Origin of the sequence: Candidatus Mycolicibacterium alkanivorans (assembly GCF_022760805.1) — a bacterium.
GTDB lineage: Bacteria > Actinomycetota > Actinomycetes > Mycobacteriales > Mycobacteriaceae > Mycobacterium > Mycobacterium alkanivorans.
In genome coordinates this window covers 340304-397974 of the sequence record NZ_JAIVFL010000001.1, presented here as the reverse complement: position 1 = coordinate 397974, position 57671 = coordinate 340304, and the positions used below count along the sequence as shown (strand labels likewise).

44 protein-coding genes, 1 tRNA gene and 4 pseudogenes (2 of these 49 running past the window's edge) are annotated in these 57671 nt (G+C 66.2%); 25 read left to right on the top strand and 24 right to left on the bottom strand.

Annotation, left to right across the window (positions count from 1 at the left end; translation table 11 throughout):
- Window positions 1–873, bottom strand: partial view of an acyl-CoA dehydrogenase family protein gene (locus tag K9U37_RS02020; RefSeq protein ID WP_243070302.1) — the 5' portion only. It extends 321 nt beyond the left edge of the window; 873 of the gene's 1194 nt are visible here — the first part of the coding sequence; it begins with the start codon at window positions 871–873; its stop codon lies beyond the left edge, outside the window.
- 1 nt (window position 874) lies between these two features.
- Window positions 875–1366 (bottom strand): annotated as a pseudogene (locus K9U37_RS02015) (aldehyde dehydrogenase family protein); the annotation flags it as partial.
- A 165-nt stretch (window positions 1367–1531) separates the two neighbouring features.
- Here K9U37_RS02015 and K9U37_RS02010 point away from each other — a divergent pair.
- Window positions 1532–2146 (top strand): helix-turn-helix domain-containing protein, encoded by a 615-nt coding sequence (locus K9U37_RS02010; protein WP_243070301.1) that lies wholly within the window; start codon window positions 1532–1534, stop codon window positions 2144–2146.
- A gap of 47 nt (window positions 2147–2193) precedes the next feature.
- Complete coding sequence (locus K9U37_RS02005) at window positions 2194–2445, top strand: hypothetical protein (protein WP_243070300.1); 252 nt, start codon at window positions 2194–2196, stop codon at window positions 2443–2445.
- A gap of 73 nt (window positions 2446–2518) precedes the next feature.
- Here the strand turns inward: K9U37_RS02005 and K9U37_RS02000 are convergent.
- From K9U37_RS02000 to K9U37_RS01990, 3 genes and pseudogenes are all read right to left on the bottom strand, one after another.
- A pseudogene (locus K9U37_RS02000) lies at window positions 2519–4139 on the bottom strand (sulfatase-like hydrolase/transferase).
- Window positions 4132–4383 (bottom strand): hypothetical protein, encoded by a 252-nt coding sequence (locus tag K9U37_RS01995; protein ID WP_243070299.1) that lies wholly within the window; start codon window positions 4381–4383, stop codon window positions 4132–4134. The pseudogene K9U37_RS02000 and the gene K9U37_RS01995 overlap by 8 nt, the downstream one beginning before the upstream one ends.
- Window positions 4384–4531: 148 nt before the next feature.
- Window positions 4532–5722: a DNA polymerase domain-containing protein gene (locus tag K9U37_RS01990; RefSeq protein ID WP_243070298.1), complete on the bottom strand. Its 1191-nt coding sequence runs from the start codon at window positions 5720–5722 to the stop codon at window positions 4532–4534.
- A 66-nt stretch (window positions 5723–5788) separates the two neighbouring features.
- On the opposite strand from K9U37_RS01990, the gene fadD2 reads away from it, so the two are divergent.
- Window positions 5789–7468, top strand: coding sequence for a long-chain-fatty-acid--CoA ligase FadD2 (fadD2, locus tag K9U37_RS01985; protein WP_243070297.1), 1680 nt, complete (start codon window positions 5789–5791; stop codon window positions 7466–7468).
- A gap of 389 nt (window positions 7469–7857) precedes the next feature.
- Window positions 7858–8838, top strand: a complete 981-nt coding sequence (locus K9U37_RS01980; RefSeq protein ID WP_243070296.1) for an alpha/beta hydrolase — start codon at window positions 7858–7860, stop codon at window positions 8836–8838.
- On the opposite strand, the gene K9U37_RS01975 is transcribed toward K9U37_RS01980, so the two are convergent.
- The 4 genes from K9U37_RS01975 to K9U37_RS01960 form a co-directional block, all read right to left on the bottom strand.
- On the bottom strand, window positions 8761–9612 hold the full coding sequence (locus K9U37_RS01975) for an LLM class flavin-dependent oxidoreductase (RefSeq protein ID WP_243070295.1): 852 nt from the start codon (window positions 9610–9612) through the stop codon (window positions 8761–8763). The two genes, K9U37_RS01980 and K9U37_RS01975, sit on opposite strands and share 78 nt — an antisense overlap.
- The gene (locus K9U37_RS01970; protein ID WP_443627142.1) at window positions 9606–10817 is read right to left on the bottom strand and encodes an ISAs1 family transposase; all 1212 of its coding nucleotides are present in this window, start codon (window positions 10815–10817) and stop codon (window positions 9606–9608) included. The genes K9U37_RS01975 and K9U37_RS01970 overlap by 7 nt, the downstream gene beginning before the upstream one ends.
- A gap of 123 nt (window positions 10818–10940) precedes the next feature.
- Window positions 10941–11276: an LLM class flavin-dependent oxidoreductase gene (locus K9U37_RS01965; protein WP_243070294.1), complete on the bottom strand. Its 336-nt coding sequence runs from the start codon at window positions 11274–11276 to the stop codon at window positions 10941–10943.
- A gap of 4 nt (window positions 11277–11280) precedes the next feature.
- On the bottom strand, window positions 11281–11766 hold the full coding sequence (locus tag K9U37_RS01960) for a cation transporting ATPase C-terminal domain-containing protein (protein ID WP_243070293.1): 486 nt from the start codon (window positions 11764–11766) through the stop codon (window positions 11281–11283).
- 196 nt (window positions 11767–11962) lie between these two features.
- On the opposite strand from K9U37_RS01960, the gene K9U37_RS01955 reads away from it, so the two are divergent.
- Window positions 11963–13345 (top strand): phenylacetate--CoA ligase family protein, encoded by a 1383-nt coding sequence (locus tag K9U37_RS01955; protein ID WP_243070292.1) that lies wholly within the window; start codon window positions 11963–11965, stop codon window positions 13343–13345.
- 167 nt (window positions 13346–13512) lie between these two features.
- Here K9U37_RS01955 and K9U37_RS01950 read toward each other — a convergent pair whose 3' ends face one another.
- The gene (locus K9U37_RS01950) at window positions 13513–14559 is read right to left on the bottom strand and encodes a threonine aldolase family protein (protein WP_243070291.1); all 1047 of its coding nucleotides are present in this window, start codon (window positions 14557–14559) and stop codon (window positions 13513–13515) included.
- A gap of 287 nt (window positions 14560–14846) precedes the next feature.
- On the opposite strand from K9U37_RS01950, the gene K9U37_RS01945 reads away from it, so the two are divergent.
- The 3 genes and pseudogenes from K9U37_RS01945 to K9U37_RS01940 all read left to right on the top strand — a co-directional run bounded on the left by K9U37_RS01945 (window position 14847) and on the right by K9U37_RS01940 (window position 16463).
- Window positions 14847–15200 (top strand): hypothetical protein, encoded by a 354-nt coding sequence (locus K9U37_RS01945; protein WP_243070290.1) that lies wholly within the window; start codon window positions 14847–14849, stop codon window positions 15198–15200.
- A gap of 234 nt (window positions 15201–15434) precedes the next feature.
- Window positions 15435–15530: pseudogene (locus K9U37_RS19935) on the top strand (oxygenase MpaB family protein); the annotation flags it as partial.
- Between the two features lie 33 nt (window positions 15531–15563).
- Window positions 15564–16463 (top strand): SAM-dependent methyltransferase, encoded by a 900-nt coding sequence (locus K9U37_RS01940; RefSeq protein WP_243070289.1) that lies wholly within the window; start codon window positions 15564–15566, stop codon window positions 16461–16463.
- Window positions 16464–16709: 246 nt separating this feature from the next.
- Here the strand turns inward: K9U37_RS01940 and stf0 are convergent, their stop codons facing one another.
- Together stf0 and K9U37_RS01930 are read right to left on the bottom strand one after the other, a co-directional pair.
- Window positions 16710–17513: a trehalose 2-sulfotransferase gene (stf0, locus tag K9U37_RS01935; protein WP_243070288.1), complete on the bottom strand. Its 804-nt coding sequence runs from the start codon at window positions 17511–17513 to the stop codon at window positions 16710–16712.
- A 67-nt stretch (window positions 17514–17580) separates the two neighbouring features.
- Window positions 17581–18948: a sulfatase family protein gene (locus tag K9U37_RS01930; protein ID WP_243073182.1), complete on the bottom strand. Its 1368-nt coding sequence runs from the start codon at window positions 18946–18948 to the stop codon at window positions 17581–17583.
- Between the two features lie 392 nt (window positions 18949–19340).
- Between K9U37_RS01930 and K9U37_RS01925 the strand changes: the two genes are divergently transcribed.
- The 3 genes from K9U37_RS01925 to K9U37_RS01915 all read left to right on the top strand — a co-directional run bounded on the left by K9U37_RS01925 (window position 19341) and on the right by K9U37_RS01915 (window position 23249).
- Window positions 19341–21227, top strand: a complete 1887-nt coding sequence (locus K9U37_RS01925; protein ID WP_243070287.1) for an alkaline phosphatase family protein — start codon at window positions 19341–19343, stop codon at window positions 21225–21227.
- A gap of 208 nt (window positions 21228–21435) precedes the next feature.
- On the top strand, window positions 21436–21735 hold the full coding sequence (locus K9U37_RS01920; protein ID WP_243073181.1) for a DUF2563 family protein: 300 nt from the start codon (window positions 21436–21438) through the stop codon (window positions 21733–21735).
- Window positions 21732–23249, top strand: coding sequence for a putative alpha/beta hydrolase (locus K9U37_RS01915; protein WP_243070286.1), 1518 nt, complete (start codon window positions 21732–21734; stop codon window positions 23247–23249). Before K9U37_RS01920 ends, K9U37_RS01915 begins: the two co-directional genes overlap by 4 nt.
- Window positions 23250–23623: 374 nt before the next feature.
- Here K9U37_RS01915 and K9U37_RS01910 read toward each other — a convergent pair whose 3' ends face one another.
- The 3 genes from K9U37_RS01910 to K9U37_RS01900 form a co-directional block, all read right to left on the bottom strand.
- On the bottom strand, window positions 23624–24574 hold the full coding sequence (locus K9U37_RS01910) for a hypothetical protein (RefSeq protein ID WP_243070285.1): 951 nt from the start codon (window positions 24572–24574) through the stop codon (window positions 23624–23626).
- A complete protein-coding gene (locus tag K9U37_RS01905; RefSeq protein WP_243070284.1) occupies window positions 24571–25497 on the bottom strand; it encodes a DUF5631 domain-containing protein in 927 nt (308 codons plus the stop codon). The genes K9U37_RS01910 and K9U37_RS01905 overlap by 4 nt, the downstream gene beginning before the upstream one ends.
- A gap of 1303 nt (window positions 25498–26800) precedes the next feature.
- On the bottom strand, window positions 26801–27352 hold the full coding sequence (locus K9U37_RS01900) for a hypothetical protein (RefSeq protein WP_243070283.1): 552 nt from the start codon (window positions 27350–27352) through the stop codon (window positions 26801–26803).
- 237 nt (window positions 27353–27589) lie between these two features.
- Between K9U37_RS01900 and K9U37_RS01895 the strand changes: the two genes are divergently transcribed.
- Window positions 27590–28252: a L,D-transpeptidase family protein gene (locus K9U37_RS01895; RefSeq protein ID WP_243070282.1), complete on the top strand. Its 663-nt coding sequence runs from the start codon at window positions 27590–27592 to the stop codon at window positions 28250–28252.
- Here K9U37_RS01895 and K9U37_RS01890 read toward each other — a convergent pair.
- Both K9U37_RS01890 and K9U37_RS01885 read right to left on the bottom strand, forming a co-directional pair.
- A pseudogene (locus K9U37_RS01890) lies at window positions 28219–28368 on the bottom strand (hypothetical protein); the annotation flags it as partial. The gene K9U37_RS01895 and the pseudogene K9U37_RS01890 sit on opposite strands and share 34 nt — an antisense overlap.
- A 351-nt stretch (window positions 28369–28719) precedes the next feature.
- Window positions 28720–28989, bottom strand: a complete 270-nt coding sequence (locus tag K9U37_RS01885; protein WP_243070281.1) for a hypothetical protein — start codon at window positions 28987–28989, stop codon at window positions 28720–28722.
- Between the two features lie 75 nt (window positions 28990–29064).
- Here K9U37_RS01885 and K9U37_RS01880 point away from each other — a divergent pair, with 75 nt between their 5' ends.
- Entirely contained in the window at window positions 29065–29481 is a 417-nt protein-coding gene (locus K9U37_RS01880; protein WP_243070280.1) for an Rv0313 family protein, read from the top strand.
- Window positions 29482–29709: 228 nt separating this feature from the next.
- Window positions 29710–32307, top strand: a complete 2598-nt coding sequence (adhE, locus tag K9U37_RS01875; RefSeq protein ID WP_243070279.1) for a bifunctional acetaldehyde-CoA/alcohol dehydrogenase — start codon at window positions 29710–29712, stop codon at window positions 32305–32307.
- A gap of 9 nt (window positions 32308–32316) precedes the next feature.
- On the opposite strand, the gene K9U37_RS01870 is transcribed toward adhE, so the two are convergent.
- Window positions 32317–33789: a hypothetical protein gene (locus K9U37_RS01870; RefSeq protein ID WP_243070278.1), complete on the bottom strand. Its 1473-nt coding sequence runs from the start codon at window positions 33787–33789 to the stop codon at window positions 32317–32319.
- 50 nt (window positions 33790–33839) lie between these two features.
- Window positions 33840–35606, bottom strand: a complete 1767-nt coding sequence (locus K9U37_RS01865; RefSeq protein ID WP_243070277.1) for an acyl-CoA dehydrogenase — start codon at window positions 35604–35606, stop codon at window positions 33840–33842.
- 617 nt (window positions 35607–36223) lie between these two features.
- Between K9U37_RS01865 and K9U37_RS01860 the strand changes: the two genes are divergently transcribed.
- The 3 genes from K9U37_RS01860 (at window position 36224) to K9U37_RS01850 (ending at window position 41569) form a co-directional block, all read left to right on the top strand.
- Complete coding sequence (locus K9U37_RS01860) at window positions 36224–37075, top strand: glycoside hydrolase family 16 protein (protein ID WP_243073180.1); 852 nt, start codon at window positions 36224–36226, stop codon at window positions 37073–37075.
- 140 nt (window positions 37076–37215) lie between these two features.
- Complete coding sequence (locus K9U37_RS01855; protein WP_243070276.1) at window positions 37216–40059, top strand: MMPL/RND family transporter; 2844 nt, start codon at window positions 37216–37218, stop codon at window positions 40057–40059.
- Between the two features lie 34 nt (window positions 40060–40093).
- Window positions 40094–41569 carry an alpha/beta hydrolase family protein gene (locus tag K9U37_RS01850; RefSeq protein WP_243070275.1) on the top strand — a complete coding sequence of 492 codons (1476 nt, stop codon included), beginning with the start codon at window positions 40094–40096 and terminating at the stop codon, window positions 41567–41569.
- Window positions 41570–41750: 181 nt separating this feature from the next.
- Here the strand turns inward: K9U37_RS01850 and K9U37_RS01845 are convergent.
- Window positions 41751–41824 (bottom strand) — tRNA-Gly (locus K9U37_RS01845).
- 179 nt (window positions 41825–42003) lie between these two features.
- Between K9U37_RS01845 and dcd the strand changes: the two genes are divergently transcribed.
- The 7 genes from dcd (at window position 42004) to rfbA (ending at window position 49521) form a co-directional block, all read left to right on the top strand.
- Window positions 42004–42585 (top strand): dCTP deaminase, encoded by a 582-nt coding sequence (gene dcd / locus K9U37_RS01840; RefSeq protein ID WP_243070274.1) that lies wholly within the window; start codon window positions 42004–42006, stop codon window positions 42583–42585.
- A gap of 156 nt (window positions 42586–42741) precedes the next feature.
- The gene (locus K9U37_RS01835) at window positions 42742–44490 is read left to right on the top strand and encodes a DUF7159 family protein (protein ID WP_243070273.1); all 1749 of its coding nucleotides are present in this window, start codon (window positions 42742–42744) and stop codon (window positions 44488–44490) included.
- An 83-nt stretch (window positions 44491–44573) separates the two neighbouring features.
- Entirely contained in the window at window positions 44574–45902 is a 1329-nt protein-coding gene (locus K9U37_RS01830; protein WP_243070272.1) for a UDP-glucose dehydrogenase family protein, read from the top strand.
- A gap of 167 nt (window positions 45903–46069) precedes the next feature.
- Complete coding sequence (locus K9U37_RS01825; RefSeq protein ID WP_243070271.1) at window positions 46070–47329, top strand: ISL3 family transposase; 1260 nt, start codon at window positions 46070–46072, stop codon at window positions 47327–47329.
- Between the two features lie 163 nt (window positions 47330–47492).
- Complete coding sequence (locus K9U37_RS01820) at window positions 47493–48257, top strand: maleylpyruvate isomerase N-terminal domain-containing protein (RefSeq protein ID WP_243070270.1); 765 nt, start codon at window positions 47493–47495, stop codon at window positions 48255–48257.
- A 19-nt stretch (window positions 48258–48276) separates the two neighbouring features.
- Window positions 48277–48651 (top strand): nuclear transport factor 2 family protein, encoded by a 375-nt coding sequence (locus K9U37_RS01815; RefSeq protein WP_243070269.1) that lies wholly within the window; start codon window positions 48277–48279, stop codon window positions 48649–48651.
- 3 nt (window positions 48652–48654) lie between these two features.
- Window positions 48655–49521, top strand: a complete 867-nt coding sequence (gene rfbA, locus K9U37_RS01810; protein WP_243070268.1) for a glucose-1-phosphate thymidylyltransferase RfbA — start codon at window positions 48655–48657, stop codon at window positions 49519–49521.
- Here the strand turns inward: rfbA and K9U37_RS01805 are convergent.
- Both K9U37_RS01805 and K9U37_RS01800 read right to left on the bottom strand, forming a co-directional pair.
- Complete coding sequence (locus tag K9U37_RS01805) at window positions 49472–50767, bottom strand: YibE/F family protein (RefSeq protein ID WP_372489361.1); 1296 nt, start codon at window positions 50765–50767, stop codon at window positions 49472–49474. The two genes, rfbA and K9U37_RS01805, sit on opposite strands and share 50 nt — an antisense overlap.
- Before the next feature lie 31 nt (window positions 50768–50798).
- Window positions 50799–52091, bottom strand: coding sequence for a pyridoxal phosphate-dependent aminotransferase (locus K9U37_RS01800; RefSeq protein WP_243070266.1), 1293 nt, complete (start codon window positions 52089–52091; stop codon window positions 50799–50801).
- A 177-nt stretch (window positions 52092–52268) separates the two neighbouring features.
- On the opposite strand from K9U37_RS01800, the gene K9U37_RS01795 reads away from it, so the two are divergent.
- Window positions 52269–52568 (top strand): hypothetical protein, encoded by a 300-nt coding sequence (locus K9U37_RS01795; protein ID WP_243070265.1) that lies wholly within the window; start codon window positions 52269–52271, stop codon window positions 52566–52568.
- Here K9U37_RS01795 and K9U37_RS01790 read toward each other — a convergent pair whose 3' ends face one another.
- Both K9U37_RS01790 and iniR read right to left on the bottom strand, forming a co-directional pair.
- Window positions 52569–55214, bottom strand: a complete 2646-nt coding sequence (locus K9U37_RS01790; protein ID WP_243070264.1) for a (Fe-S)-binding protein — start codon at window positions 55212–55214, stop codon at window positions 52569–52571.
- A 120-nt stretch (window positions 55215–55334) separates the two neighbouring features.
- Window positions 55335–57671, bottom strand: partial view of an isoniazid response ATPase/transcriptional regulator IniR gene (iniR, locus tag K9U37_RS01785; protein ID WP_243070263.1) — the 3' portion only. 183 nt of this gene lie beyond the right edge of the window; the window shows 2337 of its 2520 coding nt (coding positions 184–2520); its start codon lies off the right edge, out of view — the gene reads right to left on this strand; the stop codon is at window positions 55335–55337.

Genomic DNA, 57671 nt, shown 5'->3' with positions numbered 1-57671 from the left:
GTAGCTCGACAACGGACGGTCGAACACCTCCCGCGCCTGGGTGTAGGCGATCGTGGTCTCCAGGCTGTCCCGGGCTGCGCCGAGCGAACCGAACACGATGCCGAACCGGGCTTCGTTGAGGCAGGACAGCGGGGCGCCCAGACCCTCGGCGAGCGGCAGCTGGGCCGACGCGGGGAGACGGACGTTGTCCAACACCAGTTCGGAAGTCACCGACGCGCGCAGCGACAGCTTCTTGTGAATTGCGTTGGCGGCGAAGCCGGGAGTATTGGTCGGGACCAGGAATCCGGCAATGCCGTCGTCGGTCTGCGCCCACACCGTCGCGACGTCGGCGAGGTTGCCGTTGGTGATCCACATTTTGGTGCCGTTGAGCACCCAGTCGCTGCCGTCGCGGCGGGCCCGCGTTCGCATGCCGGCCGGGTTGGAGCCGAAGTCGGGCTCGGTCAACCCGAAGCAGCCGATCGCGTCACCGGCGGCCAGCCGGGGTAACCATTCGCTCTTGTGTTCTTCGGAGCCGTAGCGGTAGATCGAGAACATCGACAGCGAGCCCTGCACCGACACGAAGCTGCGGAAGCCACTGTCGCCGGCCTCCAGCTCCAGACATGCTAGGCCGTAGCTGACGGCGTTGGTGCCCGCGCAGCCATAGCCCTGCAGGTGCATGCCGAGCACGCCGAGGTCGCCGAACTCCTTGGCCAGTTCCCTGGGCAGGGTGGCCGATTCGAACCAGTCCTCGACGTTCGGGCGAAGCCTCGTGTCGACGAACTTGCGCACGGTCGCGGCGATGTCGCGCTCGTCTTCGCCGAGCAGCCGGTCGATGCCGAACAGCTCCAGCGGACTGTAGGTGTCCTTCTTGGGCGGTGCCGTGGTGGTGCTCATGTCATCCGATCCGAATCAGCTTCTTGTTGACGAACTCGTCGATGCCGAAGCGGCCCAGCTCGCGCCCGTAGCCGGAGCGCTTGACGCCGCCGAACGGTAGCTCGACATCGTCCGCGCCGACCAGGTTGACGTAGACCATGCCGGCGTCGATCTTGTCGGCTACCCGCTTGGCCTGCTCGGTATCCGTGGTGAACACGGAGGAGCCGAGGCCGAACGGGATGTCATTGGCCAGTTCGACGGCTTCGTCCTCGGAGTTCACCTTGAACACCATGGCGACCGGGCCGAACAGCTCCTCGTGGTCGATCTGCTCGGCCAGCCGCTTGGCCGCACCCAGCGAGGACAGCGGCGCCAGGTCGTCGGCCGTCTCGAGCACCTTCTTGAGGTTGCGGCCGGCGATCTCGGCCACCGCCGCACCGGCGCGCTCCGAACCGGTCAGCGAGACGCCCTGCACCCGGGGATCGGCGATCGCCTTCGCGATCTGCTCGTTGGTGGCGGTCGGATACTCCCGAACGACGTCACCGGTCTTGGGGTCGACCACTGCGTACAGACTCATGCCCCGTCCTGATGGTTTAGTAATGTAAAACTTATAGAAGTTATATACCGCTAAACTTCGACTCCGCAAGGCTGGGTGGTCGACAGGTGAAGGTGAGGTGCTCGGATGGCTCGGAACGCAGCCGCCGCTGACGACGTCGCCGCAAGCACCGACGGCTTGATGACCCGACTCGGGCCGAAGCTGCGCGCACTCCGCAAGGACCGCGAACTGACCCTGGAGGCCGTCGCCGGCCGCGCTGGGCTGACCAAAGGATTCCTCAGCCTGGTCGAGCGCGGCCAGACCACCATCTCGGTGCCGAACCTGCTCAAGGTGTGCGAAATCCTCGGAGTATCAGCCGGTTCCCTGTTCGACTACCGGGAATCGGCTGTGGTGCGCGGTGGCCTGGGCGCGCCGGTCGAGGTGGGTGGCAGCGGAATTCGCGAGTATGTGCTCACCCCGGAAACCGAAGGTAATCTACAGGTGATGCGCTCGGTGCTCAAGCCCGGCGGCGGTACCGGCGGCGCATACACATTGGACTCGGAAACCATCTTCGTGTTCGTCGTCCGAGGATGTCTTCGCCTGACGGTCGACGGCCAGGAGTCGTTGCTGAAAACCGGCGACAGCTACACCTTCTCGGCACGCGCCGCGCACTCCTGGGACAACCCAGGCGAGCAGGAATCCGAGGTCCTGTGGTCGATCGTGCCGCCCATCCCGCGGATTTCCAGCGCGAACCGGGCCTGAACGTGCTGTAATGGCGCAACTGAATCCCGAGGGGGAGGAGAGCCGAGATGGCCAAATCGATCAAGGTGTTGCGCCGCAAGGACGGTGAGCCGTCCGTCGCGGTAGACCAGCGCGTGCGGGTATATGTCGACACCGACAACGAAACTCGCGGTCTGATCGTCGAGGACTTCGGTGATATGGCGGGCCACAGCGTGGATCTGGGGGACACCCACATCGCGGACGCCGCCCGCCGATGGGCAGTCCTGCTCGACGAGGGCACGCTGGTGTTCGTCGACAGCCACCAGGTGGCTCCCGAGTAGAGCCCAGCGCGCCACAGCGGGACGCCGGTGCAGCAGCCGACGCCGCGCTCAGTCAAGGACGGTCGCGCTCTGGTTAGCCGAAGAAGCGCCTGCGCTTGGGCGTGGGAGGGCGCCGGGTCGCGTACGGCCAGGGGTTGTTGCGCTCGGGGACGGCGTCGGTGCGAACCTGTTTGAGTTGCGTCCGCAGGTGTTGCCTGAGGTCGTAGAGATCGGGGTCGTCCCACCGGTTGACCGCCTCGATGGGATCGGTGGCGAGGTCGTAGAGCTCCCACTGGTCGTCGAGCGGACTGGTCCGATAGGCCTCACCGCCCGGGCCGTTGGCGGCGAGATGACGAACGCCCGGCTCGGTCCAGGTGGCGGGATCGTCGAAGGTGCGCACCAGCTTCCACAGGTGACCGGCACCCCCGCACTCGTCGACCCGGAGCACAAGTCCCTCGAAGTTCGCCGCCGTGTGGGCGGGGATCCGGATACGAAGCGGTGCAGGCGGATTCACCGTCCGCTTGAATCGGCGCGCCAGCCCCGAGGCGCCGGTGTCACCTTCGAGCACGTTGTCGCGGGTCATCATGTACACGGCGCGGTGCTCGTCTGCTGCCGCACCGTCGACGACCGGCATGAGGTTGCGGCCGGGCAGCGGATGCACTTCGGAGAAGGACTCGGCCAGCACCGCTGCCGTCGACGCCACGTCGATACCGGCCGCGCCCAGCAGTGTCGGTACCAGATCGACGTGGGAGGTGGGGGACGTTACCACCCGACTTGTGGTGGCCTGCACACCGATTCGCGCGATGACGAACGGCACGCGGGTGGCCTCGTCGTAGAGGTTGAACCACTTCTGGTGCAGCCCGCCGTGCGCGCTGGATGGCCGCAGCCGGGCCGTATCCGGAGTAGTAAGTCTCGCGAAAGGCAATCTGGGCAGCCGGTTTGGTGCGCAGGTCCTCGGCGGCGGTAGGTGAGGTGGGCACCGGCGGCGGGTCGAGCGGCGAGGGCTCCTGCAGCGGAGTCCGGCGCACCCAGGTGGGGAACAGGACGATGTCGTGCGGATTGACGAAGCTGGCGACGAGCAGGAAGGGCCGCAGCGCGTCCGGATCGCCGGCGCGCCGGCGCGCGTAACGATCCGTCAGCCAGGCGACCACCCGATCGGCGATCAACGGGTCGCGGCGCGTCCCGCTGTTGGCCAGCCCCGCGCCGTGCGGCTCGGGGCCGATCCAGCCGGAAAAGCCGTACGGGGCAAGCGGATCGGCGTCGAGGTAGCGCTGCACGGCCACCGGATCGACGATCCCGTCGTCGTCGTTGGTTGCCAGCGGGTGGCCGTTGTCATCCTCCAGGTCGGCGTGCGAGCTGTGCCATTTGCCGTCGTAGTGGGTGTCGTATCCGGCGGCCCGGAACCAGTTGCCCAGTGTGGGGACCTCGTGCGGGCGCAACCAGCGCATGCGGGTGTCGTCGAACACCTTGCCGATGCCGTCGGTCTGGGTGACGCCGTGCAGGTCGGGGTACTGCCCGGTGAAGATCGTGGGCCGGCTCGGAACGCAGGCCAGTGAACCGGTGTAGTGGTGTTCGAAGCTGATCCCGTTGTCCTCGAACCACTTCCGCCCGGACAACGTCCGCCGTCGCCAGGCCAGCACGGCATCGGACTCATACGGCGGGACTGCGCGTTCCTCGTCGGTCATCACGATGACGATGTCCGGGCGGTCAGACATGGGGGCCCGCCAATCGGTGGGAAAGTCCGTCGAGCTTCGCGTCGAGTTGCTTTGCGATGAATCGGGCGACGGCGTGTTCGGCAAGCCGCTGAAGTCGGTTCGGCCCGATCTCGACGGTGCTGATGACGGTGACGACGGTGCCACCGGTGGTCGGGCTGAGCATCCATCGGTCGTTGAGGCGGTGTAGCTGACGGGGCAAGCCTTCGACGTCGTAGGCCAGGGTGTGCGGGTCATTCAACCCCATGACAGGCGAAGATGCCGGGTATTGCCGCGCGCTTAGCCGCCGGGTAAGCCAACGCACTAGGCTACCGATGCCCAGTCGGCAATAGCGGCATTCGACAGCGTCGACGACGAGGGCCTTCCCGGAGCGCCGCGAGAAGCGGTTCATGTTGTCAATGTTCGGCACGGCCTGAGTGCCCTTCCCAAGGGCTGTAGTCCGCGATCAGCTCCTCCTGCGGCGGGCGCTGCGGCGCCGGGACGTGCTCGAGGTTGATGCGGATGCGGTACCAGATCGAGCTGGGTCCGCGCATTCCGTCGACCAGGATGTCGGTCGGTTGCAGCTGCGCCGCGGCCTTCGGGTATCGCGATCGCCAGAGGTCTAGTGCAGCCATCGCCTCACCGCGGGTCTTGGTGCGGGCGACCGCGATAAGCGGCTTGCTGCCCTTCGGCGGCTTTTCGGCCGGCCCGAGTTCCTCGGCCAGCCGCAGCAACCCGTCCAGTGAACCGACGGCGTCGTCCATCGCGGCCCAGGGGTCACCGCGTTCGGCGAAGCGGCCCGGCACCGTGGCGATGGTGAGCGCCTCGGGCCGGCAGCCGGGGACCTCGTCCCACGTCAGTGGTGTCGAAACCCGGGCGTCCGGAGTCGCCCGCACCGAATAGGCCGAGGCGACCGTGCGGTCCTTGGCGTTCTGGTTGAAGTCGACGAACACGCCCTGCCGGTCTTCCTTCCACCACCGGCTGGTGGCCAGCTCCGGGGCACGGCGTTCGACCTCGCGGGCCACCGTCTCGGCGGCCAGTCGAACCCGCTTGAACGGCCAGTGCGGGGCGATGCGGGCATAGATGTGGAACCCGCGCGAGCCCGACGTCTTCGGCCAGGCCGTCAGACCGTGGTCCTCGAGCACTTCGCGCGCCACCTGTGCGACATCGAGGATCTGCGGCCAGTCCACGCCGGGCATCGGATCGAGGTCGATGCGCAGTTCGTCGGGATGGTCGAGGTCGCCGGAGCGCACGGGGTGCGGGTTGAAGTCGACGCAGCCGAGGTTGACCGCCCACACCAGACCGGCGGCCTCGCGGATCACCGCTTCCTTGGCCGAGGTTCCCCGCGCGTAGCGCAACTCGGCGACCTTGATCCAGTCCGGGCGCTTCTCCGGCGCGCGCTTCTGGAAGATCGCTTCCTCGATGATGCCCTTGACGAACCGCTTGAGGATCATCGGCCGGTCCGCCACACCGCGCAGCGCGCCTTCCGCGATAGCCAGGTAGTAGTTGATCAGGTCGAGCTTGGTGACCGGGTTCCGGCCGTCGGCGCCCGGGAAGACCACTTTGTCCGGATGACTGATGGTGACCTGGCGGCCGTCGACCTCCATGGACCCATGCTACTTACGTGCGCATTCCGCTCGGTCTGCGACCTGAGTCACACTAAGGTGGCGGGCATGTCCAGTCTCCTCGACCTGCCCGCCAAGGCCCTGGCGAAAGCTCAGCACCTTGCCGAACGGGGTGCCGCGGAGCTGCACTACCTGCAGAAGATGATCGAATCCGGGGCGTTCCGGCTCGAGCCGCCCCAGAACCTGGCGGGGATGGTCGCCGATATCCGCCGCTGGGGTGAGATCGGAATGGTGCCCGCGCTCAACGCGCGCCGCACACCCACCCGGCTGGCCGTCATCGACGACGAGGGCTCCCTGACGTTCCAGGAACTCGACGACGCGGCCAATGCGGTGGCCAACGGTCTGCTGGCGATGGGTGTCAAGGGCGGCGACGGGGTCGCGATCCTGGCGCGCAACCACCGTTGGTTCGTCATCGCCAACTACGGCTGCGCCCGTGTCGGCGCGCGCACGATCATGCTCAACACCGAGTTCTCCGGGCCCCAGATCAGAGACGTCGCCGAGCGTGAGGGCGCTCGGCTGATCATCTACGACGACGAGTACACCGAGGCCGTCAAGCTGTCCTCACCGCCGCTGGGCAAGCTGCGGGCGCTGGGCACCAACCCGGACAAAGTCGAGCCGTCCGGCAGCACCGACGAGACCCTGGCCGAACTCATCGCCCGCAGCGGCACCGCACCGGCACCGAAGGCCACCAAGCGATCGTCGATCGTCATCCTCACCAGCGGGACCACCGGCGCGCCGAAGGGGGCGACCCGGCACGCCCCGCCGACGCTGGCCCCGATCGGCGGTGTGCTCTCCAGCGTGCCGTTCAAGGCCGGTGAGGTGACCTCGGTGCCGGCGCCGATGTTCCACGCACTGGGCTACCTGCATTCGACGATCGCGCTGACCATGGGGACGACGCTGGTGTTGCATCGGCGGTTCAAGCCGGCCACCGTGCTTGAGGACATTCCCAAGCATGGGGTGACGGCGATCGTGGTGGTTCCGGTGATGCTCTCCCGGATGCTGGACGCCCTGGAGAAGATGGACACCAAGCCCGACCTGTCATCGTTGCGGATCGTGTTCGTGTCCGGCTCGCAGCTCGGCGCCGAGCTCGCGACCCGCGCGCTCAAGGCCCTCGGACCGGTGATCTACAACCTTTACGGCTCAACGGAAGTCGCGCTCGCTACGATCGCGGGGCCGGCGGAGCTGCAGAAGAACCCCGCCACGGTGGGATCGGTTGTCAGGGGCACCAAGATCAAGATTCTCGACAACAACGGCAAAGAGGTTCCGCAGGGCGAGGTGGGCCGCATCTTCGTCGGCACCAGCTTCCCGTTCGAGGGCTACACCGGTGGCGGCAACAAACAGATCATCGACGGTCTGCTCTCCTCCGGTGACGTCGGTTATTTCGACCACAACGGGCTGTTGTTCGTCAGTGGCCGCGATGACGAGATGATCGTCTCCGGCGGCGAGAACATCTTCCCGGCCGAGGTCGAGGATCTCATCAGCGGCCATCCCGAGGTCATCGAGGCGACCGCCCTGGGGGTCGAGGACCCGGAGTGGGGCGCGCGGCTGCGGGCCTTCGTGGTCCTCAAGGGGGAGGCCGAGGTCACCGAAGAGGCCATCAAGAACTATGTGCGCGAACACCTTGCGCGCTACAAGGTTCCGCGTGAGGTGGTCTTCCTGGCCGAGCTGCCGCGCAACCCCACCGGCAAGATCCTCAAGCGCGAGTTGCGCCAGGTCGAGATCCAGTAGCGGTCGGGTTGCTACGTCGAGCAGACGCAGAATCGCGTGAGTCGAGCGCATTTCGTGCGATTCTGCGATCAGCTCGCCGGCCCGGTGATGCCCGATCTGGTCGAAGTGTCCTTCGCTGACGAACCTCGACGAACTCGTCGAGGTTCACCACGAAGCCCGGCTCGCCCAACAACATCGGGATGGCCACATGCCAGACGTGTTCGCGGGCGGGTCGGCGTGCCGTGACCACACATACATGGCGACCGCCGCGGGCGGCATCTTCTTCGAGATGATAAATGGCTACCAGGTCTGGGACCTGTGGCCCTGGTGCTGGTAACCCAAGCAAGCGGACCCTGGGGTTGCCGATGTGCCCGCGTGGAGGTCGGCGGGACCACGACGGAGGGATCGACATGCGCGACAGATATCAGCGGCTGCGCAACGAGGTTGAGCATCCGGAGCGCTACGAGGAGGCGACAATCATCTCCTCCGGCGTGCCGATAGTGCTGTCGGTATGGCGTGGCCAGTCGGGTGGACCGGTCGTGGTGTTCCTGCCCGGAACCATGACCCATCCGCTGTTCTATGAGGAGTTCTGCGATGGCCTTGCCGCTCGGGGCATCAACGTCGTGGGGGTCCATCTCGAGAGCCACGGCAAAAGCCCGCGCGTTGGGCGGCTCCTGCGCTTGGAGAGTCTGGTCGCCAACGCACTGGACGCAACATCGTGGGCACGTGCGCGATTCGGCCGATGGCCCGTGGTCGTGGGCTCCAGTCAAGGCGGAGTGCTGGCGATGATCGTCGCGACACGCGACCGTGAGCTGGCCGGCGTGGTGGCTCACAACATCCTCGATCCCGAACTCCCCGCTTCCATCACGGTGTCGCGGTTTCCACCCTTCCTGCAGGGTGCCTACCATCCGGCGATGCGAGGGTTACGGGTGCTGGCCAAGTTCGTGCCCCGGCTACCGATCTCCTTCAGCGTCTACCTCGACATGACTCGGGTCTGTCGTGAGCCCTGGACCGCCGAGCAATTCTTGATGGACCCGCTGAGCCTGCGTACCTACCCACTTGTCTTTCTGGCCGACCTGCTGACCGCCGACATGAGTGGCGTCCGCAATGGCACCATCACATGTCCCATCGTGGTCGTCGCCGGCCGGGGTGACCCCTTGTTCAGCCTGGACTACACGCGGCAGGTCTTCGCCCGAATCGTTGCCCCCGCAAAAGAGCTGATCGTGTTCGACACCGATCACCACCTCCTGTTCAACGAATGTCTCCCTCTCGTGCTCGGTCGGGTCGCGGAACTCATCGCCCGCCTCGACGGCTCAGTGGGCGAGCGCGCGGGCGATCTTGCCGGTGGCCCGAAGGCTGTAGAGGGCAGCACGCCTGGACACCAACCCTGAGACCGGCGCCAGGACCACGTGCCGTAGGCCCGCTGCGCGGAATGACCGAAGCTTCGCCACCACTTGCTCGGGGGTGCCCCACAGCAGCGGTCCTTCGGTCAACACCTCGTTCGGTACAGCGTCGATGGCGTCGTTCATCGTCTGGCGGTCATAGCGGTCGGGCACGAAGTCGACGAGGGGGTTGAAATCCTCCCCGAACGGGTGCGCCACCCCGGCCTGTCGCCACAAGTCAGCCGGTGCCATGAGCCCGAGCGCGCGAATCACTTTGGTGCCCAGCATGGCCCGCACCTCTGATTCAGCTTGGCCGACCACCAGAAAGCGATGCAAGGCCGGCACGATCGAGCCCGGGTCGCGCCCGGCGTTGCGGGCCGCGATCCGCACGGCCTCCAGTTTGGTGGCGTATTCGTCGGGGGAGGCCACGACAGTCGGATACCACCCGTCCCCGTAGCGTCCCGTCAAACCCAGCATGCGCCGACCGTGTCCGGCAACCCAGATCTGCGGAGTCCGTCCGCTGGCCGGTTTGAGGTCCATCGTCGCCCGCTCGAGCTTGAAGTGCTTGCCGGAGAACGTGATCGGTCCTGACCCGTAGAAGCACTGACGGATGATCTGTAACGCCTCCTCCAAGCGGCCGACCGGATCGGAGGGGTCCAGGCCGTAGGGATCGATGTTCATCCGTTCGCCAGCCCCGATGCCGAGGATGGGGGCGCGCTTGGTCAGATGTGACAGCGTCATCATGGCCTGGGCGATCAGGGCTCCGGCGTTGTTGATTAGCATGCCTGTGAGCTGGGGATATGTGGATTCGTGAAGAGTTGCAGGGCGTTGTTGCTGCTGAATGCCGTTGTGCGGCAGGCTTCGGCAATGTTGGTGGCTCCGGCGAGGCGGTGCAGATTCATGGCGGTGTTACGTAGAGCGGCCATGGTTTGGGGCGCGGTGCCGGTGCGCACGGTCGAGCGGTCCTCGTCGTAACTGACATCACGTACCCAGTGCACCGAATTCTCGATGCCCCAGTGCCGGCGCAGCCAGGAGGCGATCAGCTTGGGTGGGGCCTGTTCGAACGCAACACTGCAGATGGCATAGACAGTCTCGATCGAGCGAACACCGGTGGCAGTCACGACCCGTTCACGGGTGACCTCGGCGATCTGCTTGGCGTAGGGAAACCCGATTCCGCGGGATGCGGTCAGTGTCTTGAGTGTTCGTGTTTCAATGCGGCCGTGACCGCGTTCGGACGGCTCGGCGAAGGTAACTGGCACCTGCGCCCACGGCATGGCCTTGATGCGGGCCAGCAGGCTGGGCTGATTCGACTTCACCGTCATCAGGTAGTGGGATTTCAGGGTGCTGCAGATCAGCTTGGCGGTCTTGGTCTGGGTATGCATTGCGTCGATGGTCACCAGGAGCCGGACGTGCCCAAACAGTCTGAGTAGCGCACGGACGCAGGGTATTTCGTTGCTCTTGTCCGCGACGGCGAGCTGCCCGAGCACCAGCCGGGCGTGATGGGCGAACACCGACACCACATGGACCGCCGCCGCTCCGGCGCGGCGTGCTCCTCGCAACGTCTTGCCATCCAGCGCCACCACCAACAGCGCGTCGCCGGCGGCGGACTGCGCGACAGCCAGCGCGGTGAAGTATGCACCGAGGCGGCGGTCCAGGTCGGCGGCATCCAGACGCGACAGTACGGTCCGAAACGTCTTCTCGCTCGGGCGTCGATACCGAATACCCAACTGCGCGAGAACATCCTGCGGTGCACTCGCTGCCCACGTGGCGAACCCCGCGTAGGAGCGCATGCCGGCCGCCGTAGCCAGGATCGCCACCGCCAACAGCGCCATCAATGAGTACCTCACGCCACGTGCATCACGTGGATCAGGAACCTGCGCCAGCACGTCCAACAGCTCGGTGCGCAGCACACGGACGCGTTCGCCGGATTGCCAGCGAGCCAACGCCTCGGTGATCGAGTCCACGGGTGATACTGACAGGGCAGGCACGGGCAACTCCGAGTGATCGATGAGGTCTGAGCAACTCCATCGTCCTCGGACCGCCCGTGCCTGCCCACCAGCCTCGACGGCGTGTCACCGAATAACCATCAGCCCAGGTCACGGACCCGTAAATCAACAACGCCGGAGCCCTGCCTGGGCGATGACCAGTGGATGGCGCCGGATGGGTTCGGTTACCCCCACTCCCACCCGTAGGGACCCGACGCGGGAGGCGAGATGGCCCAGCAGGACCTGGTAGTCGAAGAATTCGTGCGGGGTTGAGCGTTGCGCGGCAAGCCAAGTCAGTTCGCGATCCCAGATCGCGGTGGGGAAGATGTTCTGGAAGTGGTCGATGACCATCACCGAGTCGAGTCGCATCACCCGCGCTCCGAGCAGAAAGGCACGCAGCGCGCTCAGCGGAGGTTGCGTGCCGATCTGCAGACCCACCGAGACCGCTGGGACTTTTTTCATGATTTCACACTACTTTCGGCCGACGGGTGGCAACGGCTTTGTAGATCTCGAACCACGCGACGCCGGAAACACCGGCGCCCACCGCGATGAGCCAGCCGAGTGGTGGCAGCGGGCTGAAGTTGAAGGCGTGGCGCAACGCCGGCACCGTCAGGATCAGGATGAGAAAGGCAGGGGCGCCCGCGAAGATCCACTTGTGCGCAGCGTTGCGACGCTCCCGGAAGGTTCGCCACATAGTAAGCCGCCAGAAGCGGTTCACTAAGATGAGGGCTACGTTGCCGATGAGAAGCGTCGCGAAGGTGACGGAACGCACCACGTCGTCGCCGTGATGGCTCCACATGGCCCACGGGTAGACACAGATCGTCGTCGCGAGCACCGACGCCCCCTGCCGGCAAGCAATCGCCAGTACCCGTGGACCGAATATGGGTTCGTCGACGCCTCGCGGCGACGCGTCCATGACCTTGGGATCGATCTGCTCGGCCTCGAAGACCACCGAACAGAGCCGGATCTATGTTGAGCTCAGATCCTCGGCAGGCATGGTCTGCAGCTCGCGTCTGGTGATACAGCCGGCCTGGTGGTCCGGCCCGGGCCCGTCGGCCGTCAGCCGCCGCGCCGCCCCCTGAGCCGACAAACCGTCCAATAGCACCGGGACCCCCATGGCGCTGCTTGTGTCGTACGTTGGTGGCGGTATGAAGGCTTTCGGGGTTGCCTGGGACGCCTGGCGGACCACGCATGGGGGCGCCGGGGCGGTCGCGGCCCGACAACCGCCACGGTTGCAGGCGCTGGTCGCGCACGCCCGCACTCATTCGGGGTTCTACGCCGAGCACTACCGGGGTGTCCCTGATGGTCCGGTGAGTTTGGCCGCCCTGCCGTCGCTTCCGGCGGTGTCCAAGGCTGAACTGATGGCCCGCTTCGACGAGTGGGTGACCGATCCCCGGTTGACGAGGACCGGTGTCTCGGCGTTCGTTGCCGATCCCGCCAATATCGGACGGGACCTGTTCGGCGAATACGTCGTCTTCACCACGTCCGGGTCGACGGCCGAGCCGGCGCTGCTGATCCAGGATCGTCGGGCGATGGCGGTCATGTTCGGGCTGACCTATGCCCGTTCGGCCGGGGTGTTGCCGCCAGGGCTGCTCCTTCGAGTCCTCGGCCGCGGGGCGCGCCAAGCCGCGGTGTTCGCCACCGGCGGGCATTTCGTGTCGACCGTGATGTTCGAACGTCGGCTGCGCGCACATCCGGTGCGGCGCCGCTACTCTCGCTTCTTCTCGGTACTTGATCCCCTGCCGGAACTCGTCGCCAACCTCAACGAATTCCAACCGGTGCTGCTGGGCACCTATGCGAGCGCGCTCAGTGTGCTCATCGGCGAGCAGGAGGCTGGGCGGCTCAACATCCATCCGCTCGTCATCTCCAGCGGCGGTGAACTGCTGCTGCCCAGCGTGCGACAGCGCGCACGGGAGGTGTTCGGCTGCACAGTGACCGAGACCTACAATGCTTCGGAAGCCACGCCGCTGTCACTGCCCTGTCGCGTGGGCAATCTGCACCTGAACACCGACTGGTATCTCGTCGAGCCCATCGACGCCTCCGGCGAAGTCGTGCCGGCCGGGCAGCGATCCGACTCGCTGCTGCTGACCAACCTGGCCAACTACGTTCAGCCGCTGATCCGGTACGAGATGGGCGACAGTGTCGTCATCGGTGCCGATCCGTGCCCATGCGGCAGTCCGTTGCCGACGGTGACGCCGGAGGGACGGACCGACGAGCTGCTGAAACTCCCTGCGCGAGAGGGCGGTGAGGTGGTGCTGATTCCCATGGCAATCGCCACCGTGGTCGAGGAGACACCCGGTGTGTTGCGCTATCAGATCCTCCAGACCGCGCCCGCAGGCCTCACCATCCGATTTGACGAAGATGCCAGCAGCGACCGGTCCACGGTGTGGACGGAGGTAAACCGACGGCTCACAGGTTTCATCGCCGCCCAGGGAGCCGGTCCGGTGACGATCGAGCTGGCCGACCAGCGCCCCGAAGTGAATTCCCGCAATGGGAAGCTGCGACATGTAGTCCGTGCCATTCGGCGGTAGGCCGTGCACGGCGAATGCGTCAGAGCCACGAAAACAGGCCGGACAGCAGCGCCCGCAACGCTACGCAGTCCGCGGCTGCGGTCGCTGGACCCGGTGACCGCGGAGGTGGTGCGGCTGCGCGGGATTACCGGCCGGATACACCGTGGTGACTGACATCCCGTCGCTCCCTAGATGATGCGATCCTGGGCTTCCGACAGTGCTCGTAGTGCGGCGTCGACGTCGTCGTCGGTCGTGGCCCACGAACAGACGAACCTTACCGCCGGCTTGTGCGGGTCGGGCGCGTGGACAGCGAAGTGTTCCCGCACGGCGGTCAGCGCCTCGAACGGGAGGTCGACGAACACCTCGTTGGCTTCGGTGGGGGAGCTCAGATGCAGGCCGAGGCTGGTGATGCCGGCGCTGAGCCGGGCGGCCATGGCGTTGGCGTGGGCGGCGGCCCGAAGCCAGGCGCCGTCGGCCAGCATGGCGTCGAATTGTGCTGATACGTAACGGTGTTTACTGGCCAGGTGGCCGATCTGTTTCTGGACGAACTCGATGCCGGTGAAGTGTTCGGGGCGGCGCACCAGGATCGCGTCGCCGAACAGCATGCCGTTCTTGGTGCCGCCGATGGTGACGATGTCGGCGTCCCCGACGGCTTGTGCCGGTGGGACGCCGAGGGCGGCAATGGCATTGGCGACGCGGGCGCCGTCGACGTGGACCAGCAGGTCGAGGTCGTGGGCGTGATCGACGAACTCCGCGATTGCATCGGGTTGCCAGACACGGCCGTTCTCGGTGGACTGGGTGATGGTGACGATGCGCGGCTGGGAGTGGTGCACGTCACCGCGGCGGGTGATGCGACGATCCAACAGGGCCGGGTCGATGATGCCGTCGTCGCTGGGCAGCGCGAGCAGGCTGGCGCCCGAGACCAGGACGGGACCGCCGGCCTCATCGAGCAGGGCGTGCGCGACGTCGCTGCAGAGGATCTCGTGCCAGGGTCGGACCGCGGAGGCCAGCGCGATGATGTTGGCGCCGGTGCCGGTGAAGGTAAACAAGACGTCGGCGGCGGGGGAGGCGAAGGTCTCTTTGATGCGATCAGCCGCGCGCTGGGTGATCGGGTCACTGCCGTAGGACGGGATGGTGCCGTGGTTGGCGGCCAGGATTGCTTCGAGGGCCTTCGGGTGTGCGGGGGCGGCGTTGTCGGAGGCGAAAGCGCTGGATACGGCGGGCACCCTGTCCATGATGTCACCGTTTGTGGCGCGGCCCGGATCGGGCAGAGACGGCGCCAGGCGTTGAGAGGCAGCGGCTGTCCATACTGCTGAGTACCTCGACGAGCAGGAAACCGCCGGCGATTAATCCCAACCGAGAGCGAGTCGAAGGACCGATGCAAGTCGCAGCGTTTGAGTCCTTGCCCGCGTTGGGGCCTTCGCGGAAGCTTTGACCCGACGGACACCGTGAAGACGCGGTAGCCTCAGCCCGAGGCTTCGGCCACCCGGTCGATTCCCGTAAATGAGGAGCAGGCAGGCAAGTGAGCGATTCGGATAACGCGGCAGACAAGCTCCCTGAGCTTGGCGGTACGGCCAACGAAGCGGTCGGTGAGGTTTCCGGTGACAAGAGCGCTGAACACGCCGGCGAAAAACTGAAGGAGGCCGGCGAAAAACTGCGGGAAGCCAGCGAAAAAGTGGCGGAGGAGGCCGGCGAAAAGCTGAAGGAGGCCGGCGAAAAACTAAAAGAGGCCGGCGAAAAACTGCGGGAGGCCGGCGAAAAGGTGGCGGAGGAGGCCGGCGAAAAACTGCGGGAGGCCGGCGAAAAACTGAAGGACATCTTCACGAAGAAGCAGGGGCCTGCGTCACCGGGTAGCTCGGGTGACGACGCGAAGTAATCGGGCGACCCGCGGGCTCCGTGCGTCGCGGTAAACGGTCACCTACTGAGTCCGGCATGTCGCCAATCCGACGAGGCCGCTGCCGGATTCAGTAGTCAAACCGATGGCACGAACATCGTTTCCGTTTCGAATCATCGAGCAACCGGCGATATCCGGAAACGCTCGCTTTCAGATTAAACGGCAGGTGAGGCGCCAGTGACGATCAGTGAACAGCCAGGCGGCATTGGCTTCGCCAACAACCTCGCACCACGATTCGTGCGGGCGCTCCCGTTCAACGTGCTGCTGCACGACCTCGATTGGCACATCCGCACCGGACGCCCGCTGGTCTGAGAACTGTCAGAATCGGCGCGTACTCTCGCGGTCGTGCGATCTGACAACGACACCTGGGACATCACCACCAGCGTCGGCTCGACGGCCTTGCTCGTCGCGGCCGCACGAGCACTGGAGGCGCAGAAGCCCGACCCGCTGGCTGTCGACTCCTACGCGGAGGTGTTCTGTCGGGCTGCCGGCGGCCCATGGGCCGCCCTGCTGGACGGGGCCGCGCCTGAGCATCCGCTGCAGACGCCGGACTTTGGACGACACTTTGTCAATTTCCAGGCGGCGCGCACCCGATTTTTCGACGCCTACTTCCGTGACGTCACCGCAGCCGGCGTCCGCCAGATCGTGCTGTTGGCCGCCGGCCTGGACTCACGCCCGTACCGGCTCGAGTGGGCGCCCGGCGCAATCGTTTTCGAACTCGATCAGCCCCAGGTGCTGGACTTCCGACGCGAGACGCTGGCCGCCCACGGTGACGCGCCCAAGGCTGAGCGGCGAGAGGTCGCCGTCGACCTGCGCGACGAATGGCCGCAAGCACTGCGGGACAGTGGTTTCCGGCCCGATGAACCGTCGGCGTGGATTGCCGAGGGTCTGTTGGTCTATCTTCCCGCGACCGCCCAGGCGCAACTGTTCACCGGTATCGACTCGCTGGCTGCAAGCGGCAGCCACGTCGGTATCGAAGAAGGCAGGCCAATGGACAACGCTGCCTTCAGCGCAAAGCGCGAGGAGGGCAAGGAGATACCCGACCACCGCGGCGAATGGTGGCAGATGATCTACAACGAGCAGCACGCCCCCGCCGCACAATGGTTCTCCGACCGGAGTTGGACCGCCACCGAAACCACCCTGAGCGATTACCTGATCTCGAACGGACGCGCGGTGCCGCCGCCGGAGGCCGACGAGAGCAACATGATCGACAGCGTGCGGCTGGTCCGCGCGGTCAAGAACTGAGACGCGCCTCCGGCTGATCCCACATCAGCGGACCCAGGAAACGGTTGGTGCGCCGCAAGTACTCCGGCTGACTGACGTGCAGGATGTGATTGCCCGGAAACCAGTGCAGCCGCCGTTGATCGACAGATTCCACAGGTACAGGGCGGCGGTGGCGGCAACCAGGCCAAGCAGCGCGAAGCGGGGCCATCGCAAGGTCACGCACACGCGGTGCCAGACGCGCCCGGGAAGCTGCTGTGGGTCCGTGGGTCAGGTGGGGAGGCCCTGCCGTTCGGCATCGGCGCGGTAGCGCTCGACCCACTCGTCGGAGCGCTGGTCGGCCTGGCGTTCCAGGACGGGTGCCGGTGCCAGCCGCGGGTCTTGGCCGAGAGCCTCGAGGATCTGGGCGACCACCTGCGTGAGGTTGCGCCACAACACCGGGTACGGCACGTCGATCGGATGGACGTCCTCTTCGGCGAACCAGGTGCGCCATCCCTCGTCCTGGGCGCGCAACATCGTGACGACGTGTGCGATGGCCCCGGCGTGGTATTCGGCCCTGGCGTCGCGGACCGGGTCGGGCCGGCCGCGCCAGACCCGGGTCTGTACCGCCCGCCAGAACGAGACCGCCTGTGACACGACGTCGGGCCGGTAGACGTGGATCAGCACGGGGTCGCTCCCGACGACATCGCGGATCGCCGACAACAGCCCGGTTCCGGAACGGTCGGGCAGGTCCTTGGCGCGGCTGAGCAGAAGCGATGTCTGGTTCCACATCAGCTTGCCGCCCCAGATTCCGTTGGGGGTGCGGCCGACCGTGCGAATGTAGTCGCGCCAGATCTCGGCGGGCGCCAGGTCGGGTTTGCCCTCGATCAGCGGATCGAGCAGACGCAGGACCGATTCGTCCCCGACGTCGGCGAACCACTCCCGGGGCTGCGGCGACATGCTGGTGTCCGGCAGGTACTGAAAGAACTCCTGTGGTTCGCCGGCGACGCCGGTGGCGCGTAACGACTCGACCAGCAACGTGCTGCCGCTGCGCTGGGAGGCGAGCACCAGATAGGCCGTGCGGGGGTCAGGCATGCGGTGAGCCTAACCGTTGCCGCGTGCAGCCGTCCGGGCAGCGAAGTTAAACTCGCTATGACGAAAATTATTGTGCTGAGCCAACTTCGTCGTCGATGCCGCGCTCGACTGCGATCGCCGATCTGCTGGTCAGCCTCAGTCCGTTGATGGCGAAGTGGGTCTCGGTGTAGCGCGCCGCGATCCGGCTTCCGGCGAACTCGGAGGGGATTACGTCGCCGGTCTCCTGACGCCACTGGTTGAGCCGTACCGCCAGTTCGCCGGCAATGGCCTCGGCGTCAGCGTTGGTCCCGTCGGTGAGCAGGTTGATCGACTCGGTGGGGTCCGCGATCAGGTCGTAGAGTTCGCGCGCCGGACGCGGTGCGGTGATGAAGGCTTCCACCGCCTGACCCGACGGGCTCTCCTCGATGTCCAGCGGGAGGTCCAAAAGCGGTCGCTGAGCGTAGTTTTCGATGTAGCTGTACCTTTTGGTACGAATGGCCCTGATCGGATCGTAGGAGTCGTGATACGTCTTCTGGGTGTAGACGTGATCGCGAATCTCGGCCGGAATGCTCTGGGCGGCAATCAGATTGGAGGCGTGGGACAGGCCCTCGATGTCGTCCCCGGGCGCGATCCCGACGAGCTCCAGAAGGGTCGGAAGCAGATCAACCCCGCTGAACAGCTCGTCGTAAACCCTCGGGCCAAGACCCAGGCGACGCGGCGGACGGATGATCAGCGTGATGCCGGTGCCGGCGTCGTAGAGGGTCGACTTCGCGCGGGGGAACGCCGCGCCGTGGTCGGTCATGAAGACCACCCAGGTGGTCTGGTCCAAACCGGTGGCGGCGAGGGTGTCGAGCAGTCTGCCGACGGCGGCGTCCGCGACGGCGATCGAGCCGTAGAAGTCGGCGAGGTCACCGCGGACTTCTGGGGTGTCGGGCAGGAAGTCGGGTACCTCGACGTCGGCGGTGTCTGCCGGCTCGTAACGGTCGTGCGGGTAAGGCCGGTGGGTTTCGAAGAAGCCGGCGGTCAACAGGAACGGGGTGCCCTGCTCGATGGGCGCACTCTTGGTCAGCCACTGCTGGGCGTGTTCGACCACGTACTCGCAGTAGGAGTTGGAGACGTCGAACTCATCGAAGCCGAGGCGGGCGGGGAAAGAGGTTTCGTGCTGCATACCGAAAAGGGCCGAGTACCAACCGTGCTCGTGCAAAATCTGGGGGAGCGTGCGCACACCTGGGCGGTATTCGAAGCCGTGATGAGCAAGCCCGATCAGACCGTTGCTGTGCGGATAGCGGCCGGTGAACAGCGAACCCCGCGACGGTGAGCACAGCGGGGCGGTGGCGTGCGCCCGGGTGAACAGAATGCCCTCGGCGGCGAGCTGGTCCAGGCGCGGGCTCGACACACCCGGGTGTCCGTAGGCGCCGAGCGAGCGGCCCAGGTCATGCCAGTGGACGATCAGCATGTTGTCGCGTTGCGGCTGGCTCACGCGGGGTGTCTCCCTTCGTCTCGGTGGGGTCTAGCTTGCCCCGCCGTGTGACCGTGCCCGCACGCGGTGCCCAGCGCAAGGGTTCGGCTCGGCCGGATTGCCGGCGGCTTCGCGGCGCACCGCCGACAGTAACGCCACGGTGGCTCGAAGCTCGTTGCACCGCCGTGGCGATGTGGGTCGGCTTCGCGACGTCATCAATCCAACGTAGCGGGCACTATTCGCGACGGCGTTGTCAATTCTTCAGACCTTGGCTGAGCTGATGGTGTCCAATCGCTGTGGGAGCGGTGCCGGCGGCGAAGGGAATCATCATGGGTTGTGCCTGGTATGTGGGTCGCGTCGGCGGCTTAGCGGTTGCACTTGGTGCGGGTATGGCGATCGCCCTGGCCACGCCGGCCGTGGGTAGCGCAGACACCGGGGGCTCGGCGGGATCCTCGGCCAAGCCGTCGACCGGTCACACTCGGGCCGCGGGCAACCCAGCATCGTCGACGTCGGCGAACACCGGTTCCTCCTCGCCGACCGCGACGGCAGTTGCCCCGCGGCAGGTGATCAGGCGCGCGTATGCGGCCGGAGGTGCGACGGGAAGTCCGCAAGACCCCGTGGGACCCGCCCAGGCGGTGGCGGCGGCCGTCGCGGAAGTGGTGCGCCGCGAGGTCGGGCACACCGCACGGCATATCTCGGTGAGCACCACGCGCACCGCCGCCGTCGAGATAGCGCCGGACCCCATCCTCAGCAGCGGCAACCTGTTGGTCAACTCGGGCGCGGAATCCGGAGATCCGTCACTGTCGGGGTACAGCTCGGTGTCCGTTCCCGGCTGGTCGGTGACGGGCACGCCGACGGTGATCGAGTACGGCACGTTGCGCCGTCTGCCCGGGCTGTTGGGCACCCAGGGCCTGACCCTGCCGCCGTTCCTGAGCTTTCCGCAGACGACACCGGCCGACGGGGGCGACCAGTTCTTCGGCGGCGGCAACGTGGCGAGTTCGTCACTGACCCAGGTCGTCGACCTCAAAGGCGCGGCGACTGCCATCGACACTCAGCGGGGTGGGGTGGCCTTCGCCTTGAGCGCGGATCTGGGCGGCTACCTGATCGACCCGTCGCGGGCGTCGGTCAAGGTCGACTTCCTCGACGGCAACAACGCCTATATCAGCAGCGCCGAGATCGGACCGGTGACCGCGCTGAACCGCTGGCTGCAGACCGGACTGCAAAGCCGCAACACCACCGGCATCATTCCGGTCGGCACCCGCAGCGCCCAGGTGGTGGTCTCGTTCACCGACCTGAACCCCGTGCTGGGCAACTACAACAACGCCTACGCCGACAACGTCTCGTTCAGCATCGCCTCGACCGATGTGTCTCCGAAGGCGCTGACCGTGCCCGACTCCAACGTCGGCGCGCTCAAGCACGTGTTCCTCGTGTACATGGAGAACCACGGCGTGGGTGACATCATCGGCAGCCCCAATGCGCCGTACATCAACAGCCTCGTCAACGCCTACGGGTACGCGCAGAACTACTACGCGTTGACCCACCCGAGCATGCCGAACTACTGGCCGATCCTCGGCGGGTCCGATTTCGGCCTGAACTACAACTGCGCCTCGCAATGCTTCGATCAGCCCAACCTGATCAGTGCCAATCCGACGCTGACCTGGGCTGCCTACCAGGACGGCGGCGGCGGATACACCACACCGAATGACCGCACGCCGTTCCTGGCGTTCGACAACATCTACTCGCAGACGGCGCTGGTCAACAGCCGGATCCGCGACATCTCGGCGCTGCAGACCGATCTCAACAACGGAAACCCAAGCAGCATCGCGCGGTTCAACTGGATCGCCGCTGACGACGCCACCAATATGGAGGGCCCGACGAGCGGACTTCCGGCGATTCTGAACTGGGCGTTCAGCCAGCTCACCACGCACCAGTACAACGTGGCGGCCGGCGATCAGTTCGTGCAGAGCACGATGTCGACGATCATGAATTCCAGCTTCTGGTCGTCCAGCGATCCCAGCGCGGTGTTCCTGACCTTCGACGAGGACTACAACAACATCTCGTTCGGCATCGGCAACGAGGGCAACCACGTGGTGATGGTTGTGATCCCGAACCAGGCTGCGATGTCCGGGCCCAATCCGATGCGCGGCGGGGCGTTCATCGCGACCGACTACTACAACCACTACAGCCTGCAGCGCACCATCGAATTGGCTTTGAATCTGGGCACTTTGACCAACAACGACAAGTACGCCCAGTCGATGAACCAGTTCTGGGTGTAGCTCAGGACTTGCTGTCGTCGGACTGCTCGCTCGCCGGTGAGCTGTTGGGCACGATGACGCGCTTGGTGGCCACCGGCTTGCCGTCGACCTTCTTCACGATCCGAAGTTACTCATTGTTGTTCCGCATTCCTGGGCGAATTGGGTGAGTTGACCGGCACACATGACGTAGTACCCTCAAGCCGACAGTTAACTTGCTAGGGGGTGTTTGGTGCAGGTCGATGTGGGTGAGATGCGCTCCGGCGCGAACCGGTCCTATCGCGCGGCCGCACTGGCTATGCAGGGCGCTGACCTGCTGAATCGGGTCAGTGCGGCGTCGGGTATCTTTGGCGATTTCCCGGCTGCGGAGTCATTTCACGGCGCCCTGGCCGAGGCGCACAGCAATCATATTCAGCGGCTCCGCGCGCACGAAAGTCTCCTCGGAGTGCTGGGCGACAGGGGGCACAAGACCGCGTCGGTGTTCGTCGATATGGAGGAACGCAACGCCGAGGTCTTGCGTTCGGTGCTGTGACCGAATACCCGAGCCTGACCCACATCGGTATCGGGGCTCTCATCGGTGAGGCCGGGGGCGATCCCTGGCGGGTCGACGAGACGATGCAGAGCGGAGATCCTGGTGCGATCGCCGATTTGGGCCGCGCATTCTTCAATGCCGGTGCCTGCACGGCCGCGACGTATGCCGAATTCGAGCAGGCGCAGGCGCGGTTCCGGGCAGCGTGGAATCGGGAGAACGGCGAGCATCCGATCAACGACAGCACCGAGGTGCAACGCGCGACCACCCGGTTGATGGTCCAGCGTGACCAGCTGCCCGCGATCGGTGCGGGCCTGTCCGACATCGCCGCGAACCTTGCTGAAGCACAGCGCTTTTCCAGTATGCAGATAGAACCCCTCAACACCGAGTTGCACTACATCGACGCATTGATCGACCACGCACTGGCGAACGAACAGGACACCTCGGCGTTGGAGGACAACGCGATCTCGGTGACATCCGCCGTGCTGCATCAGGTCGAGGGGCTGCGTGACGATTACGGTGCCAAGCTTGAGGCGTCGTTGACGGACCTGCGCGCCGAACACGGCTACGACCCCGCGCCGATCGAGGATGTCGACGGCGACGGCGAACTCGGGCCGGAGCAACGTGGCCGAGAATCCACCGACCACTACGACGCGAACCAGCGCTCCAGGGACGAAGCGCTGGTCAACAGCGGCGGGCCGATGACCCAGGAAAAGGCGGACGCCGCAGCGCGTTTGCGTGACTTCGCCACCGCGACGAATCCGGCCGCCGATGCCGAAGCCCGGCGGCTGGCCGGTGAACGCCTCGACGATTTCGGGATGGCGCACTTCGTCGGGCCGTTGCCGACGGATCCCATTCTTGGCGGGGATGCGCGCACGCGGGCACGGGGCAGGCTGGAGCTGCAACGGCAACTCGAGCAAGGGCTGTACGGCCTGCCGCCGATGACAGTTGACCAAACGACGCAACAGCTCGATGACGGTGAGCAGTTCGGACGCTCGATAACGGTCAAGCGGGCTGTTGATACCCTCGTAGCCCAGGGGATGTCACCGCAAGGCGCTGCTCGGACCGTGAGCGAAGTCGCCGGTGGCGTCCCATGGTCAGACTTAATGAGGCACGACTCAGGGCTGCTTGCTGGGGCAGGCGCCGGTATCAAGGGTATGGCCGACAGCGCCTCGAATGGTCGACATTACGTACCCGACGTACTCACTGCGGATGATGCCAAAGTGCTACTCAAGGTCGGTAAGCATCTCGGGACAGCGGGCACAGTGATCGATAGCGTACTGGCGCTCAACGACATGTCCCACGGCGCGAAGCCGGGTGAAACAATCGGCGGGCTCGCGGGCAGTGCAGGCGCCGGCGCCTTCGGCGCCTGGGCAGCCACGGTCGCCGCTGGCTCCGTGGTCGGGCCGGAAGGTACTTTTGTGGCTGCCGTGATTGCGAGCGTCGGGCTTGCCGCTGGCGGCGAATGGGCGGGCAAGCGGGTTGGAGGGCTTTTTGACAACGCGTTCGGCAACTGAATTATCGATGCCGACTTGGTCAACGGCACTACTTGCCATCGGAATCGTGGTGATGCTCGGCGGCCTCGTCGCAGTGATAGTGTCCCGCACACCCCGCTGCGAGCGAAGGTGGTACTGGGCTACTTGGACGATTGGTGGTGCCGTCGGCTCCGCATCGCTCGTGCCACGAGGACTAGGCGTGGCGGTTGCCACCTACGCAGTCCTCATCTTGGTTGCAGTCGTTTGGGCATTCTTCCGAACCAACTACATCAAACTGGGTGATCGGATCGTCGCCGCGACTCCTTCGGACCGACAACCCGATTCAGAGCGGTAGCCTGTCAACCTGACTCTTGAATCCTGGTGGCGGGCGTTCACTCGCCCTTGTTCTCGCGCCATCAATCTGAGCTGTTGGGCACGATGATGCGCTTGGTGGCCACCGGCTCGCCGTCGACCTTCTTCACGATCTGAGGCGGTGCCGGCGGCGGGGTCGTGATGCGGCCCTGGACGGGGGCGCCGTTCTTGACGGTGGGTACCGACACCCGTTTGGTGTCGGCCTTGGCGTCCTTCTCCGAACCGCCTGCGCCGTGCATGGCGCCCGGCGGAACCATTGGCATACCAGACATTCCGCCGGCCGGGGTGGACGACGGTGCCGGTGCTGCCGGTGGCGGGGTCGCCATGACAGGTGCCGACGAGGGGGACGTGCCCGCCGAGGGCACCGGGGGCGGACCCAGCATCGCGGTCGGGGCGGTTCCGCCGAGTCCACCGCCGCCCCCACTGCCGAGTCCGGCCTCGCCACCACCGCCGGCCCCCAGTTCGCCTATGTCGGCGCCGTATTCGTCCAAGGGGAGCTCGGAGAGGCTGGCCTTGTCGAGCTGGGCGGCCGACCCGCCGGCCTGCTGCATCATGCCCATGCCGGCCTGCATGGCCTGCTGTGCGCCTTGGGCGACCTGTTGAGGAATCTGGGTCAGCGGCTGCAGGGCCCCGCCCATCGCACCCGCCAAGGCGCCCGCGATGCCGGAGGCCATCTGCGGTAGTTCCTGGGCCATCTGGCTCGCCTCGCCTTGCCCCGCAACACCTTTCATTTCCGCCGATGCGTCCTCGTCCTGAGCGGGGAACTTGGCGGCAGCCTCGGCGGTCTTGGCATCGCGTCTGGCGTGCTCTTCCAGGCTCTCGCTGTTGTCCTTGGGATCACCGAGATTGGCAGCCAGTCCGAGGACACGCAGGAGTTGTTCGATCGGGACCGCTCCCGCCACAAGGGGATCCGACGTGATCGGGGGCGGAGGCACGTTCATGCCGTTGGCTTGCAGATACTGGTCTGCGTTGGCGTTGAGTTGACCACCGCTCACTGGTGCACCTCCCTCCGGGTCGCCAGGTTCAGGGTCTGAAACCAGGCCAAGTGGTAGTTGGCAGCGGTCTTTTCGTCCTTGATCAGCGCATCGATGGTGGCCAGCAGCTGCCAGTTGCCGACCATAACCGGGTCGACCTTGTCCGGGTAGTCAGTCAGGACCTGCGTGGTGACGGCGGCCAGGTGTTCATGCAGGAGCTCGGCCTCGGAGTCGAGGTATCCGGTTCCGGTGGAGGCGGCCTTGGCGAGGGTGTGGGCGAGGCGGGGTAGACCGTCGCGCCACTTGGTGGCCTGGGAGAGCTCCCATCCCAGCTCTTCGACGTCAGCTGTCCGGCGGGCGCGGATGGACATAATGACTGGCTCGGTGTTCGTGCTGTCAGGGATGTACTGGCCTGGGGTGTAGGCGGCGGTGAGGGTGGTCTCGCCAAGCATGGCGGAAAGGCTGGGACGGCGCTGACCAGGTGGGAGAAGTGTTACGCCGGTGGGGATTTCGACTTGGGGCGGGATCCAGCCACTGGCGAGGTCGGTGGTGAGCACGGTGGCGCCGTCATCGCGGTCGCCGATTGCCCAGCGCAGCTTGGGTTCCTGACGTGCGACGGCGTCGAGGAGTCGTTGCAGGCGCTGCTGGGCCTGCGTCTGGGTGGCGCCGGCACCGGCAATTGCACCGGTGGCCGTTGCGGTGACGGCGTTTTCGGTCAGACCCGCAGCCGACGGTGGTGTGGTTGGTGGTGGTTGATGACGGACTACGGCGGGCTGGTTGAGCGGGTTGGCGTTGGCGGGGTTGACCGGGGCCGAGCCGGGTGTGGCAGACAGGATTGGCGGTGGGCCGGCCGGAGCGGTTGCGGCAGCAGGACGAAGGTCGGCGCCGTAGGCGGGCAGCGGGCCGGCGGGCGCGATGGGTGCCGCAGCGGCAGTCGATGGCATGACGGGTGCCGTGGGTGCGGCTGGGGTGGCGACGACGGTCTGAGGGGCGTCGGGCGGGGAGCGACTGGGGGCGGCACCTCGACAGGTGTTGCGGCGTGGGCAGTTTCGAACAGCGGGACGCCGCTGGAGGGTGCAGTCGATGCGATCGGCGCCGGCATGCCCTCGCTGTGCAGCGGGGCCTGCGGCTGCATCGCGTGCATCGCGCCGGTGGACAGGGCCTCGGTGCCTGCGGACATCGGGCTACCGGCTTGGGCGCCTGCGTTGAAGTTCTGGGCCAGGCCTTCGGGGGTGAGGGCGTTGGTGGGAAGCGTTGGGATGGATGAGTGGGGCGCTGAGCTGCTCGACAGCTCCGTCTGGGAAGTCGTTGCTGGAATTGGCGATCCGGCACTAACGGCACTCGGAGTGACCTGTAAGACGCCGGCGATTGGTGGAGTAGAGGGCGGCGTCGGTCTTGCTTCGGATGTGGGGAGGACCTGCGACGGCGGCGTAACGCCTCCTCCAGAAATGAGGCCCTGACTCGCGATTTGTGTCCGACTTCCGCTGCTTGCTAGCAGCTGCGACGGTTGCAGCCCGACGGTTTCCTGGATAGTTTCCGAAGAGGCTGCCGCGGGAAGATTCGTTTCGTGCGCACCGAGAAGCTTTGAAGGCGACGACTGGGAGCCTGAAGGAGATTTCGTTGAAGAAGCGTGCTGATCAAGAAACGTGGCAACTTGATTACGGATTGCCTCTTTGTTTGGCGAACTGAATAGCCCATCAAGGTCCACGCCATGTGTGCGCGCGAACTCGTACCCCGTTGTTCCGAGTCCTTGCTGATCGAGAACTGTCTGTATTGCTCTTCTCACGACATCGCTATGGCCTGCGGCCTGAACATTTGCGTGGCTCTGTGCCGCCAACACTACGTCAACAATCTTGGCGATCTTGAGCGGGAGTGGGTCGCCAGAAGCTTCAATGGCTTCAATTTCAGCGTTTCCGTTGTGCGCGATTTCACTTAGTTCTGAACGCAGTTGAGCGGTTGAGTCATGTGCGGACTTGTACGCTTCACTCTTGGCAAGATTGTTGCCTGAAATTTTTCGTGCGTGAGCTTCACCCAGATGGAAGGTGTCTCGTGCGTCGTCTGCCGTCACACCTTCTTGATTGGACACTGGTCCCGACAGGATCGCTCGAAGTTGCTCGGCGTAAGCGCTGAAGCTCGACCCGACGGCTTGCCGATTGTTTGATGCGGCGGTGATCGTCGTCAGAGTCGCCGAACTTGGCCATTGCTGGCCGACCAACAACTGCGACCACTTTCCAGGCGGTGTGTCACTCATCTGCAGACTTCAGTAGCAGTTGCAGCAGCGGCATCGGCTGACTTGTAGATTGAATCGAGTTTTGACCGATCTGCCTGCGCAATTTGGGCCAGCGCAGCCTTCTGGTAAGCGGACGCAAGTTGTCTTACTGCTTCGGACAACTGTTTCGGCACCGCGGGATTTTCAGTCAGTTCACGGTATAGGTAGTCGCCCCCAGCGAAGGCCGCAAGCCGTCCGTTCACGGACAGGGCGAACTGCTGCAACGTGTCATTGGGGCCCGGTGCGCTTTGATTCGCACTTGCCTGCAAAGTCGATTGGACGGTTTGATACGCATCACAAACAGCCTTCTTCGCGTCAGCCACTTCTTGCTCGCTGTACGTCTTCGCCGCGGGAGTCTCGGCCTTGGGGGCGGGCCGAAACCAGGCACCGATCGCGACCGCGACGGCAATCAGCGCGATGACGATCGCGATGACGGTCGGCAGCCGCGACGGCCCGCGGGAGGCAGGCGGACCTTGCGGCGGCCAAGGCGCGGGTGCGGTGGGCCCGGGTCCGTACGGCGCTTGCGACATGTTCGCGATGGTATCTCTTGGGTTTGCCGGGGCGCTATTCACCTTGTCGCCGCCTGGACGCCGACAAGACCGCATAACCGCAGTTCAAGGTCGAATGCACAGGAAACAAGTGCTCGATCGAACGGCTCAACCAAGCGCCACAATCGCATAGCGGCCCGCACGACGTTGCCCGGCCCAGATGAACTTGTGGCCCAACCTTGACTTGACCCCGCGTAAACCCCACCGCGACGATGAACCATGCGCCGAGTACTGGTTTCGATGTGTGCTGCCTTCTGTGTGGCGCTCGTCGCTCTGAGCTCGGCACCCCCGAGTCACGCCGAGGCGCCGTGGTTTCAGGCCAACGTCGGCAATGCCACCCAGGTCCTCTCCGTCGTGAGCACCGGCGGGTCAACGGCCAAGATGGATGTCTGGCAGCGCGGCGCCAACGGCTGGCAACCCGGTGCCGCCGCGATCCCCGTCCACGTCGGTGCCAACGGCATGGTCCAGCAGTCCCACGACGGTGAGATGGCCACTCCGATGGGCATTTTCAGCCTCGACTTCGCCTTCGGCACCCAACCCAACCCGGGCACCGGACTCCAGTACATCCAGGTGACGCCCGACTACTGGTGGGACGGCGACATGAAGAGCCCCACGTACAACACCATGCAGGTCTGCAAGAAAGCCGACTGCTCGTTCAACACCAACCCAAGCAGTGGCACCGAGAACCTCTACATCCCCCAGTACGCACACGCCGTCGTGATGGGCGTGAACAAGGCTCGCATCCCGGGCAACGGCGGCGCCTTCTTCGTGCACACCACCGACGGCGGAGCCACCGCCGGCTGTGTCTCCCTCGACGACGCGACTCTGGTCAAGATCATGCGCTGGCTTCAGCCGGGCGCGCTGATCGCTGTCGCTACGTAGTCGTGGCGATGGCCTTGCCCCGGAGTGGCCTTGAAGTTCAATGCTGTCAACGACATCGTCGCCTCGTAGGTCCGGTCGTACCCCGTCGCGCAGATCTTCCAGCCGTCCGGCGTGCGCGGCCGTTCTCGTACCGCTGGGCGATGGCCACGAGCTCGTCGCGGACGGTCGACTGGGGCATCGCGTTGATGCGCGCATGTAGACGGCGACGGCTGATGGCCCGCTTCATATCGTTGCGAAAGCGTGCGAGCGACATTTGTTTTCAACTCCTCTATCACCCCCGGGTCTTCAGGGGCTTCTTTGCTACGGGCGCTCACCCGGTAGGGATCGCCAGCCAGAGGAACAAGTCGATCGTCCTTGTTAATTCCAGGTAAATCAACTCTGCACCTGTGAGTTTGATGACAGACACAGGCCCGACCAGCACCGCTGTGGGAGCCGCTGTGACGGCCGACACCCCGCCGCGAGGGTCGTCAGCGATGTTCGCTGGGGGACTGCAGATAGCCCGTGACCATGTCGACGAGCAGCTGCCGTTCGCGCTCCCACTCCAGGTGGGCGTTGACGATCATTTCGACGAGCACCATCCCGCGCATAGCCGACCAGATGACCTCGGCCGCGCCCGGATCGTCAGAAATCAGCCGGCCCAGCTGATTGATCGCCTCGTTGATCTCCAGCAGGTGCCGCTGGGTGCTGTGGCCATGTGCCGCGGCGCGGTATGCGCCGCCGAGCCCGGGATTCGTCACGATGGCGGACCTGTTTTCGCCAGCCGCGAAAACAACTTGTCGACGTGACCGGAAACTGCGCGCACACTGGCAACCATGGACAACAAAGGACCGTTTGGCTTCGACCCCGACGACCTCGATCGCGTCGTGCGCGAAGCCAGTGAGGGCCTGCGTGACGCGTTCGGACGGTTTCTGAACACCGGGCAGGAACCCGGCGGCTTCGGCGTGTATTTCGACGAGTTCACCCGCCGCTCGCGGCGCCGGCCGCAGCCGGAGACCGCGGGCGAGGCCGGTGACGGGGTGTGGGCCATCTACATCGCCGACGCCGAGGGCAAAGCCCACGTCGAACAGGTCTACAACACCGAGCTCGACGCCCTGCGGGCCAACAAGCACAACACCGACCCCAACCGCGGCGTCCGCTTCCTGCCCTACGGGATCGACGTCAGCGTCCTCGACGCCGGACCGGACAAGGCCGAGAAGTCCGACGGCGAGGACACCGGCGACACCGAGTAGCTACATCGTCAGGACCATGCGGTAGCCGCCCGGCCGGATGCGCTCGCACCCCGGACAGCACCGCGAATCGCGTGGTGTCCTCGATATCGGCCGACGTGCATTGGTCTCCCCTTTTCGCTTTCGGACTGCTGGGTTTATCGAGCTAAGCCCAGCAGATAAGGGTCTTTACTCCCTAGCTACCCCGTCGCAGCCGAACATACGATCCCCGCAACTGGGAGGTGCACGGCTATGACCGGGACATTGGACGCGACACAACTCCAGACCGACGACATCCGCAGAACCGAGGTCGACGCCATCGTCGACATCGCTGCCGACGCCGCTCGCGAGTTCCGGAAGCTCGACCAGGAACAGGTCGACCGCATCGTCGAGGCGATGGTGCGCGCCGGGGTCCGTGCCGCGGGCGAGCTGGCCGCGCTGGCGATCGAGGAGACCGGCTTCGGCGTCTTCGAGGACAAGGTCGTCAAGAACTACGTGGCAACGGAGTTCCTGCACGACTATCTCAGCGACAAGAAGTCGGTGGGTGTGATCGACGAGGACGTCGAACACAACATCGTCTATGTCGCTGAACCGATCGGCGTGGTGCTGGCGGTCACGCCGGTCACCAACCCGACTTCGACGGTGTTGTTCAAGGCGATCGTCGCCGCCAAGACCCGCAATGCGGTGCTGTTCCGGCCTTCGCCATACGCGGTGCGCTGTTGTGAACGCGCGGTGGAGATCCTGCGGGAGGCCGCCGAGGCGGCCGGCATGCCGCCCGGCGCCCTGCAGGTGATTCCCGACGCCGCCCACGATGTCACCCACCACCTGTTCCACCATCCCAAGGTCGACTTCATCTGGGTGACCGGCGGCCCCAAGATTGTGAAGCTGGCCAACCAGGCCGGCAAGCCGTCGCTGAGCGTCGGACCCGGCAACGCACCCATCTACATTCACAAGACCGCCGATGTCCGCGGCGCCGTCGTCGACATCCTGATCTCGAAAACCTTTGACTCGTCGGTCATCTGCCCCGCCGAGCAGACCTGCATCATCGACGACGAGATCTATGACGCGATGATCGCCGAGTTCGAGCGGATGGGCGGGCGGATGCTCAAAGCCGAAGAGGCCGCCAAGATCACCGAGTTCGCCTTCGGCTGTGGCGACAAGGTGTCGATGGACGCCGTCGGTCAGAAGGCCCCGGCGTTGGCCGCCCGCGCCGGTTTCAGCGTTCCCCCGGGCACCAAGATCCTGCTGGCCCCGCTGCCGTCGGATCTCGACGAACTGGCCGCGCACCCGCTGGTGCAGGAGAAGCTGATGCCAGTCCTCGGGGTGGTGCGCACCCCAAACGTGCAGCACGCCATCGACGCCGCGGTGCTGGTGACCGAGCACGGCGGCCTTGGGCACACCTCGGCGATCTACGCGGACGACCAGTCGGTGATCGACGCCTACGCGCTGGCGGTGCGAACCGGCCGGATCCTGGTCAACGCCCCCACCGCGGTCGGCGCGCTGGGCGGTGTCTACAACAACCTGACGCCCACCTTCTCGCTGGGCTGCGGGACGTGGGGCGGATCGTCGACTACCGAGAACGTCAACTACAAGCAGCTGATCAACATCAAGACCGTCTCTCGGCGCCGCACCCCGTCGCAGTGGTTCCGGGTGCCGGCCAACACCTACTTCAATGCCGGGGCGCTGGACAACCTGCGTGAATTGGATTGCGACACAGTGGTCGTCGTCACCGATCATCTCACCGATGAGCGCGGGGTGGTCGACCTGCTGCGCAGCAAGCTGCCCACCCGGCACGTGTACGCCTTCACCGAAGTCACTCCGGAGCCCGACGAGGAGATCATCCAGCGCGGGGTGGAGTTGCTGGAGCGCGTCCAACCCGATGTGCTGATCGCCGTCGGCGGGGGCTCAGTGCTGGATGCGGGTAAGGCGATGCGGCTGTTCTACGAGCATCCGGAGAAGACGCTCGAGGAACTGACGATGCCGTTCCTGGATCCGCGCAAGCGGGTCGCCGACTATCCCACCGACCGCCACAAGCTCCAATTGATCGCCATACCAACGACATCCGGCACCGGCTCGGAGGTGTCCCCGGCCGCGGTGATCACGATGGGCCCGCGCAAGCAGACCCTGGTCGACTACAGCCTGGTGCCCGATGTGGCGATTGTGGACCCGATGCTGACCACGTCGATGCCGCCGAACCTGACGGCCGACACCGGTGTCGACGCGCTCACCCACGCACTGGAGGCGGCGGTGTCGATCTTCGCCTCGCCCTATACCGACGCCCAGAGCGCGCAGGCGGCCCGGCTGATCTTCGACGCACTGCCGCGCGCTTACCGTGATCCCGACGACCTCGAGGCGCGCACCCAGATGTCCAACGCGGCGACGTTGGCCGGGTTGGCGTTCTCGAACGCGTTCGTGGGAGTCAACCACGCTCTGGCGCACGCCGTCGGCGCGGCCTTCGGCATCCCGCACGGCCGGGCCAACGGCATATTCCTGCCATACGTATTGCGCTACAACGCAAGTCTGCCAAGCAAGTTCATGCCCGCACCGGGGTATTCGGCCTACGTCGCGCCGGAGAAGTACGCTCAGGTCGGATCGCTCATCTTCGGGGGCCACAGCCCCGAGGACAGCCGCGCCCGGCTGTTCGCCGGTGTGGATCAACTCTTGGACGAACTCCACATGCCGCGGTCGCTGCGCGAATTCGGAGTCAAAGAAAGCGATTTCACCGCGGCGTTGCCCACATTGGCGATGACGGCGTTCGAAGACCTGAGTAACCGGACCAATCCGCGCATGCCGCTGGTGAGCGAGATCAGCGAGCTGCTGACCCAGGGTTACTACGGCACGGCAGGCTGATCGGCAACGTCAGGCGATGCCGGACTGCCCCGGCACGTGCAGCAGCCCCGCCGGGTCTAGGCTGTCCCACAAGCTGGCGACCAGAGTCTGCCGTGTGGTGGCCGCGGTTTCCTCGTTGTTCAGCAGGTCGGCCAGTTCGTCGAAGCCCCAGTACAGCAGCGCCAGGGGTGCCGTTGTGAGCAGCAGCTGGTTGATCGTGACCTGGGCGCCGCTCCGGTCGCCCTGGAAGGCCTGCGCGAGCGCGGGCAGGATGTTGGTGACCGGCACCACGACGTTGACCCATGGAACGATTTGAGACGCCCGGTACACCGCTTCGTAGGCCTCGCGGAACAGCGGTGCGAGCGGTTCCAGCGGAGCCGGCCACGCCGCGAGGACGCTCTGCTCGGTCGCCAGGACCGCGTCCGGCATGGTCGTCGGCCAGGGATCATCGGCCCGGAACGGGTTCGGGTCGGTCACCGTGGTGGCGTTCGGGGTGGCCGTCGAAGCCTTCGGTGTGGTTGCAGAGGCTAGCGCCACCGCGGCGGTAGCCGGCGGGTAGGCCGGCGGGGTGGTGGTCGACAGGGGCAGCCCGGACTGGCCGCGGTTGTGCAGCAGCTGGAACGGGTCGAGCACGTCCCAGGCTGTCGTGATGGCCCAGGTCTGCAGGTCCAGCGCCAGTTGCTCCACGTTCAGCAGGTCGGCGATCTCGTTGTAGCCGTAGTAGGCGATCGCGACGGGCTGGATGGTGACGATGAGGTTGTTGATGATGCGCTGGGTGGCGTTCTTGTCGCCGGCCAAGGCGGCCGGCAGGTTGGTGCCGATGTTGACGAACGGGACGATGATGTTGACCCACGGGATCATCTGGGTGGCGCGGTAGCCCGCCTCGAACACTTCGCGGGGAACCGGCTGGAGGATGTCGGGGAAGGCATTGACGACGGCCTGTTCCAGATCCCACACCGGGCCGGGCATGTCGTTGGGTGCCGGCTCCGGGGGCATCGGTCGCAGCGGATTGGGGCTCCACGGAACCGACGGCGTGGTGGCGTCGGCCTGCGTGGTGGCCGACTTGGTCGAGGGTGCGGTGTCGACGGCAATGGCGGTGCCGGTGGTGCCGGTGGTGCCGGTGGTGACTGCAGCCGTCGTCGGGGGGGTGCGACGAGTGCTGGCGAACAGGCCCTGCACCTTCTCGACCTGGGCGGCCTCGAACGCCGCCGCCGTGGGCTTGGCGACACTAGCCAGGGTCGATGTCGGCGGTTTGGTCACCGGCGCGGCGATGCCCTCGCTCTTGTCACCCAGCCTGGACTGCGGCCTGGTGCGCCCGGTGGCGGCCCTGGCTTCGGACTTCTTCGGTCCGGCGTCGACCTGCGACGAGTCCGCGGAACCCCTCGAGTCGGGCTTGTCGGTATCGGCGTTCGCCGTGCCCTGAGCTGCCGCGGCCATGGCCGCGCCTACACCAACCGCTACCGCAACGCCGCCGACATAGCCGACGTACTTGCTCGACCCCATTTTTGCTGACCCCTTCGTTAGATAAGCGGCATCGTAAAGGGTGGGGCAGGTCAGAACCAGCCGGGGAGCATTTCCAAGGTGGTGCGGTCCAGGCTCTCCAGTAGCTGCAGCTGCGGAGCTGTGCGTGGCAGCTCATAGCGGAAGAAGTAGCGGGCAGCCCGCCGCTTGCCGTCGTAGAAGTCTCCGGTAAGACCATCGGTGGCCACGAACTGCTCGAGCCACATCCAGGCGATCACGATGTGGCCGAACGCTTCGAGGTAGATGGCGCTGTTGGCCATCGCGGCCTCGACGTCACCGGAGGCGAACATCGACATGGTCACCCCGACCAGCCGTTGCCAGGAGGCGTCGAGCGCAGCCGCGAGATCGACGGCCTCGCCCCCGGCTTTGCCCGCTGCGGTGATCGATTGGGCGATTGCCGCACCAAGCGCAGACAGGCTGGCTCCATTGCGCTGAGTTACCTTGCGGCCCAACAGGTCCAGGCTCTGAATACCGTGCGTGCCCTCGTGGATCGGGTTGAGCCGGTTGTCCCGGTAGTGCTGCTCGACGTCGTACTCGCGGGTGTAGCCGTATCCGCCGAGTACCTGGATGGCCAGGCTGTTGGCTTCCAGACACCACTGCGAGGGCCAGCTCTTGGCGATCGGAGTCAGGATGTCGAGCAGCAACGCGGCCGAATCGCGTTCGTTTTCGGAGTCGGCACTGTCCTGCCAGTCGACAAGCCGCGCGCAATACAGCGCCAACGCCAGCGCTCCCTCGACATAAGACTTCTGCGCCAACAACATTCGTTTGACGTCGGCATGCTCGACGATCGGAACCTGAGGTGTGGTGGGGTCCTTGCTCGTGATGGGCCGGCCCTGCGGACGTTCGAGCGCGTACTGCAGCGACTTCAGATATCCGGTGTAGCCCAACGAGACTGCGCCCATCCCGACACCGAGGCGCGCCTGGTTCATCATGTGGAACATGTAGACGATCCCGCGGTGCGGTTCGCCCACCAGATGACCGACCGCGCCGTTGAAGTTGAGCACGGTGTTGGTGATGCCGCGCTGGCCCATCTTGTGGTTGAGCCCCGAAATAGCGACGTCGTTGCGCCGCCCGACCGAACCGTCGGCGTCGACGAGGAACTTCGGCACGGCGAACAGCGAGATGCCCTTGGTGCCCGGCGGGCCGCCTAGAATCTTGGCCAGCACCAGATGCACGATGTTCTCCGACATCTCGTGCTCGGCCCCGGATATCCACATCTTCGAACCGAACAGGCGGTAGGTCCCGTCGTCCTGCGGCTCGGCCCGGGTGACGATATCGGCCAGGGAGGACCCGGCCTGCGGCTCGGACAGCGCCATGGTCCCGGTGAAGCGGCCGGCCAGCATCGGCTTCACGAACATGCTGATCTGCTCGGCACTGCCGAACTTGGCCAGCAGGTTGGCGTTGGCGACGGTCAGCATCAGATAACCCGACGTGCTGATGTTGGCTGCCGAGAACCACACGAACCCGGCATGAGCGACCGTGGTCGGCAGTTGCGCGCCGCCCAGTGACTGGTCCATGCCCATGCCGATGAGATCAGCGGCCGCGAAGGCGTCGAGGGCCTGCTTGACTTCGGGGATCACCGTGACCGTCGTGCCGTCGAAGGACGGCTCGTTCTGGTCGCCTTTTTTGTTGTGCGGGGCGAAGTATCGGGTGGCCAGTTCCTCGCACAGGTCGAGAACGTCGGAGAACGTTTCACGTGAGTGCTCCGCGAACCGCGGCCGCTTGGTCAGTTCGTCGACGGCGAGCCATTCGAACAGCAAGAAATCCAGATCCCGCCGCGACATGATGGTCGACCTCATGGGTGCCTTCCTTCCCGTCACATTATGTCCTTTGGCCCCTACCGACGGCTTCGTCGTGGACCATACGTTGTGGGCCTAGATACGGGTCGGGGGAAGTTTCAAGGGACCGGTGATCATGGACAATTTCATTCGAACGGCGAGGATCGCCCCAGCGGCGATTCTGATGCTGGGAGGTATGGCATTGGCTTCGCCCGCAATCGGGAGAGCGGCCGAGTGCGGAGCCGGCACGATCTACGACGCGCCCAGCAACTCCTGCGTGGTGGCAGGCCCGCCGGCTCCGGAACCGCCTCCGCCTCCGCCTCCGCCTCCGCCTCCGCCTCCGCCTCCGCCGCCGCCGCCGCCGTGGAATGGGCCGACGCCGTATGTGTCGGCGAGCGTCTGCGCGCCCATCCCCTTCGTCGCCTTATGCGTCGGAATTTAGGCCAGCCGCCGGACCGACCGCGACGCAACTTCTGCACAGAAGAGCGTATTTGCACGGCTGGTCATCGACATCGTCGCAGTTCGGAAGGTGTGAAGGTGGTCGTGAGCCCAGCCCTTGTGGGCGACGGCCGAGCCGAGTTTGCACCCAGATGCGCCACAGCGGCGGTTTCGCCCTTAAGGTCTTAGTCGTGCCTGAGTTGGATCGTCGCAGCCTCATGTTCCTGGCGGGATTCGGTGCGATCGCGGCCGCGCTGCCCGCCCCGCTGGCGGCTGCCACCCCGTCTCGTCCCGAAGCCCCAGCCGACCGCGTACCCGCTCCCGCGGCCCCTGCGGCCAACGCTGCCGTACCCAGTTACCTGTTCCACGACGAGTTCGACGGCCCCGCCGGTTCGGCCCCCGACCCGTCGAAGTGGAACATCTCCAAGGCTCGCGAGATGATCAAGAACCCCGTCTTCTGGGATCGGCCCGAGAACATGGGCCAGTACCGCGACGACCGCGAGCATGTCTTCCTCGACGGCAACTCCAACCTGGTGATCCGCGCGACGCGCGACGACAAGTACGTCAGCGGCAAGGTGGTCGGTACCTGGTGGGGTGGGATCGGCACCACCTGGGAGGCGCGGATCAAGTTCAACTGCCTGACCGCCGGCGCCTGGCCCGCATGTTGGTTGATGAACGATCACCCGGAAGTGGGCGCTGAGGTCGACCTCGTCGAGTGGTACGGCAACGGTGAGTGGCCGTCGGGAACCACTGTGCACGCCCGGCTGGACGGCACGTCGTTCGCCACCACGCCGGTGGGTGTCGACACCAACTGGCACACCTGGCGCGTTACCTGGAACGACTCCGGAATGTACTTCTGGCAGGACTACGTCGACGGCAAGGAGCCGTACTTCGCGGTGCCGGCCAACTCTCTGGACGACTGGCCGTTCAACTTCCCCGACTACCGGATGTTCCCAGTCCTCAACCTCGCGGTCAGCGGCTCCGGGGGCGGCGACCCTCGGCCGGGCAACTACCCGGCCGACATGATCGTCGACTACGTGCGGGTCTGGTAGGACGCCTCGCGGCCGAGTTCGCGGCGTTCGACGCTCAGGGGGCGCACCGCTTTCTCGCTGTAGCGCCGCCGCCATCAGATTCAGCAACCTTGAGGAGGCCGACTGCGGGAGGGTCGGGCCAGCTCTAGACTGCCCAACTAATGAGCGCCCCCACGATCGACCCCGTCCTGTCCGCCGAGCAGCCCCGGCGCGGCGGCGTGGCCAAGTGGATCCGCCGGCTCGCGGTGCCGATCATCCTCGGCTGGATCGGGCTGATCGTCGTGTTGAACACGACGGTCCCGCAGATGGAAGTCGTCGGCCAGACGCGAGCGGTGTCTATGTCGCCCAAGGACGCCCCGTCGGTGATCGCGATGATGCGCGTCGGCAAGGTCTTCGAGGAGTCCGACTCCGACAGCTCGGCGATGATCGTCCTGGAAGGTGACCAGCCCCTCGGCGACGACGCCCACCGGTTCTACGACGACATGGTGGTCAAACTGCGGGCCGACAACAAACACGTCCAGCACATCCAAGACTTCTGGGGTGACCCGCTGACCCGGGTCGGTGCACAGAGCGCCGACGGCAAGTCGGTCTACGTGCAGGTGAACCTCGCCGGCAACATGGGCGAGACCCTCGGCAACGAGTCTGTCGAGGCGGTGCAGAAGCTCGTCGGGGGCCTGAGCCCGCCGCCAGGGGTCAAGGTCTTCGTCACCGGCGGACCGGCACTTCAGGCCGACCAACAGCATGTCAGTCAGAAGAGCGTCAGGCTGATCGAGGTGGCCACCGTCGGGGTCATCATCTTCATGCTGCTGTTCTTCTATCGGTCGGTCCTCACGGTCGTGCTGGTTCTGACCTTGCTGATATTGGGGCTGTCGGTCACCCGCGGGGTAGTGGCGTTCCTGGGCTACCACGAGCTGATCGCGTTGTCGCCCTTCGCCACTCAGCTACTGGTGACACTTGCGATCGCGGCGACAACCGACTACGCGATCTTCCTGATCGGCCGATATCAGGAAGCGCGCACGGTGGGGGAGGATCGAGAGTCCGCCTACTACACCATGTTTCACGGCACCGCGCACGTGGTGCTCGGGTCCGGTATGACGATCGCCGGCGCCACATTCTGTCTTTCCTTCACGAGGCTGCCCTGGTTCCAGACCCTGGGCGTCCCGCTGGCGACGGGGATGGTGGTGGCCGTGGGGGTGGCGCTGACCCTGGGTCCGGCGGTGATCACCGTCGCAAGCCGGTTCGGGCTGTTGGAACCCAAGCGAGCCATGCGGATTCGGTACTGGCGGCGCCTGGCTGCCGTAGTTGTCCGGTGGCCGGGCTGGGTCCTGTTCTTGACCATCGCCGTCGCCCTGATCGGGCTGATCATGCTGCCGGGTTACCGGCCGAACTACAACGATCGCAAGTACCTGCCGGCCGACCTGCCGGCGAACGAGGGATTCGCCGCCGCCGAACGGCATTTTCCGATCGCGCGGATGAACCCCGAGATCCTGCTGGTCGAGTCGGATCAGGACCTGCGCAACTCGGCTGACTTCCTGGTGATCGAGCGGATCGCGAAGGCGGTGTCCAGGGTTCCCGGCATCGGACGGGTGCAGGCGATCACCCGTCCCGAAGGGAAACCGCTGAAGTACAGCACGATTCCGGCGCAGTTCAGTATGGGCAGCACCATGCAGACCCTCAACCGCTCCTACCTGAAGGACCGGATGGCCGACATGATCGTGCAGGGCAACATGATGCAGGACACCATCAACACCATGACCCAGATGATCGGGTTGATGGAACAGATGAGTGCCAACATGCACAACATGGTCAGCCAGATGGACCAGACGGCCCAGGATATGTACCAATTGCGGGACCACATCGCCGATTTCGACGACTTCTTCCGGCCGATCCGCAACTACCTGTACTGGGAGCCGCACTGTTACGACATCCCGGTCTGCCAGACGATGCGGTCGATCTTCGACGGGCTGGACGGCATCGACACCATGACCGACGATATCCAGCGGCTGCTGCCCGACATGCATCAGATGGATGCCCTGATGCCACAGATGGTGGAGATGATGGGGCCCACCGTCGAGAGCATGAAGCGGATGCGGGTGATGATGCTGACCATGCAGGCCACCCAGTCCGGCCAGCAGGACCAGATGGAGGCGATGCAACAGAATCAGACGGCGATGGGCGATGCGTTCAACGACGCCCACAATGACGACACGTTCTACCTGCCGCCGGAGATCTTCGACAACGCAGACTTCAAGCGCGGGATGAAGAACTTCATCTCCCCCGATGGCCATGCGGTGCGGTTCATCATCTCCCACGAGGAAGACCCGCTGTCGGCCGACGGAATCAAGCGCATCGGCGAAATCAAGGCTGCCGTGTTCGAGGCCATCAAGGGCACCCCGCTCGAGGGGTCCAAGGTGTATCTCGGCGGCACCGCCTCGGCGTTCAAGGACATGGAACAGGGCAACAAATACGACCTGATGATCGCCGGTGTCGCCGCTTTGACGCTGATCTTCATCATCATGCTGCTGATCACGCGGGCCATCGTTGCGGCGGCCGTCATCGTCGGCACCGTGGTGCTGTCGCTGGGCGCGTCGTTCGGGATGTCGATCCTGTTGTGGCAGCACCTGCTCGGCATGGACCTGCAGTTCATGGTCATGGCGATGGCGGTGATCATCCTGCTGGCGGTCGGCGCTGACTACAACCTGCTGCTGGTAGCCCGGATGAAAGAGGAACTCCCTGCGGGGATCAACACCGGCATCATCCGTGCCATGGGCGGCAGCGGGTCGGTGGTGACGGCGGCCGGGTTGGTGTTCGCGTTCACCATGATCTCGATGTCGGTCAGCGCCATGGTGGTCATCGCCCAGATCGGCACGACGATCGGGCTGGGCCTGCTGTTCGACACCCTCGTCATCCGGGCGTTCATGACGCCCGCCATTGCGGCGTTGCTCGGTCGGTGGTTCTGGTGGCCGACAATAGTGCGGCAGCGGCCGGCCCGAACGATCGGCTGATCGACGGCGCTAGCTACAACGAACCGTCAAACAAATGGTGGCCACCTACGGCGCGCACATCGAAGCGATCGAACGCTGTCTGGGCGCGCCCGCTGGGGCGCTCTACCGCGCCGACCGCTGTACATCAGCCGCTCGATCGCGGCGTCGTGACAAGACCAAACCGACAACTCCATGGGGAAGGAATGCGATGAAGGTCGACTTCGCCAACAAGACCGTCGGCGGCTTCAATTACGAGTTCGTCCGCGGATTGTCGTTGCAGGCCGCCGGCGCGGCCGAATACGGCGAGTGCATGGACACTATCAGCCGCGTCAAGAACAACAGCTTCGCCAGCTGGATCCGCCAGTGGGCCGCCACCGCTGATCGGGTCGCAGCCTTTGCCGAGAGCGAGCACCGAATCGGCAACCACATCAGCGCCCGCGACGCGTTCCTGCGGGCGGCCAACTACTACCGAATGGCGGTGTTCTACGCCCACCACACCGAGGCCCGCCATACCCGGTTGTGGCGGCGTAGCAAGGACTGCTTTCATCAGATGATCGCGCTGAACGACACCACGATCGAGTGCGTGGAGATCGACTTCGAAAACGCGCGGCTGCCAGCCTACTTCGTGTCTGGCGGTGATGGCCCGCGCCCCACCCTGATCGCACTCGGCGGATTCGATTCCACCATGGAGGAACTGTACTGCTGGATTGGCGCGGTCGCACCCGCCCACGGCTGGAATTGCCTGATGTTCGAGGGTCCCGGCCAATGGGGCGCCCTCAAGACCAACCCCGGGCTGACATTTCGGCCCGACTACGAAAAACCGGTCGGCGCCGTGGTCGACTACTTGCTGACCCGCGGCGACGTCGACCCCGCCAAGCTGGCCATCATCGGGTACTCGATGGGCGGCTACCTGGCTACCCGCGCAGCCTTGGACCCAAGAATCGCCGCCTGTATCCCCAACTCGCTGGTCGTCGACTGCGGCGCGGCCGCCCGCGCGGGGATGAAGGGACTACTGGAGAAAACCACCTTCGTGGAAGCGGCGTTCAAACTGCTTATGAAGGTCAACACCCCAGCCCGCTGGGGCTACCGGCACTCGGAGTGGACGCTGGGCATCGACAGCGCGCACGAATGGGTCGAGGTCTATCAGTCCTACACCGTCAAGGATTTCACCGACCGCTATCACAACCCGATGCTGTTTCTGTTCAGTGAGGACGACATCCACGACGCCGCCGCGCCTTCGCCCGACATCATCATCGGCATGCTCGATTTCATGCTCTCGCTCAACTGCGATCGCTACATCCGGTTGTTCACCCGCACCGAGGGCGCCTCAAGTCACTGCCAAATGGGTGGACTGAGCTACGCGCAAGCCGCGATATTCAACTGGCTCAACCACATCCTCGACGGCGGCCCGGCCCCGGCACCCGCCGACCCCGCCGGGGCAGACCTGTTCATCCGTCAATTCGCGAAATACGCGAAGGCCGAAGGCGAAACCAAGGCCAAAGCACTCCTCGAGGTAGCCCAACTCATCTAGGCCAACCAATCTCGCGCGACCGGCCACCTCACGCATATGGCGCCTCGCGAATGGATCGGTCAAACCACAAGGCTGCCAGGCGCTTTGCAAAGCAGAGATTCCGCTAAGGTGGGTTCCCGCGCAGCGATCTCTACCGATCTCTGAATGGCCCAGCATAAGCGCCGCTGACCTGGTTCTTGCCTGGAGCCGATGACGGGAATCGAACCCGCGTATTCAGCTTGGGAAGCTGATGTTCTGCCATTGAACTACATCGGCAACTGTGCTGAGAAAGGATAGCAACTCGTCGGCCCACGGGTCACGCCCTGGCGGGACTTCAACCGGGTGTCAAGATCGCCGAACCGCGAGCAGTCCAACCCCTTCTCGTCGGCGGCATACGTTGACACCAGGTCGACGCCGTCTCCGTATCTTTCCCGCGACGGCTATACGCTCGTCGCGTGCTGCTCTCCGATCGTGACATCCGCGCCGCAATCGCCGACGGCCGACTCGGCATCGACCCGTTCGACGACACCCTGGTGCAGCCCTCGAGCGTGGACGTCCGGCTGGACAACCTGTTCCGGGTCTTCAACAACACCCGCTACACCCACATCGACCCAGCCAAGCAGCAGGACGAGCTGACCAGCCTGGTCCAGGCCGTCGACGGTGAACCGTTCGTGCTGCATCCCGGCGAGTTCGTCCTGGGCTCCACCCTGGAATGCTGCACGCTTCCCGATGACCTCGCCGGCCGCCTCGAGGGCAAGTCCTCGCTGGGGCGCCTCGGGCTGCTGACGCACTCCACCGCCGGCTTCATCGACCCCGGTTTCTCCGGGCACATCACCCTGGAGCTGTCCAACGTGGCCAACCTGCCCATCACGCTGTGGCCCGGGATGAAGATCGGCCAACTATGCCTGCTGCGGCTCACCAGCCCGGCCGAGCACCCCTACGGCAGCGCCAGCGTGGGCTCGAAATACCAGGGTCAGCGCGGCCCCACGCCGTCGCGTTCTTATCAGAACTTCATCCACTCCTCGCGCGGCGAGTAACCTCGGAACTCTAGGGTCAGCAGCAAGGCGCCAGCTACGCCGACCGGCTGTAACACCGCCACTACCTGCGGCGATGGAAATATAGGCCGAGCGGCTCTCGCCGGGTGAATCGCGGAAGCAGGTCGGGGCCAGCCAGCAAACAACCTTGGAGGGGTAGTGGACATCGTACTTGGTGTGTCGATGACACCCACGACGGTCCGCATGGCGCTGGTCGAAGGCGAGAAAGCCGACGGCATCACCGTCGACTACGACACCTTCGACCTGGCCGCCGCAGAAGGCGCGGCAACAACTGCGGCCGAGCAGGTTGTCGCCGCCATCCTCGGCACCCGCGAGAGCGCGCAGGAAGGTGGCCACCGTCTGGTGTCCACCGGTGTCGCGTGGACCGACTACGTGAGCGCGGCCGAACTGCGCGAGGCGCTCGCGGCGCGCAAGATCCACGACGTCGTCCTAGTGCCCGAACTGCATGCCGCGGGCGCGCTGGCCCAGGCGGTCGGACAGGCCGTCGGCTACGAGCGCACCGCGCTGATGTTCCTCGAGCGTGACACCGCGACGCTGTCGGTGGTGGAGACCGACGGCGGCGCGATCGTGAAGGTCGAGAGCCAGACCCTACACGCCCCCGACGCCGTCGCCGAGCTGACCCGCATGGTCGCCGGCCTCGAAGCGCTCGACCCGCCGCCGCAGGGCCTGTTCGTGGTCGGCGCGGGGGTGGACGTCGCCGCGGTCAAGGCCCAGATCGCGCAGGAGACCACCCTGCCGGTCCATGCCCCCGAGGAAGCCGATCTTGCCCTGGCGCGCGGTGCCGCGCTGGCCTCGGCGAAGGCACCCCGCTACGAAGCCACGACTGTCGGCCTGGCCTACGCGCAGGATCGGGACGGCACCACCGCCGGAGCGGCGTACGCCGCCTGCGCCGGCACCGAGATGTCGGCCGGCGCCACCCAGATGGCGGCCGCCGGCTACATGGCGCCGCTGGGCTACAGCGAGGTGCCTGACGAGGACGCCGGTTACGAGGCCGTGTCCGCCGACGCGGACGACGTCATCGCCGAGGACGAGCCCGGGCGCAAGCCCTTCCTGCTCGTCGGCAGCGCGCTGACCTCTGTGTTCGTCATCGGTGTGGTGGCCTTTGTGATCTCGCTGGCGGTCAGCATCCGGCCGACCGTCGACCAGCGGCCCAGCCCGGGCGAGAGCGTGATCGTGCCCAGCAGCCAGGCTCCGGCCCCAGCCACCCCGCAGGCCGAGGTACCCGCGCCGGCACCGTCGTCGGCCCCGGAAACCATCCAGGAACCGGTGCCAGTGGTGCAGCAGGCGCCGCGGACCGTGTTCGTGAGTCCGGCGCGCGAAGCCCCGGCCCCCGCGGCGCCTGAGCCTGCTCCTGCCGCACCCGCTCCGGTAGCCCCGCCACCGGCTCCCGCGCCAGTGGCCCCGGTGATTCCAGCGCCCATCATCGCGCCGCCCGTCATCGTGTTGCCGCCGCTGCTGCCGCCGTTCCTGCGGCCTCTGGTACCGCAGTACCCGGCCTACTCGCCGCCGCCGAAGTACCCGCCGCCGCCGAAGTACACGCCGCCGCCGACGTACACACCGCCGCCGAAGTACACACCGACTCCGGTCCCCACCCCGCCGACCTACACGCCGCTGCCGACTTACACGCCGCTGCCCACCTACACGCCGCTGCCGACTTACACGCCGCTGCCCACCTACTCGGCCCCGCCGACGTACTCGGCTCCCCCCGAGGTTGAGGCGCCGAGGTACCCCGCTCCGGCGGCCGGATCCGGCGGCTACGGCTCGGGTGGTGGCTCGGGATCAGGCTCGAGCGGTGGCTCGGATTCGGGTTCCGGCAGCTCCGGTGGCTCGCGCGGATCGGGCGGCGGCAACTCGCCGTTGTGGCCGTGGCCGCCCTTCGGTCACTGACCGCGACCCGAGTTCACCCGACGTTAGCCTCGCGCTTGGTGTCGCGACGCGGTTAGCTCATCGCCGCTGCCTATAGAGGCAGTATGCGATGCACAGTCTTCGGCACCGGCTATCTCGGCGCGACGCACGCCGCGGGCATGGCCGAGTTGGGTCACGAGGTGGTTGGCATCGACATCGATCCGGGGAAGATCGCGAAACTGTCCGCCGGCGACATCCCGTTCTACGAGCCTGAACTGGCAAAGATGTTGCAGGACAATCTCTCTGCCGGACGATTGCAGTTCACTACCGACTACGGCCTGGCTGCTGAGTTCGCTGACATCCACTTCCTCGGAGTCGGCACACCGCAGAAGAAGGGCGAATACGGCGCTGATCTGCGCCACGTGCGCGCGGTGATCGACGATCTGGTGCCCCGGTTGACCAGGCCGTCGGTGATCGTCGGAAAATCGACGGTGCCGGTGGGCACCGCAGCCGAACTCGCCGGCCGGGCCAGGCAATTGGCCCGTGCCGGCGTGGACGTCGAGGTCGCGTGGAATCCGGAGTTCCTGCGCGAAGGTTTCGCGGTGCACGACACCCTGCACCCGGATCGAATCGTCGTCGGGGTACAGGCTGATTCGACTCGTGGTGAGAGGGCGCTGCGCGAGTTGTACGCACCGCTGCTCGACGAGGGGGTGCCGTTCCTGCTCACCGACCTGCAGACCGCGGAGCTGGTGAAGGTGTCGGCGAATGCCTTTCTGGCCACCAAGATCTCCTTCATCAATGCCATCTCGGAGGTCTGCGAGGCCGCCGGTGCGGACGTCCGCGTCCTAGCCGACGCACTGGGCCACGACCCGCGGATCGGACGGCGATTCCTCAACGCAGGCTTGGGTTTCGGCGGCGGCTGCCTGCCCAAGGACATCCGGGCCTTCATGGCCCGCGCCGGTGAACTCGGCGCCAACCACGCGTTGACGTTCCTGCGCGAGGTCGACAGCATCAACATGCGCCGCCGCACCCGGATGGTGGAACTGGCCACCACCGCCTGCGGCGGTTCGCTGCTGGGCGCCAACATCGCCGTCCTCGGGGCGGCGTTCAAGCCCGAGTCCGACGACGTGCGGGATTCCCCGGCGCTCAATGTCGCAGGCATGCTGCAGCTCAACGGGGCCACGGTCAACGTCTACGACCCCAAGGCGATGGAGAATTCGCAGCGGCTCTTCCCGACGCTGAATTACTCGACGTCGGCACTGGAGGCGTGCGACCGAGCCGACGCCGTGCTGGTGCTCACCGAGTGGCGGGAGTTCCTCGAACTGCAGCCCGAGACTCTGGCCACCACCGTGCGTTCCAAAGTGGTTGTCGATGGCCGCAATTGCCTGGACGCGGACCGCTGGATCGATGCCGGATGGAAGGTCTATGCGCTGGGGCGCCCGGCACCCCGATAGGATTGCCACGGCGGCCATGCGGACCATGATGCTGCGGAAATAATCGGCTCTCCTGACGTTCATGTGGATCGGGGAGCGTGTGGTATGGGCCGGGGATGGTGAGTGGGGACGCACGGACGGTGATCTAGGTTCGAAGGCTCTGACCCCAATCGATCCTGGAGCCGTCCGTGCGCGCATCAACCCTACTCAATTCCCTCCTCGGACTGTCTGGGGTGCGGGCCGGCAAGACCGCTGTGTGCGACGGCGAGCTGCGGGTGACGGTTAGCTTGCGCCGTCGGCGGCTGTGCTGCCCGCAGTGTTCGTTTAGCACCGGGCACCGCTATGACACCCGTGAGGTGGACTCATCGTGGCGGCATCTGGACATGGGTGGGCGGATATGTCGGATCCTGTTGCGGCGCAGACGGCTGCGCTGCCCGGACCACGGTGTGCTGGCCGAGGGCGTGCCGTTTGCGCGCCCCGATTCCCGGCACACCCGCGACTTCGAGGACCTGGTGGCGTGGCTGGTCACCAAGGCCGACAAGACCACCGTCAGCAGCTTTGCCCGTGTCGCCTGGCGCACCGTGGGCGCGATCTGTGAGCGGGTCGTCGCCGACGTGTTAGACCCCGACCGGCTGTGCGGGCTGGTCGACATCGGCGTCGATGAGATCTCCTGGCGCAAACACCACCGGTATTTGACGCTGGTCTCCGACCACGACAGCGGCACCATCGTGTGGGGCAAACCCGGTAAGGACACCGACACCTTGGGCGCATTCTTCGACGAGCTGCCCGACGGCGGCGCATCCCTGGAGGCGGTGTCGATGGACATGGGACCGGCCTACGCCAAAGCCGTGCGCGAGCGGGCACCAGCGGCGGTCATCTGCTTTGATCCCTTCCACGTTGTCAAAGTCGTCACCGATGCGCTTGAGGCGGTGCGCCGCCAGGTCTGGCAGGCCGCCCGCACACTGCCCGATCAGCGCATCGCCAAGACGTTCAAGGGCGCTCGCTGGGCGCTGCTGAAGAATCCTGCCGACCTCACCGACACCCAAGCCCAAACCCTACGGGAGATGAAACGCAACGGTGGAATACTTTGGCGCGCCTACCAACTCAAGGAAGCACTTCGCGAGGTATTCGCCGGCGACCTCGACACGGCCACCGTCGCCGAACTGCTCAATCGCTGGTGCGCACGAGCCCAACGCAGCCGCATCCCCGAGTTCATTAAGGCCGGACGCACCATCCGTAAACACCGCGCCGGCATCGACGCCGCCCTCGAGCGCGGACTCTCCAACGGACGCCATGAAGGGCTCAACACCAAGGTGCGGCTTCTCATCCGACGCGCCTACGGCTTCCACAGTGCCAAGGCCGCCCTCGCGCTCATCCTCCTAGCCTGCGGACCCGTCACCCTGAAGCTCCCATACCACACAGGAGGTCATCCACATTCATGTCAGTAGAGCCAAATAATCTTGGCCCAGGCACGTCCTGCGCCCACCCCGTGACCGGGGGCCGCGCCGAAAGGTGCGGTCACGAAAGTGAGAACCAAGGTTGGGCCCCGTGAGAGGCCCAATCGGAATCCCGGCCCATCAGGGCCGGGAGGAGGTCAAGTAGGTTGCGGTCATGGACAACGCGCAAGCACTGATTGCCGAGAACGCGGCCTTCGCCGAACTCTTCCGCGATGCCGACCTGTCGGCCCCCGTGCCGACATGCCCCGGTTGGACACTCGGCCAGCTGATGCGCCACGTGGGACGAGGTGACCGGTGGTGCGCCCAGATCGTGGCCGAGCAGTCGATGGACGCCATCGACCCGCGCACGGTGGCCGGCGGCAAACCACCGGAGGGCCGGGACAACAAGCTCACCTGGCTGCACGAGGGCGTGCAGCAGCTCCTCGACGCCGTCGAGCGCACCGGCCCGGACACCGAGGTCTGGACGATCCTGGGTCCGCGTCCGGCGAAATGGTGGATCCGCCGACGCCTGCATGAGACCGCCGTGCACCGCGCCGACGCCGCGCTGGCCCTGGGCGCCGGCTTCTATCTCGACCCGGCGCTGGCGGCCGACGGCATCAGCGAATACCTCGAGCGGGTGTTCGTCCGCGCCGACGCGGAGGGCCCGGCCGGTGGGGACCGCCCGCTGGGCGACGGGCAGTCGCTGCACCTGCACGCCACCGACCCCGGGCTGGGCGAAGCCGGCGAGTGGACCATCCTGGGCCGGCCCGACGGGATCGCCGTCGACCACGAACACGGCAAAGCCACCACCGCGCTGCGCGGGCCGGCCCGTGACCTGCTGCTGGCCATCGTGCGGCGCGGGACGCCCGCCGAGTTGGACATCGAAATGTTCGGCGATCCGCGGGTGTGGGCGACCTGGTTGGCCCGCACACCCTTCTGAGCCGGTATCTTGAGCGGTCATGAGCACTTCGGAGATCGCCACCGTTCTCGCCTGGCATGACGCGCTGAACTCCGCGGACCTCGACACCCTGGTGTCGTTGTCCAGCGACGACATCGAGATCGGGGACGTCCACGGGGCCGCGCAGGGCCACGCCGCGCTGCGCGAGTGGGCCGAGCGCAACACTGCCGACATCGAGGTGGGCCAGATCTACTACCGCGACGGCGTCGTCGTCGTCGAAGAGACACTGACGTCGAAGACCGACCCGGCCGACACCAGCACCGCTGCGTCGGCCTTCCGGGTGGTTCACGACCACGTCACCTCGGTGTTCCGCCACGGTGATCTGGCCACCGCGCTGGCCGCCACCGAACTGACCGACGAAGACCTTCAGGTCTGAGTCATGCGGGGGATCATTCTGGCGGGGGGATCGGGCACCCGCCTGCACCCGATCACCAATGGCGTCAGCAAGCAGCTGCTGCCGGTCTACGACAAGCCGATGATCTACTACCCGCTGTCGACGCTGCTGATGGCCGGAATCCGCGACATCCTGATCATCACCACGGCCCACGACGCTCCGGCCTTCCACCGGCTGCTCGGTGACGGTTCGGCGTTCGGCGTGAACATCACCTACACCGTCCAGGACCGGCCTGACGGCCTGGCCCAGGCGTTCCTGCTGGGCGCCGATCACATCGGCACCGAGCCGGTGGCTCTGATCCTGGGAGACAACATCTTCTACGGACCCGGCGTCGGCACCAGCCTCAGCCGGTTCCGAAACATCCAGGGCGGGGCCATCTTCGCCTACTGGGTGGCCAACCCGTCGGCCTACGGTGTGGTCGAGTTCGCCTCGGACGGCACCGCGCTGTCACTGGAGGAGAAGCCGGCCACCCCGAAATCGCGGTACGCGGTGCCGGGACTGTACTTCTACGACAACGATGTCATCGAGATCGCCCGCGGGCTTCGTCCGTCGCCGCGCGGTGAGCTGGAGATCACCGACGTCAACCGGACCTACCTCAACGAAGGCCGGCTCTCGGTCGAGGTGCTGCCCCGCGGCACCGCCTGGCTGGACACCGGAACATTCGATTCGCTCTTGGATGCAAGCGATTTCGTGCGGACCATCGAAGCCCGCCAGGGACTGAAGGTCTCCTGCCCCGAAGAGGTGGCTTGGCGGGTGGGCTTCATCGACGACGACCAGCTCGCCGAGCGGGCCCGGGCGCTGCTCAAGTCAGGCTATGGCGCTTACCTGCTGGAGCTTCTGGAGCGCCACTAGTCGGCGCGGCCAGAACTGCCGCGATCCCGGTGGTCAACGGCACCGCCAGGGCAAGCGCAATGCCGCCCACCGCCGAACGCGCGATCTCGATGGCCACACTCTCACTGGTCAGCACGTCGGCCAACGAGCGGTTGGCCACCGAGAACAACAGCAGCAGCGACAGTGAGCTGCCGGCATAGGCCAGCACCAGGGTGTAGACCGTGCTGGCGATGTGGTCGCTGCCGATTCGCATGGCGCGCAGGAAGATCTGGTGCCTCCGGAGGGCAGGAGCGGAGCGATCCGGGAATTCACCCGGTCGATGACCGAGGTGGGCGAGTTCGAAGACCGCGGAGGCCTGCGTGATGGTCACGTCGTTGAGCACGCCGAGGGACCCGATGATGAACCCGGCCAGCAGCAGACCCTTGATCGAGACGTGGCCCATGGATGCGGCCACCACATTGTTCTGGTCTTCGGATAATCCGGTCAGATGTGCCAGTTCTATTGCACCCCAGGACAACCCGGCTGACAGCAGCATCGCGGTCAGCGTGCCCAGCAGCGCGGCGCTGGTGCGCAGGCTCACTCCGTGCGCCAGGTAGAGCACCGTGAACAGGATCGCCGCTGAGGCGACCAGGGTGACCGGCAGGGCCGGCGAGCCGTCCCGCAGCGCGGGCAGCATGAAGACCACCAGCACCACGAAGGCGACCACGATTCCGATCAGGGCCCGCAGCCCGCGCCAGCGGGCGACGGCGACGACAACGACGGCGAACGCGGCCGCCAGCAGGATCAGCGGCCAGGTGCGCTCGTAGTCGTAGAACCCGTAACTGGTCGCGCCCTGCTGGTCGACCTGCCGGAATATGCGAATATTGTCGCCGGCCAACAGGTTTGGCTGTCCGGGCCCGAGGGAGAACTCCAGCAGCGTGGTGGCACCCCGGTTGGGGCCGGTGTCGATGGAGACGATGTTCTGCACGCAGCGTCCACTGCCGGGCATGCTCGGTGCAGGGGAGGCGGTGAGCACCTGACCCGCCGAGGGGCTGCCGCAGTCGGCAAGGCTGGTGGACACCACATGGCCGCCTTCGGTGGTGACCGCGCCGCCGGAACCGTTCTGGAACGGCAGCGGAATGTCGACCTTGTTGCCGCTCGGCCACAGCACCACCGCGCCGATGACCATCGCGAGAGCGATCGCGGCCAACGCCGCGATCACAATGCGGGCCGCAAGCGGGCTCAGCGGCGCGGGTCCGGTGCGTGAGCGAGAGTGCGAGTGCGTCACCCGCACAGGGTAGAGGCGCGCCTCCGACGGTTTACTGGCGGTAGCTTGCCAGGAAGTTGCCCAGCCGCTCGATGGCTTTGGACAGGTCCCGCGACCAGGGCAGGGTCACGATCCGCAGGTGGTCGGGGGCCGGCCAGTTGAAGCCGGTGCCCTGGGCGACCAGAATCTTCTCCTGTAGCAGCAGATCGAGGACGAGCTTCTCGTCGTCGACGATGTCGTGTACCTCGGGATCCAGCCGCGGGAACGCGTAGAGCGCACCCTCCGGTTTGACGCAGGACACGCCGGGAATCTCGTTGAGCTTGGTCCAGGCCGCGTCACGCTGCTCGAGCAGCCGGCCGCCGGGGAGCACCAGGTCCTCGATGCTCTGATGTCCGCCGAGGGCGACCTGAATCGCATGCTGCGCGGGCACATTCGGGCACAGTCGCATGTTGGCAAGCAGGCTGATGCCCTCGATGAAGCTTGTCGCATGTTCGGTCGGCCCGGTGATCACCAGCCATCCCGAGCGGTAGCCGGCAACGCGGTAGGCCTTCGACAGCCCGTTGAACGTCAGGCAGAGCTGGTCGGGTGCGACGGTCCCCAGTGGGATGTGCTTGGCGTCGTCGTAGAGGATCTTGTCGTAGATCTCGTCGGCCAACAGCAGCAGCTGATGCCTGCGGGCCAGATCGGCCATCTGCTGCAGTACCTCGTAGCTGTAGACCGCGCCGGTCGGGTTGTTCGGGTTGATCACGACCAGCGCCTTGGTGCGGTCGGTGATCTTGGACTCCAGGTCGGCGATATCGGGCTGCCAGCCGTTGGTCTCGTCACACAGGTAATGCACTGGGGTGCCGCCGGCCAGTGAGGTCGAAGCGGTCCACAGCGGGTAGTCCGGTGCCGGGATGAGCACCTGGTCGCCGTTGTCCAGCAGGGCCTGCAGGGTCATCGTGATGAGCTCGGAGACGCCATTGCCCAGGAACACCGAATCGACGTCGAACCGAGGGAATCCGTCGACCAGCTCGTAGCGGGTGACCACGGCGCGACGGGCGCTCAAGATGCCCTTGGAATCGGAGTAGCCCTGGGCGGTGGGCAGCGCCTGGATCATGTCGCGCATGATCACATCGGGCGCCTCGAAACCGAATAGGGCGGGGTTGCCGATGTTGAGCTTCAGGATGCGGTGGCCCTCGGCCTCCAGCCGCGCGGCGTATTCGTGCACCGGACCGCGAATCTCGTAGAGGACGTCCTGCAGCTTGGTCGACTGCGCGAATGTGCGCTGCCGCGGATGCTGGCTCGTGCCGTGCCACGGCAGCTGGTGAGTGCTCACGTGAAGAATTGTCCCATCCCGGTGCAAACTGATTTCCCGCCGCTGCGGTGACGATTTTGCTGCGCCTATGTCACCGTCAGCAATCGGTTGGGCGACATCCCGGACACGACCGGGCGTTGAGCTGCGACCTCCCGAATTCCCCGCGAAAAGGCTGCTAATTTGCGCATCAAGCAGGAGGCGCAGAAATGAAACGAACAATCACCGGTGCATCTGGCCTACGTCAACGCGACGTCGAACTGCGCCACTGCCACCGACGGCTGCACCGCCAACCTGGCGAGCAACCGCGGCTGGACCAGCGTCGCCACCCTGACCAACGGCCGCTGGAACTTCACCGTCACCAAGCCTGACGGCGTGGTCTGCGACGACGGCAGCTACGCGCCGGTGTCCATTGCGTACTCCGTCGACGCGGCGACGCTGGCGGGCACCGTCACCGCCGATTCCAACGGCGACTGCCCGGGCGGCCAGGTGACCCGGGCCCCGTTCCGGCTGCAGAAGATCGGCTAGCTAGCGCTTCTTTCCCGGCGGGCGGGCGCCTCGGGCGATACCCAGGCCCTTGACCTCCGGCGCAGCCTCGGTGGCTGCTGGTTCCGCGGCGGGCTCGGCGGCCGCCGCCGGTTCGGCAGCCGGAGCCCCCTCGGCAGGTGCCGGCGCGGCAGGGGCCGCCGTCGGAGCCTTCTTGGCGCCGGGTCGGCGAGCGCCGGCAGCGATACCCAGACCTTTGGCGGGTTGAGCCGCGGGCGCTTCGGCGGCCGGAGGCGCGGCTTTCTTGGCGCCCGGACGCTTGGCGCCACCGGCGATACCCAGGCCCTTGACCGGCGCAGCTTCCTTGGCCGGTGCTGCGGGGGCGGCGGTCGCGGCCGGTTCGGCCGGTGCTGGCGTCGGCTCGGCCTTGGGTGCCGGCGGAGCCTCGACGGGTGCCTCCGCGACGGCCGCATTGGCGGCAGTGCCCTTCTCCGGCAGCTTGACCGAGCTCAGGTCCAGCGATCCCAGCAGCAGTTGGGCAACGTCGAGCACCTCGACCTCGTCGGCCTTCTCCCGGTCTCCGACTCCGTCGGTGATCATCACGCGGCAGAACGGGCAGCCGGTCGCGATCTTGGCGGGATCCAGGGCCAGCGCCTCGTCGACGCGCTCATGGTTGACGCGCTTGCCGATGTGCTCTTCCATCCACATCCGCGCACCGCCCGCGCCGCAGCACAGACCGCGGTCGGCGTGGCGCGGCATCTCGGTCAACGTCACACCGGAGGCGCCGATCAGCTCACGCGGCGCGTCGTAGACCTTGTTGTGCCTGCCCAGGTAGCAGGGGTCGTGATAGGTGATGTTGGCCCCGCCGTCGACAGCCTTGACAGGGACCAGTTTCTTGTCGCGGACCAGCCGGTTGAGCAGCTGGGTGTGGTGCAGCACCGTGTAGCTGCCGCCGACCTGCGGGTACTCGCGGCCCAGCGTGTTGAAGCAGTGCGGGCAGGTCACGACGATCTTGCGGTCGACGCGCTCGACGCCCTCGAACAGGTCGTTGAGGGTCTCGACGTTCTGCGCGGCGAGCTGCTGGAAGAGGAACTCGTTGCCGGAGCGGCGGGCCGAGTCGCCGTTGCAGGTCTCGCCGTCGCCGAGCACCAGGAACTTCACGCCCGCGGCGGCCAGCAGTTCGGCGACGGCCTTGGTGGTCTTCTTGGCGCGGTCCTCGTAGGCGCCGGCGCAGCCGACCCAGAACAGGTACTCGAAGCCGGCGAAGGAGGCGACGTCCTTGCCGTAGACCGGAATGTCGAAGTCGAGCTCGTCGATCCAGGTGAGCCGCTCCTTGGCGTTCTGCCCCCAGGGATTGCCCTTGCTCTCCAGGTTCTTGTAGAGCACGCCGAGCTCACCGGGGAACTCCGACTCCATCATCACCTGGTAGCGGCGCATGTCGACGATGTGGTCGATGTGCTCGATGTCCACCGGGCACTGCTCCACGCAGGCGCCGCAGGTGGTGCACGACCAGAGCACGTCGGGGTCGATCACGCCGCCCTGCTCGGCGGTGCCGACCAGCGGGCGGGCGGCCTGCGCGGGGCCGCTGCCGGGCACCCTGCCGAAGCCGGACTCTGGGACGTGGTGGCCCTCGTCGTGCGCGGTCTGGAGGTCCAGGCCCTCGAGCGGCTCGGCAGGCTTTCCGAGGATGTAAGGCGCCTTGGCGAACAGGTGGTCGCGCAGGTCCATGATCACGAGCTTGGGCGACAACGGCTTTCCGGTGTTCCAGGCCGGGCACTGCGACTGGCAGCGTCCGCACTCGGTACAGGTGGCCATGTCGAGCATGGCCTTCCAGGTGAAGTCCTCGATCTTGCCGCGACCGAGAACCGCGTCCTCGGCGGGGTCCTCGAAGTCGATCTTCTCACCCTTGTGCTCGACGGGCAGCAGCGGGCCAAGCGCGTCGGGCAACCGCTTGAATGTGACGTTGACCGGGGCCAGGAAGATGTGAAGGTGCTTGGAGTGCAGCACGATCAGCAGGAAGATCAGCGCGACCGCGATGTGCGACAGCAGCGCGATGGTCTCGATCCATTCATTGGCGTGCAGCCCCAGCGGGGCGAGCAGCTTGCCCATGGCGTGTGAGAAGAATGCGCCTTGGCCGTACGGGAAGTTGCCGGTGTTGACCGCGGCGCCGCGGAAGATCGCGTAGCTGAAGATGACCAGGAAGATCATGAACAGGATGAGCCAGGCACCGCCGGTGTGCGAGCCGTAGAACCGCGACGAGCGACCGTATTCCTTGGGCTCCGAGCGGAGTCGGATGATCGCGAAGGTGATGATGCCGGCCAGCACCGCCAGCGCGATGAAGTCCTGCAGGAATCCCAGCGCGTTCCAGCGGCCGACCAGCGGGATGTGGAAGTTCGGCTGGAACAGCGTGCCGTAGGCCTCGATGTAGACCGTGATGAGGATAAAGAAGCCCCACATGGTGAAGAAGTGCGCGAGGCCGGGCAGCGACCAGCGCAGCAGCCGAGTCTGGCCGAACACCTCGACGATCTGCGTCTTGATCCGCTCACCGAGGTTGTCGGTGCGGCCGCTGGCGGGCTGGCCCGAGCGGATAAGCGTGAACAGCCACAGGACTCGGCGCAGCGCGAAGGCCGCCACGATGGCCGTCATCGACAGCCCCACCACGAGTCTGATCAGCGTCTGTGTCTCCACGGGTGCCTCCAGGTCACAAGTTACTCAAGGGTAACTTAACTCTTGTTACTGGTCGGTAACCTATGCGTGTTGCCTGTTCATACTGGCATCTCGCCCACCATCCCCGCGACATAGGTTGCCCTAACCTCGCTCGGAGGGGGATGCAGCCGGCACTTCGGGGGCCAGGATCGCCCGCAGCATCGACAGCATCTCCGACCGTGATTCGGCGCCGAGACGGCGACGGATGCGTGCGACGTGATGCTCAACGGTCTTGGCGGAGATGAACAATTGGGCGCCGATGTCTCGGTAGGGCATCCCCAGCAGCAGCAGTTCGGCCACCTCGCGCTCGCGGTCCGACAGCGGCGAGGATGCGGGCCGGGGGCTGCCGGTCGACGCCGCGACCGATTCGGTCGCGAGGTCCGTCGCGCCGTCGTCGGAGCTGTCGACGGACAGCTTGAGATCGCGCGCCACCTGCAGCATCAGCCCGGACACCTTGGGGTCCGAGGCCTGCAGCGCCGCCTGTCCGGCCAGCCGGGTGGCATCCGAGGTCAGGCCGAACTGAGCCAAGCTGCGTGCGGCGGCGTTGACCTCGTCGGGCTCGACCTGGCCGGCCAGCACCCGCAGCCAGGCGCGTCCCGCCCCGGCCAGCGCCCTGGCGAACGGTTCGTGCGCGGCCGCGGCGGTCAGTGCCTGACCGTGCGGCGCTACGGCCGCCGGGTCGTTGGCCAGGATGCCGGCGTGGACGCCGGCCCAGTGCAGCGGAACCGACCATGCCGGCGGGTTACCGAGCGCGGCGAGCACCCCGAAGGCCTGCTCGAGCACCGGAGCCAGCCGGTCCTGCTTGCGGATCCGGGCGGCGGCCATCCACAGCTCACCCAGCGGCAGCAACGAGAAGAGGTCCACCGAGTACTCGGCGAGCACCTCCATCGCGGCATTCCAATACTTGTGCACGGCGCCGGTGTCGCCGCCGCGGCGTGCGATGGCCGTGCGCAGTGCAGCCGCCCACAGCGCGTCGCGGCGTTGTAGCGCCGAGTCGTCGGTGGCGGCCAGATCGCTGCCCGCCCCGGCCAGTTGGCCGTCCTGCATCTTCGTCCACGCCAGCAGAAGCCGGCGCCGATGCCCATGCAGTTCGTCACCAGCGCGCACCGCCCTGCTGATCACACTGCGGGCCCGCACCGGGTCACCGCCGTGCAACGCCGCCAGGGTGACCAGCGCCGCCGGGCTGTCGGGCAGCACCTGAGCCGTCGGGGACTCGGCGACCATCGCTTGGCCGAGCTTGGCCGCCGCGGCGGCATACGGTCCGCTGATAGTTAAGAGCAAGCCGTCGGCCAGCGTGCGCGCCGCCCGGGCAGCGGCCGTCGGCGGGCCGGCGTTCTCAACCGCCAGAGCGTTGCAGGCCCCGGCCACGTCACCGACCCCGGTCAGCACGATCGCGGCGGCGGCACTGACCACTGCGTCGGGATAGGGCCCGAGCCAGGTGAACAGCTCGGCGGCCTGCGCGTAATTGCCGTTGTGTGCCGCCACGCTGGCCGCGACGCGCACTGCGACGGCCTGTTCGGCGCGGTCCGCGGAGCTCAGCAAGGCGTCGGCCTCGATCGCCGCGGCCTGACTCTCACCGGAAAGGGCCAGGGCGTCGGCGAGCTGCGGCCGCAAGTCGGCGGCCCCGGCGTCGACGGCGGCCCGATAGAGGCGGGCGGCCGTGGCCGGTTCGGTGCGGACGGACCCGGCGTGGCGGCGCAGGGTCTCGGCCAGTTGGGTGTCGCGTACCCCGTGTTCGGCAAGGCCCAGCGCCAGCGTGGGCGAGAGGGTGGACATCGCGACCTGTGAGCGCAGCAGGGCGGCTTCGATGTCGTGATGGCGGGCGTTGCCGGCGATCTGCGCGACCGCGCGGTGCACCGAGCGCAGGAAGAGCGGGCTGTGGGACGGCTCGAAAAGCCCGGTCGCGCGCGCCCGGTCCATCAGCATCTGTGCCCGTTCGGCGGACACGTCGAGGGCCGCTGCGATGTCTGCGGCCCCCAGATCCGAGCTCAGCGAGGCGATCAGCAGCGAGTCGAGATCGTGTTCGTCGAGCCGGCGCAGGCGTTCGATGAGGGCGAAGAACGCCGACTGTGCGACCGACGTCGCCGACAGCGGACGAGCCGAACCCAGTGCGGCCGAGACGAGAAACGGTATGCCCGCCGTGGCCAGGAGGATGTTGGTCACCAGCTCGGTGCGCGGCGGGTGGCCGGACGGGTCGGCAAGCATGCGCGAAATGTCGCCGCCGGCAAGGGCTTCGAGCGTGATCCGGGGACGCTCACGTTCGATCGCAGTCATCAGTGCGCGGAGACTCTCGTCGTGGTCGCGTGGCTGTGCGGCGACGACAACCGTCGAGGACGGGTCGCCGGCTAGCTCGGTCAGACTGCTGAGCTCTTCGGCGGTCAGCAGGTGAGCGTCGTCGATGACGACGGCCGCCGCTGACTTCGCCGACTGCGGAACGCG

Bases quoted from the DNA above. Each gene is read 5' to 3' on its own strand.
- K9U37_RS02010 (WP_243070301.1), top strand. From the start codon at position 1,532: ATGGCTCGGAACGCAGCCGCCGCTGACGACGTCGCCGCAAGCACCGAC.
- K9U37_RS02005 (WP_243070300.1), top strand. From the start codon at position 2,194: ATGGCCAAATCGATCAAGGTGTTGCGCCGCAAGGACGGTGAGCCGTCC.
- K9U37_RS01995 (WP_243070299.1), bottom strand. From the start codon at position 4,383: ATGGGGTTGAATGACCCGCACACCCTGGCCTACGACGTCGAAGGCTTG.
- K9U37_RS01990 (WP_243070298.1), bottom strand. From the start codon at position 5,722: ATGGAGGTCGACGGCCGCCAGGTCACCATCAGTCATCCGGACAAAGTG.
- fadD2 (WP_243070297.1), top strand. From the start codon at position 5,789: ATGTCCAGTCTCCTCGACCTGCCCGCCAAGGCCCTGGCGAAAGCTCAG.
- K9U37_RS01980 (WP_243070296.1), top strand. From the start codon at position 7,858: ATGCGCGACAGATATCAGCGGCTGCGCAACGAGGTTGAGCATCCGGAG.
- K9U37_RS01975 (WP_243070295.1), bottom strand. From the start codon at position 9,612: ATGCTAATCAACAACGCCGGAGCCCTGATCGCCCAGGCCATGATGACG.
- K9U37_RS01965 (WP_243070294.1), bottom strand. From the start codon at position 11,276: ATGAAAAAAGTCCCAGCGGTCTCGGTGGGTCTGCAGATCGGCACGCAA.
- K9U37_RS01955 (WP_243070292.1), top strand. From the start codon at position 11,963: ATGAAGGCTTTCGGGGTTGCCTGGGACGCCTGGCGGACCACGCATGGG.
- K9U37_RS01950 (WP_243070291.1), bottom strand. From the start codon at position 14,559: ATGGACAGGGTGCCCGCCGTATCCAGCGCTTTCGCCTCCGACAACGCC.
- stf0 (WP_243070288.1), bottom strand. From the start codon at position 17,513: ATGCCTGACCCCCGCACGGCCTATCTGGTGCTCGCCTCCCAGCGCAGC.
- K9U37_RS01930 (WP_243073182.1), bottom strand. From the start codon at position 18,948: ATGCTGATCGTCCACTGGCATGACCTGGGCCGCTCGCTCGGCGCCTAC.
- K9U37_RS01925 (WP_243070287.1), top strand. From the start codon at position 19,341: ATGGCGATCGCCCTGGCCACGCCGGCCGTGGGTAGCGCAGACACCGGG.
- K9U37_RS01905 (WP_243070284.1), bottom strand. From the start codon at position 25,497: ATGCCATCGACTGCCGCTGCGGCACCCATCGCGCCCGCCGGCCCGCTG.
- K9U37_RS01900 (WP_243070283.1), bottom strand. From the start codon at position 27,352: ATGTCGCAAGCGCCGTACGGACCCGGGCCCACCGCACCCGCGCCTTGG.
- K9U37_RS01895 (WP_243070282.1), top strand. From the start codon at position 27,590: ATGCGCCGAGTACTGGTTTCGATGTGTGCTGCCTTCTGTGTGGCGCTC.
- K9U37_RS01880 (WP_243070280.1), top strand. From the start codon at position 29,065: ATGGACAACAAAGGACCGTTTGGCTTCGACCCCGACGACCTCGATCGC.
- adhE (WP_243070279.1), top strand. From the start codon at position 29,710: ATGACCGGGACATTGGACGCGACACAACTCCAGACCGACGACATCCGC.
- K9U37_RS01870 (WP_243070278.1), bottom strand. From the start codon at position 33,789: ATGGGGTCGAGCAAGTACGTCGGCTATGTCGGCGGCGTTGCGGTAGCG.
- K9U37_RS01865 (WP_243070277.1), bottom strand. From the start codon at position 35,606: ATGAGGTCGACCATCATGTCGCGGCGGGATCTGGATTTCTTGCTGTTC.
- K9U37_RS01855 (WP_243070276.1), top strand. From the start codon at position 37,216: ATGAGCGCCCCCACGATCGACCCCGTCCTGTCCGCCGAGCAGCCCCGG.
- K9U37_RS01850 (WP_243070275.1), top strand. From the start codon at position 40,094: ATGGTGGCCACCTACGGCGCGCACATCGAAGCGATCGAACGCTGTCTG.
- K9U37_RS01830 (WP_243070272.1), top strand. From the start codon at position 44,574: ATGCGATGCACAGTCTTCGGCACCGGCTATCTCGGCGCGACGCACGCC.
- K9U37_RS01820 (WP_243070270.1), top strand. From the start codon at position 47,493: ATGGACAACGCGCAAGCACTGATTGCCGAGAACGCGGCCTTCGCCGAA.
- K9U37_RS01815 (WP_243070269.1), top strand. From the start codon at position 48,277: ATGAGCACTTCGGAGATCGCCACCGTTCTCGCCTGGCATGACGCGCTG.
- rfbA (WP_243070268.1), top strand. From the start codon at position 48,655: ATGCGGGGGATCATTCTGGCGGGGGGATCGGGCACCCGCCTGCACCCG.